At 47.5% G+C, this 57,671-nt stretch carries 52 protein-coding genes and 2 tRNA genes (2 of these 54 cut by a window edge); 23 read left to right on the top strand and 31 right to left on the bottom strand.

Going from position 1 to position 57,671, the window contains the following annotated elements; all coding sequences use genetic code 11:
- The 8 genes from HMPREF0999_RS11560 to HMPREF0999_RS11595 form a co-directional block, all read left to right on the top strand.
- A protein-coding gene (locus HMPREF0999_RS11560) for a TonB-dependent receptor (RefSeq protein WP_009275982.1) crosses the window boundary here: on the top strand, positions 1-1,143 show its final stretch. The gene continues 1,347 nt to the left of window position 1, outside the view; only the last 1,143 of its 2,490 coding nucleotides appear in the window; its start codon lies beyond the left edge, outside the window; the stop codon is at positions 1,141-1,143.
- 4 nt (positions 1,144-1,147) lie between these two features.
- Entirely contained in the window at positions 1,148-2,752 is a 1,605-nt protein-coding gene (locus tag HMPREF0999_RS11565; protein ID WP_009275983.1) for a helix-turn-helix domain-containing protein, read from the top strand.
- A 180-nt stretch (positions 2,753-2,932) separates the two neighbouring features.
- Positions 2,933-3,322 carry a helix-turn-helix domain-containing protein gene (locus tag HMPREF0999_RS11570; protein WP_005862182.1) on the top strand — a complete coding sequence of 130 codons (390 nt, stop codon included), beginning with the start codon at positions 2,933-2,935 and terminating at the stop codon, positions 3,320-3,322.
- A gap of 8 nt (positions 3,323-3,330) precedes the next feature.
- Positions 3,331-4,185, top strand: coding sequence for a hypothetical protein (locus HMPREF0999_RS11575; RefSeq protein ID WP_009017480.1), 855 nt, complete (start codon positions 3,331-3,333; stop codon positions 4,183-4,185).
- A 21-nt stretch (positions 4,186-4,206) separates the two neighbouring features.
- Positions 4,207-6,723 (top strand): hypothetical protein, encoded by a 2,517-nt coding sequence (locus HMPREF0999_RS11580; protein WP_005856797.1) that lies wholly within the window; start codon positions 4,207-4,209, stop codon positions 6,721-6,723.
- Between the two features lie 14 nt (positions 6,724-6,737).
- Positions 6,738-8,231, top strand: coding sequence for an NAD-dependent dihydropyrimidine dehydrogenase subunit PreA (preA, locus tag HMPREF0999_RS11585; RefSeq protein WP_009275984.1), 1,494 nt, complete (start codon positions 6,738-6,740; stop codon positions 8,229-8,231).
- A gap of 4 nt (positions 8,232-8,235) precedes the next feature.
- Positions 8,236-10,371, top strand: a complete 2,136-nt coding sequence (locus tag HMPREF0999_RS11590; RefSeq protein ID WP_005856793.1) for a DUF5686 family protein — start codon at positions 8,236-8,238, stop codon at positions 10,369-10,371.
- Between the two features lie 18 nt (positions 10,372-10,389).
- Positions 10,390-12,231: a hypothetical protein gene (locus tag HMPREF0999_RS11595; protein WP_005856791.1), complete on the top strand. Its 1,842-nt coding sequence runs from the start codon at positions 10,390-10,392 to the stop codon at positions 12,229-12,231.
- Positions 12,232-12,332: 101 nt separating this feature from the next.
- On the opposite strand, the gene HMPREF0999_RS11600 is transcribed toward HMPREF0999_RS11595, so the two are convergent.
- Genes HMPREF0999_RS11600 through HMPREF0999_RS11620 form a run of 5 tightly spaced genes read right to left on the bottom strand, consistent with a single transcriptional unit; the run spans position 12,333 to position 17,200 of the window.
- A complete protein-coding gene (locus HMPREF0999_RS11600; protein WP_005856789.1) occupies positions 12,333-12,947 on the bottom strand; it encodes an aminotransferase class IV family protein in 615 nt (204 codons plus the stop codon).
- On the bottom strand, positions 12,931-13,938 hold the full coding sequence (locus tag HMPREF0999_RS11605) for an aminodeoxychorismate synthase component I (protein WP_005856787.1): 1,008 nt from the start codon (positions 13,936-13,938) through the stop codon (positions 12,931-12,933). The genes HMPREF0999_RS11600 and HMPREF0999_RS11605 overlap by 17 nt, the downstream gene beginning before the upstream one ends.
- Entirely contained in the window at positions 13,938-14,813 is an 876-nt protein-coding gene (locus HMPREF0999_RS11610) for a carbon-nitrogen hydrolase (protein ID WP_005856785.1), read from the bottom strand. Before HMPREF0999_RS11610 ends, HMPREF0999_RS11605 begins: the two co-directional genes overlap by 1 nt.
- Positions 14,814-14,832: 19 nt before the next feature.
- Positions 14,833-15,861, bottom strand: a complete 1,029-nt coding sequence (locus HMPREF0999_RS11615) for an agmatine deiminase family protein (RefSeq protein ID WP_005856783.1) — start codon at positions 15,859-15,861, stop codon at positions 14,833-14,835.
- Entirely contained in the window at positions 15,851-17,200 is a 1,350-nt protein-coding gene (locus HMPREF0999_RS11620; protein ID WP_009275985.1) for an MATE family efflux transporter, read from the bottom strand. Before HMPREF0999_RS11620 ends, HMPREF0999_RS11615 begins: the two co-directional genes overlap by 11 nt.
- Before the next feature lie 62 nt (positions 17,201-17,262).
- Here HMPREF0999_RS11620 and HMPREF0999_RS11625 point away from each other — a divergent pair, with 62 nt between their 5' ends.
- Complete coding sequence (locus HMPREF0999_RS11625) at positions 17,263-17,739, top strand: GAF domain-containing protein (protein WP_008780557.1); 477 nt, start codon at positions 17,263-17,265, stop codon at positions 17,737-17,739.
- A gap of 151 nt (positions 17,740-17,890) precedes the next feature.
- On the opposite strand, the gene HMPREF0999_RS11630 is transcribed toward HMPREF0999_RS11625, so the two are convergent.
- From HMPREF0999_RS11630 to HMPREF0999_RS11670, 9 genes are all read right to left on the bottom strand, one after another.
- Complete coding sequence (locus HMPREF0999_RS11630) at positions 17,891-20,770, bottom strand: PD-(D/E)XK nuclease family protein (protein ID WP_009275986.1); 2,880 nt, start codon at positions 20,768-20,770, stop codon at positions 17,891-17,893.
- Between the two features lie 69 nt (positions 20,771-20,839).
- A complete protein-coding gene (gene mgrA, locus HMPREF0999_RS11635; RefSeq protein ID WP_005856758.1) occupies positions 20,840-21,832 on the bottom strand; it encodes an L-glyceraldehyde 3-phosphate reductase in 993 nt (330 codons plus the stop codon).
- A gap of 22 nt (positions 21,833-21,854) precedes the next feature.
- Positions 21,855-23,387, bottom strand: coding sequence for a sulfatase (locus tag HMPREF0999_RS11640; RefSeq protein WP_009275987.1), 1,533 nt, complete (start codon positions 23,385-23,387; stop codon positions 21,855-21,857).
- Positions 23,388-23,568: 181 nt separating this feature from the next.
- A complete protein-coding gene (locus tag HMPREF0999_RS11645) occupies positions 23,569-24,030 on the bottom strand; it encodes a DUF4293 domain-containing protein (RefSeq protein ID WP_005862150.1) in 462 nt (153 codons plus the stop codon).
- 76 nt (positions 24,031-24,106) lie between these two features.
- A complete protein-coding gene (locus tag HMPREF0999_RS11650; protein ID WP_005856752.1) occupies positions 24,107-24,439 on the bottom strand; it encodes a DNA-directed RNA polymerase subunit omega in 333 nt (110 codons plus the stop codon).
- A gap of 24 nt (positions 24,440-24,463) precedes the next feature.
- Positions 24,464-25,273: an outer membrane protein assembly factor BamD gene (locus HMPREF0999_RS11655; RefSeq protein ID WP_005856750.1), complete on the bottom strand. Its 810-nt coding sequence runs from the start codon at positions 25,271-25,273 to the stop codon at positions 24,464-24,466.
- A 66-nt stretch (positions 25,274-25,339) separates the two neighbouring features.
- Positions 25,340-25,765 carry a hypothetical protein gene (locus tag HMPREF0999_RS11660; protein WP_005856748.1) on the bottom strand — a complete coding sequence of 142 codons (426 nt, stop codon included), beginning with the start codon at positions 25,763-25,765 and terminating at the stop codon, positions 25,340-25,342.
- Between the two features lie 20 nt (positions 25,766-25,785).
- Entirely contained in the window at positions 25,786-27,087 is a 1,302-nt protein-coding gene (locus HMPREF0999_RS11665; protein ID WP_008772099.1) for a phenylacetate--CoA ligase family protein, read from the bottom strand.
- A gap of 106 nt (positions 27,088-27,193) precedes the next feature.
- Positions 27,194-28,003 (bottom strand): DUF1080 domain-containing protein, encoded by an 810-nt coding sequence (locus tag HMPREF0999_RS11670; protein ID WP_005856744.1) that lies wholly within the window; start codon positions 28,001-28,003, stop codon positions 27,194-27,196.
- Between the two features lie 114 nt (positions 28,004-28,117).
- Here HMPREF0999_RS11670 and HMPREF0999_RS11675 point away from each other — a divergent pair, with 114 nt between their 5' ends.
- Entirely contained in the window at positions 28,118-28,756 is a 639-nt protein-coding gene (locus HMPREF0999_RS11675) for an HAD family hydrolase (protein ID WP_005856741.1), read from the top strand.
- A gap of 256 nt (positions 28,757-29,012) precedes the next feature.
- Here HMPREF0999_RS11675 and HMPREF0999_RS11680 read toward each other — a convergent pair whose 3' ends face one another.
- From HMPREF0999_RS11680 to HMPREF0999_RS11705, 6 genes are all read right to left on the bottom strand, one after another.
- On the bottom strand, positions 29,013-29,495 hold the full coding sequence (locus tag HMPREF0999_RS11680) for a porin family protein (protein ID WP_008772096.1): 483 nt from the start codon (positions 29,493-29,495) through the stop codon (positions 29,013-29,015).
- A gap of 43 nt (positions 29,496-29,538) precedes the next feature.
- Positions 29,539-31,179, bottom strand: a complete 1,641-nt coding sequence (locus HMPREF0999_RS11685; protein ID WP_005856738.1) for a dipeptidase — start codon at positions 31,177-31,179, stop codon at positions 29,539-29,541.
- 12 nt (positions 31,180-31,191) lie between these two features.
- Positions 31,192-32,601: a sodium:proton antiporter NhaD gene (gene nhaD / locus HMPREF0999_RS11690; protein ID WP_005856736.1), complete on the bottom strand. Its 1,410-nt coding sequence runs from the start codon at positions 32,599-32,601 to the stop codon at positions 31,192-31,194.
- A gap of 4 nt (positions 32,602-32,605) precedes the next feature.
- Entirely contained in the window at positions 32,606-33,451 is an 846-nt protein-coding gene (nfo, locus tag HMPREF0999_RS11695; RefSeq protein ID WP_005856734.1) for a deoxyribonuclease IV, read from the bottom strand.
- Positions 33,452-33,479: 28 nt separating this feature from the next.
- Positions 33,480-33,956 carry a PaaI family thioesterase gene (locus HMPREF0999_RS11700; protein WP_005856732.1) on the bottom strand — a complete coding sequence of 159 codons (477 nt, stop codon included), beginning with the start codon at positions 33,954-33,956 and terminating at the stop codon, positions 33,480-33,482.
- Positions 33,957-34,063: 107 nt separating this feature from the next.
- Positions 34,064-34,603: a pyruvoyl-dependent arginine decarboxylase gene (locus tag HMPREF0999_RS11705; protein ID WP_005856730.1), complete on the bottom strand. Its 540-nt coding sequence runs from the start codon at positions 34,601-34,603 to the stop codon at positions 34,064-34,066.
- Between the two features lie 196 nt (positions 34,604-34,799).
- Here HMPREF0999_RS11705 and HMPREF0999_RS11710 point away from each other — a divergent pair, with 196 nt between their 5' ends.
- From HMPREF0999_RS11710 to HMPREF0999_RS11720, 3 genes are all read left to right on the top strand, one after another.
- Positions 34,800-35,447 (top strand): superoxide dismutase, encoded by a 648-nt coding sequence (locus tag HMPREF0999_RS11710; protein ID WP_005856728.1) that lies wholly within the window; start codon positions 34,800-34,802, stop codon positions 35,445-35,447.
- Between the two features lie 148 nt (positions 35,448-35,595).
- Positions 35,596-35,669 (top strand) — tRNA-Thr (locus HMPREF0999_RS11715).
- A gap of 19 nt (positions 35,670-35,688) precedes the next feature.
- Positions 35,689-35,771, top strand: a tRNA-Tyr gene (locus tag HMPREF0999_RS11720).
- A 143-nt stretch (positions 35,772-35,914) separates the two neighbouring features.
- Here the strand turns inward: HMPREF0999_RS11720 and HMPREF0999_RS11725 are convergent.
- Together HMPREF0999_RS11725 and HMPREF0999_RS11730 are read right to left on the bottom strand one after the other, a co-directional pair.
- Positions 35,915-36,670: a NigD-like protein gene (locus tag HMPREF0999_RS11725; protein ID WP_005856726.1), complete on the bottom strand. Its 756-nt coding sequence runs from the start codon at positions 36,668-36,670 to the stop codon at positions 35,915-35,917.
- Between the two features lie 126 nt (positions 36,671-36,796).
- The gene (locus HMPREF0999_RS11730) at positions 36,797-37,630 is read right to left on the bottom strand and encodes a DUF5032 domain-containing protein (RefSeq protein ID WP_005856724.1); all 834 of its coding nucleotides are present in this window, start codon (positions 37,628-37,630) and stop codon (positions 36,797-36,799) included.
- A 205-nt stretch (positions 37,631-37,835) separates the two neighbouring features.
- Between HMPREF0999_RS11730 and xyl3A the strand changes: the two genes are divergently transcribed.
- Positions 37,836-40,442: a xylan 1,4-beta-xylosidase gene (gene xyl3A / locus HMPREF0999_RS11735; protein ID WP_009275988.1), complete on the top strand. Its 2,607-nt coding sequence runs from the start codon at positions 37,836-37,838 to the stop codon at positions 40,440-40,442.
- Positions 40,443-40,541: 99 nt separating this feature from the next.
- Here the strand turns inward: xyl3A and HMPREF0999_RS11740 are convergent, their stop codons facing one another.
- Positions 40,542-41,780 (bottom strand): hypothetical protein, encoded by a 1,239-nt coding sequence (locus HMPREF0999_RS11740; protein WP_005856720.1) that lies wholly within the window; start codon positions 41,778-41,780, stop codon positions 40,542-40,544.
- 123 nt (positions 41,781-41,903) lie between these two features.
- Positions 41,904-42,149 (bottom strand): RNA recognition motif domain-containing protein, encoded by a 246-nt coding sequence (locus HMPREF0999_RS11745; protein WP_005856718.1) that lies wholly within the window; start codon positions 42,147-42,149, stop codon positions 41,904-41,906.
- Between the two features lie 350 nt (positions 42,150-42,499).
- On the opposite strand from HMPREF0999_RS11745, the gene HMPREF0999_RS11750 reads away from it, so the two are divergent.
- The 6 genes from HMPREF0999_RS11750 to HMPREF0999_RS11775 all read left to right on the top strand — a co-directional run bounded on the left by HMPREF0999_RS11750 (position 42,500) and on the right by HMPREF0999_RS11775 (position 47,253).
- Complete coding sequence (locus HMPREF0999_RS11750; RefSeq protein WP_005856716.1) at positions 42,500-43,198, top strand: NDP-sugar synthase; 699 nt, start codon at positions 42,500-42,502, stop codon at positions 43,196-43,198.
- Between the two features lie 16 nt (positions 43,199-43,214).
- The gene (locus HMPREF0999_RS11755; protein ID WP_008780551.1) at positions 43,215-44,078 is read left to right on the top strand and encodes a hypothetical protein; all 864 of its coding nucleotides are present in this window, start codon (positions 43,215-43,217) and stop codon (positions 44,076-44,078) included.
- A gap of 21 nt (positions 44,079-44,099) precedes the next feature.
- Entirely contained in the window at positions 44,100-45,005 is a 906-nt protein-coding gene (locus HMPREF0999_RS11760; protein WP_009275989.1) for a CDP-alcohol phosphatidyltransferase family protein, read from the top strand.
- A 21-nt stretch (positions 45,006-45,026) separates the two neighbouring features.
- Positions 45,027-45,749 (top strand): HAD family hydrolase, encoded by a 723-nt coding sequence (locus HMPREF0999_RS11765; RefSeq protein WP_009275990.1) that lies wholly within the window; start codon positions 45,027-45,029, stop codon positions 45,747-45,749.
- A 90-nt stretch (positions 45,750-45,839) separates the two neighbouring features.
- The gene (locus HMPREF0999_RS11770; RefSeq protein ID WP_005856708.1) at positions 45,840-46,646 is read left to right on the top strand and encodes a metallophosphoesterase family protein; all 807 of its coding nucleotides are present in this window, start codon (positions 45,840-45,842) and stop codon (positions 46,644-46,646) included.
- The gene (locus HMPREF0999_RS11775; RefSeq protein ID WP_005856706.1) at positions 46,627-47,253 is read left to right on the top strand and encodes a hypothetical protein; all 627 of its coding nucleotides are present in this window, start codon (positions 46,627-46,629) and stop codon (positions 47,251-47,253) included. The genes HMPREF0999_RS11770 and HMPREF0999_RS11775 overlap by 20 nt, the downstream gene beginning before the upstream one ends.
- 78 nt (positions 47,254-47,331) lie before the next feature.
- On the opposite strand, the gene HMPREF0999_RS11780 is transcribed toward HMPREF0999_RS11775, so the two are convergent.
- The 5 genes from HMPREF0999_RS11780 to HMPREF0999_RS11800 all read right to left on the bottom strand — a co-directional run bounded on the left by HMPREF0999_RS11780 (position 47,332) and on the right by HMPREF0999_RS11800 (position 50,970).
- Positions 47,332-47,961 carry an outer membrane beta-barrel protein gene (locus tag HMPREF0999_RS11780; protein ID WP_005856704.1) on the bottom strand — a complete coding sequence of 210 codons (630 nt, stop codon included), beginning with the start codon at positions 47,959-47,961 and terminating at the stop codon, positions 47,332-47,334.
- A 30-nt stretch (positions 47,962-47,991) separates the two neighbouring features.
- Positions 47,992-48,642: a DUF4136 domain-containing protein gene (locus HMPREF0999_RS11785; RefSeq protein ID WP_005856702.1), complete on the bottom strand. Its 651-nt coding sequence runs from the start codon at positions 48,640-48,642 to the stop codon at positions 47,992-47,994.
- A gap of 108 nt (positions 48,643-48,750) precedes the next feature.
- Positions 48,751-49,812 (bottom strand): endonuclease/exonuclease/phosphatase family protein, encoded by a 1,062-nt coding sequence (locus HMPREF0999_RS11790; RefSeq protein ID WP_008780547.1) that lies wholly within the window; start codon positions 49,810-49,812, stop codon positions 48,751-48,753.
- Positions 49,813-49,919: 107 nt separating this feature from the next.
- The gene (locus tag HMPREF0999_RS11795) at positions 49,920-50,600 is read right to left on the bottom strand and encodes an OmpA family protein (RefSeq protein ID WP_005856698.1); all 681 of its coding nucleotides are present in this window, start codon (positions 50,598-50,600) and stop codon (positions 49,920-49,922) included.
- A 46-nt stretch (positions 50,601-50,646) separates the two neighbouring features.
- Positions 50,647-50,970 (bottom strand): hypothetical protein, encoded by a 324-nt coding sequence (locus HMPREF0999_RS11800; RefSeq protein ID WP_005856696.1) that lies wholly within the window; start codon positions 50,968-50,970, stop codon positions 50,647-50,649.
- Positions 50,971-51,400: 430 nt separating this feature from the next.
- Between HMPREF0999_RS11800 and HMPREF0999_RS11805 the strand changes: the two genes are divergently transcribed.
- A complete protein-coding gene (locus tag HMPREF0999_RS11805; RefSeq protein ID WP_010182939.1) occupies positions 51,401-52,483 on the top strand; it encodes a sensor histidine kinase in 1,083 nt (360 codons plus the stop codon).
- A gap of 122 nt (positions 52,484-52,605) precedes the next feature.
- On the opposite strand, the gene clpB is transcribed toward HMPREF0999_RS11805, so the two are convergent.
- The gene (clpB, locus tag HMPREF0999_RS11810; RefSeq protein WP_008780545.1) at positions 52,606-55,194 is read right to left on the bottom strand and encodes an ATP-dependent chaperone ClpB; all 2,589 of its coding nucleotides are present in this window, start codon (positions 55,192-55,194) and stop codon (positions 52,606-52,608) included.
- A gap of 340 nt (positions 55,195-55,534) precedes the next feature.
- Positions 55,535-56,167, bottom strand: a complete 633-nt coding sequence (locus HMPREF0999_RS11815) for a DUF4858 domain-containing protein (RefSeq protein ID WP_008778334.1) — start codon at positions 56,165-56,167, stop codon at positions 55,535-55,537.
- A 151-nt stretch (positions 56,168-56,318) separates the two neighbouring features.
- Between HMPREF0999_RS11815 and yaaA the strand changes: the two genes are divergently transcribed.
- Both yaaA and HMPREF0999_RS11825 read left to right on the top strand, forming a co-directional pair.
- Positions 56,319-57,083, top strand: a complete 765-nt coding sequence (yaaA, locus tag HMPREF0999_RS11820) for a peroxide stress protein YaaA (RefSeq protein WP_009275991.1) — start codon at positions 56,319-56,321, stop codon at positions 57,081-57,083.
- Between the two features lie 97 nt (positions 57,084-57,180).
- Positions 57,181-57,671, top strand: the 5' portion of a protein-coding gene (locus tag HMPREF0999_RS11825) for a 6-bladed beta-propeller (RefSeq protein WP_009275992.1). It continues 580 nt past the right edge of the window; only the first 491 of its 1,071 coding nucleotides appear in the window; it begins with the start codon at positions 57,181-57,183; the stop codon falls past the right edge of the window.

Here is a 57,671-nt window from a genome sequence, read left to right on the forward strand (position 1 = left end):
CTGAATCTCTTATGGTCTCTCTGCTCCTCTCCCTCCGGCTATACATTGAGTTTAAAAGCCGGGGTCGGATGGATCAGTTTCATGCCGACATTGGAAAAACTCTACCCGGAAGCTATTTATAATGATAAGGTCTCTTTCTATTATAATGATAGCAATGAAAGTGGAAACACCCTTGGTATTCTCACGACACATGCCCCCGGAATGGAACGAAATATGAAATTAAAACCTACCGTAAATCGAAAGATAGAGGTTGGCCTTATAGGGAAGACTCCGGCCATCCGACTAGACATGACCGTTTTTTTCGAGAAACAAACGGATGGCTTTTCCTCCTCGGCGCAATATATTCCGTTCAGCTATCGGGAATATGATTATCTATCAACCGCCCAACTTCGTCCTGAATACAAAGATGGACAGGTATGGGTGAACGGTAAGGCTGTCCCTTATCAAGAGAAATATAGTTACACGCCGGTATCTGTACCAGTCAATACACTCCATAGGAAGAAACATGGGATTGAGATGGTAGCGGACCTCGGGACTTTCTCACCCTTGCGTACCTCCCTAATCGTAGACGGGATTTGGTTATATGTACGAGAAAAGAATACGGCCCTTAACGGGATCTGGCCGATCCAGTACACAGATAAAACAGAATACCCCTACGTAGGTTTTTACGACAGGCAAGGCGGACCGGGAAATGAAAGTCGTTCGGAGATCATCTCCACGAACTTCCGTTTCATCACCCGCATCCCCAGAATCGGACTGGTCACTACCCTTACGTGGCAAATGATATGGCTCTATAAATATCGTACGCTCTACAACGGTAGCACTGGCGAGAATGTATGGCCCCTATATTGGTGTGGAACAGACGGAATCATACATCCGTTCACCGAGGCACAGAAAGAGGATCCAGCCTTTGCGCCTTTACTCTCCACCACCGCACCGGAACGATTCCTACCAAACTCTTATAAACCATATGGTATGCTGAATATTCGGGTAAACAAAGCTTTCGGAGAGCACATCACGCTGGCATTCTTTGCCAACAACCTCGCCGATTTACGCCCCACTCGCTATTCAGCCAGCACGAGATCTTACCTTCAACAAAATACCCAGCCTTTTTTCGGTCTGGAATTACAAATAAAACTATGACATCATGAAAACAAGCATACTTTACATATTCCTACTGTCAGTCCTTTACGCCTGCGACTCCCACTCTCTTCTTCCACCCAAGCAGCAATTGGATCAGCAAATAGCGCAACTGAATGATTATTCTTTGTTGAGCGGTCGCTTGAACGACCAGCTATGCGAAGAGATAGAAACCCATGCCCAAGAAATAGGGAATGACTCGCTTTTGCTGGCAACCCGCCAAATCATATACACTCGCTATTGCAGATTACAGGACACGGCTCATGCGAGAATGCTACTCGACCGCATGAAACCTTATGCCATCCGCATAAAAGACAAGCACCTTCTCATGAATCACCTGCGTATGGCATTTCTTCACGCACAGACACGCCAACCCGCAGAATGCGAGCGATGGATAAACGAGGCACGAAAATATGCATATATAAATCCTCAAAACTGGTATATCACGGCGGCTAACGCTTGTCTTGAATGTGGATTATATCCCCAAGCACTCATCTATGCGGATTCAGCATTGGTGAACTTGAAATATAAAGTGATAAGCTCTCCTCACTTAGTAAAAGCTATAGCATTAAGCCGTACGGGAAAGACCGCCGAAGCGGAGGAATGGACCAAACGATGCATTACCGATATCCGCCACTTTCAGGCGAAACACCAAATACACACGATCAGCTATCTGCAATATCAACTCTTCATGGAATACGCCGTCTCTCTCCGGAAACATGGAAAAAACAAAGAGGCACTATCCGTATTGGAGGAATTAGACAGAGTCTCATTCAATAATGTCGCCACGCCTCTCTTGAGGAACAAAGACAATATCGAGGAATATAAGGTGCGTGTGGCACGTATGTTGTCCGAATGCTATTATACGACCGGAAATCAATCGGAAGCCATCCAACAGGCAAACCGGGCTGACTCCCTACAATCCCATTATGCCCAAGAGCAAATGAACATACGCAGAAAGATGATCAGCGAAAGCCTACAAAACGAACTATTATCCACCCGCTTAAAAAGTCAGAAGATGGAGGCGGAACAGGCACGGCTCATCCAGTATATCCTAACCGGAATCATTATTTTACTCATGGCTATCCTAACCGGAGGATATCTTTGGTGGAGAAATCATCGCCATCGCCTACGCCAGTTATTCGATTTATTGATAAGCCATCATGCAGCTTGGTTGCTAATACACGATCCACTTCCGCTAATCTCCCGGCCACAAATAAAGTTACCAGATCATTCAGAGGCAAACACCGAGGTCACAACAAAAGCTGATAATCTCCTATATCAACGAATCCTATCAGTTATGAAAGAGCAAAAGCCTTTCTTAAATCCTAATCTCGACCTTGTGACCCTCTCCCGTCTAGTGGGTACTAACCGAACACAACTATCCACCACCCTCAATAGGCAGACGGGAATGAACTTCAGTCGTTGGCTGGCTGAATACAGGGTACACCACCTCCTTTCGCTCGTCGCCCTACGTCCCGACAGCGACATCACCGCACTAGCCTCCGAATCAGGCTTCACCTCCCGAACCTCCTTCTTCCGGCAGTTCCGGCAAGTCACCGGACTTACGCCCAACCAATACAGAAACGTACGAAAAGAGACCGGCAAATAATCTGTTAAAGTACGTGTCTAGCCTTTGATGCAGGGGCTTTACGGCCTTTGGTGTACCAGATCGTTCGGATCAAGTTTCAATACGTTCGCATCTTTTCTCATCCCTTGATTTACCAAATGGGACTGTCTATATTTGACCTCGCAAGTCCCTCTTATGCGGGTTACTTAAGACAGTACCAATATGGAAGAAAAGCAAAAGCCATCCCTAATCGAACGCAGGCTATATGCCCGCATCTTACAAATCATGGAGGATAAGAAGCCTTATCTCGATCCACAGTTCAATTTGTGCCAGTTGGCCAACCTCGCTTGCACGAACCGTACCCGGCTATCCTCTACCTTGAACAATCAGACGGGTATGAACTTCAGTCGCTGGCTGGCTATCTATCGGGTAGAGTACCTCATACGGGAATTTTCCAAGTGCCTCACACAAGAGCCGCAGGAGTTATACAAGACGGCTGGGTTTACCTCCCGTACCTCTTTCTACCGCCAATTCAAGGAGGTGACGGGCAACACTCCCATCGAGTACTTCGCCAACCTATATTATAACAACGTAAATGATTCAACTAAATAAATAGCGATATGAGACATTTTACACTCCTACTCTTATCCGTTTTTACTGTCTATCAAGCCAAGGCGGATATATTGATCCCCTTAGACAAATATCCTACGGGGGAAAAACGTTTCAACTTACAGATCAACGGAAGTCACGATACCAGTACCCCTTGGCTCTCCACCACGTCATTTGGCGTGGATGAAGATGGGCAGATGGGAAACCCGGAGAATTGGACATCCGAACAAATCGACGAGGACAATCACTCGGTAAGTCACCGACTCATCATGAACAGTATTTCCCTGCGCCTCTCCTATCGTGTATGGGACAATCTCAGCCTGTGGGCAGGCATCGGTACCACCAACTTCACCCACGAGGAGACTTTCCGAGATGATGACGACCTAAGCAGTACCATCTTCAGCAAGAACATGGTACCCATCTACAGCGGAGGGCTAGGTTACGGCCATGCCTTCACCGACCGCTTTTTCATGTCTACCCAACCCGGCGTGCGCTATGCCAACAGCGATAACATGACCACCGAGGTGTATTACCAAGGCAAGACCATCCCCTTGCGAGACCTCAGCCTCAACCGCCGTTACCTAGAGTGGACCGTGCCCGTGGTGGCCGGATACGCACTGGGGAATTTCGTGCCCTATGCCGGCATCCTCTACAAGGACTACACGATGAAAGACCGGTACGAGTTCACCAAGACATATGCCGGCAAGGACTATACCGTTCGTATCGACGAGACTTTCCACGCCCGTCACAAGCTGTACGCTTTGGCCGGGGTGAACTATTTCCTCGCTGACAACATCTCGCTCGGAGTAAACGGGAGCTTCGGCAAGAGGCAGTCCGTACAGTTACAATTCAATATCAGTTTCTAAACCTCTTAAACAGATATATACATGAGAACGACACTCAAAGCACAAGCGATACGGCTGATCGCCGTATTTTTGCTTATCACCGCCTCTACCACCACCGTCAAGGCACAGATCAGCCAACATCCCGAACTGTATAAGGTGAAAGAATTCCACAATTACGAATCAGACGGAGGTGCCTATTACTGCTTCACCGACGCACAATACTACCAAGGGAAGCTCTACGGGGTCTACATAAATAATAACGGACCTTCAGCCGTATGCCTCACGGCTTTCGAGGTGAACGGCGAGACCCAGACAATGAAGCAATCTACCATTGGTGAAACCAATAAAAAAGAGATCCGTCTCAATGAGTTCGGCGTATACCAAGATGCCGAGATCATCGTATACCGTAATCGCTTCTATGTGCTCTGGAAGAATAATACCAATGGCCAGATATGGATCGGCGAGGTGGATATGAAAAAGGGAGAATACAAGAAAACCCGTATGCTTGATGACGGGAAAACTTACGCCAACTTCGCCGCCACCATCTACCGTGACAAGATCTGCGTCATCCTACACCGCCGCACCAACAAGAAACTGCAAGTCTACCAATACGGCGACCCCGAGCTGAACAGCGGCTGGGACTGGTGCGGCACCGTGCGCAACGCCGGACACGATAATATCGAGCTAAAAGGCTCAACAGGCATATCAATGGAATACGATCCCGACGACCACTGGGACGCCACCTCGTGGTACGGCTACGACGACACCGAGAAAAAGAACGTGGAAAAACTCATCGTAGGCCGACTCAAGAGCGGTGCATTCGAGGCATTCAGCTACAGCGGCGAATATGGCAAGGATAACACATGGCCCTCCAAGTGGGAAGAATACGCACACCACGACATAGGCCGCTCGAAGACCTTCTCACTCAAGCTCATCCAAGCTGACATCGAAGGCTATGCGGCCGACAATACCAATGGCTACAAAGCGTCCTCAAATCCCCTAATCTTCAGCTACTGTTCCTATGATGGCAAAGGGACGGGTGAACACTTCCTAAAGAAATTCTACCCCGGCAGCAACAGCTTCGCCGCCGACGCACCCATCTACACTGACCTGCCCTACGGCTACACGGCCGTAGCCACCGCAGCAGATCCTACCACTGAGACAGCTCCCGGCGGAGGACTCTACTACAAGCAATATATCTATCTACTGCGGGGTAACCAGCAACCATACCACTGGTTCAAGCACTCCTACGTCGCCTCCATCCGATCTAACGAGATCGTGGAGAGACGTAGTTCTTTCAACGACGAGAAGGCCTTATTCGGCAACAGCGAGTTACGCAATCTCGTGCGCCTCGTCGGCATCATCGAAGGACCACCTCCAACGGTAGTGGATAATAACGAGTGGTTCGGCGACCTCGGCGTAGCCTCAAGCCTTGCCTTCACCATGGGATCGGGCACCAGCAACTCCGTGAGCCGACTCTATAAAAGTGATCTAAAATGCTCCTTCGGACCGCATACGGATAAACTCACGGCAGCATTCGGCGGCGGATACTCCTTCCAGAAACAACACGAGGAAGTAACAAGCCAGTCCGAGTCCATCACCGTTACCTTCGAAGCAAACGACACAGCAGACTACCGGGCCATCGCCCTCTACTCTGTACCCATTCTGACCCGTTGCGACCTAGAATACCTCTCCCCCACCCGGAGACAGAGTGTACGAATGCCCATATTCAGCTATACTTACATGACACGACAGAGTATCAAACAAGTAGAAGTGCCTCTCGACCTAGAGCCTTTCCGCATAGACAATCCAAGCAAACTTGGAGACTGGGAGGCCCGTGAGATCCTCACCATGACCGCCAGCGAGCCAAATGTCAGCAAGTCCGTCAACTTCAGCCTCAACTCCGAACGGATCGACATGACGCTGGAAACCAGCGGCACAATCTCCGACAGTCAGACCAAAGGTGCCATCAGCCTTATGGATTTGAAATTCCCCTTCTTTCAACTGGAGAACCAAAGTTCTTGGGAATGGACAGACCAGACCACGGCGACAACCTCGCAGGGTATCAGCGCATCCTATTCGAAGATACGACGCACGGACAAGCACGTCAGGCCGGAAGAGACAGCCGAGTCCTTCTCATCCACCCTCTATCTGCTCACTGCCGAGAAGTCGAACACGCTCCGTGACCAGTACTACCCCAAGCTACTCGAACGGAAGATTAGCTTCGGCACCGACACCTTTCCCTTCATGGTAAACAGCGACAAACCCTTCGTATTGGCGTGGGACATCAACAACATCACCTATGTACGAGGTGACGTGAGCATCACCGGAAATGAGGTGGTAACGGCCGACGAGCCCCTATCTATCCGCTTTCTCAACGGCATGCTTACGGTAGACTGCCTGCCGGGAGCCACCGTCAACGTCTACAGCATGAACGGCACGTTGGCTGGTCACCAGCAAGCGGTATCCGGAAAAGCAATCTTCAGCCTGCCCGGACACCTGTACACCGTGGAGGTCGTGACCGAACGTTACCGGAAAGTACAGAAAGTAGTGAGATAATACAGTTAGAAGCCATGAAGACAAACCTCCTCCAGAGAAAACGCCTCCTAACGGAAGAATCGAATCGCTGTTATCTATGCGATGCCCCTGTCTGCACAAAGGCATGCAAGCCCGGACTAGATCCGGGCCGCTTGCTGCGGGCCTGTAAAATGGACAACCTAGCGGGAGCTATCCTCCGGGCCTACCAGATGGAAGCCTGCAGGGATTGCGACGGGCATCCTTGCGAGAAGGCCTGCCTCCGCGGACGAACCGACCGGGCGATATCCATCACTCAAATCGTACGGCAATTGCAAGATATGCCAAACCCGACGGATAGTTCTCCCCTCACTTCGTCTCCGGACTTGGCGATCGACTTTTGCGGCATCCGCTGCGCCAATCCCTTTATACTGGCCTCCTCACCCGTAGCCCATAATTACGAGATATGCGTCCGGGCCCTCGAAGCCGGTTGGGCCGGTATCTGCTTCAAGACAATATCATTCTATCCGAGCCATGAGGTATCCCCCCGCTTCGACCAAATGGAGGTGGATGGCGTGCCTTTCATCGGATTCAAGAACATGGAACAATTGTCGGAAGCCTCTGTCGAAGAGAATTTCGATACTCTCTATCGCCTCAAGCAACGCTATCCTGACAAATTAATCATCTCCTCCATTATGGGACGGACAGACGATGAGTGGACACGGCTTGCCCAATATTCCACGCAGGCTGGGGCCGATATCATTGAGTGTAACTTCTCTTGTCCACAAATGACGCAAGAAGGGATGGGCAGCGACGTAGGACAAAGCCCGGAACTGGTACGCCGGTTCACCGCCGCCACACGCCGGGGTACCCATCTGCCGATACTAGCGAAGATGACACCGAATATCGGGCAGATGACACCCGTGGCGCTCGCCGCCCACGAAGGAGGAGCCACCGGGATAGCCGCCATCAACACCATCAAATGTATCACCCGTATCGATGAGAAAGCACTTACGGCCCGGCCCGTTGTCTGCGGACTGAGCAGCGTGTCCGGCTATTCGGGGAAAGCCGTGCGCCCTATCGCTCTCCGGTTCATACATGAGCTGGCGAGCGATCCTTCTGCCGGCAAGATGCCTATCAGCGGGATAGGCGGTATAGAGACTTGGCGGGATGCCCTCGATTTCCTGCTACTAGGCTGCACGAACCTACAGATATGTACCGCCGTGATGCAATACGGCTTCCGGATCATCGACGATCTATGCGAAGGGTTACGACTGTTCATGCAAGAGAACGGATATAAAACCCTATCCGACCTCATAGGTATCGCTTTACCGAACATCGTACCCCCCGAGAAACTGGAACGTACGCAGATACACCGCCCGACAGTAGATAACAGCCTATGCCTCGGCTGCGGACGCTGTTTCGTTTCCTGTAACGACGGTGGACATCAAGCTATCCGTTTCACCTCTATGCGCAAACCGGTGATAGACGAGCAAAAATGTGTCGGCTGCCATCTTTGCGCATTAGTATGCCCAACCTTCGCCATACATTGACAGGATGAGGATCGAGACGGGACACCTTATTCTACTATCCATACTTCTTCTGTGCCCGCTAGTCCATTCAGACCTGCGGGCACAAAAGAAGACACCCGTCACACGAGCCGACTCCATCATGCGGCAGGTAATCCATCAAGCCCCCATCTACGAGCACGTCCTCGAGAGCTATGAAGCGGAGACCTACGTGAAAGGCCGTACGCACGTTCCCCGGAAGAACAAGCTGCTACGATACGCCTATCTGGTCTTCCCGATAGAGCGTCATCCCCGCGATGCCTTCTTCGAGATGAGTGGCCTCACCCGCTACGACGCTCCCAACCATTATCGCAACGAGATTGTAGCCATCAACAGCAGCCATCTCGCCGCCGGAAGGCATTACAAGGAGATAGCCTCGTTCGTCAACTTGAACGTCTACTCCCCCACGATCTACAATAAGGGAATGATCATGCCACTCTCGCCCGATGCTTTCAAATATTACACGTTTCGGCAGGAAGGCACGGACACGATCTCCGGCATCCCTGTGTATAACATCCGTTTCACCCCTCGCCAATGGAGCCAGAAACTACTATCCGGAAACCTGTACGTAACCGACGAACTCTGGACCATCGACCGTATCGAGATACAAGGGCACTCCTCTTTCTCCGAGTTCAACCTAAGCATACGTTTCAACCGTGACGAGAAGCATTTCATCCTCCCGGAAGAGGCTGACCTGCAAGTCTGCTACCATGCCCTAGGCAACCGGATAGAGAGCGACATCCACGCCGCTTTCCGCTATAAATCGATCTCTTGGGTAGAGGAAGACCATGAGAGCAGGAAATTATACTCGCTCGATCAAACCCAATACTATACGATCACCTCCGACACACTCTCCTTTACCCAAGACAGCACTTATTGGAACAGCCGGAGGGACAAGCCGCTCACTACCGACGAGAAAGCCTTGTACACCACCGGAACGAACGTGGTGAGGACGGAAGCGGACAGCAGCGCTCTCACTCGCTACCTCCAACTCGGCGAGCGGCTCACCAGCACGGTCAACAGGGATTACAAGAGTACTCGTGTGAAGTATTCCGGCCTTCTCAACCCGTTCCAGCTATCTTTCGGAAGCAACGGGATCACCTATAAGCAAGAAGCACGTATCAGTAAGACATTCGAGCATGACCGTCAGCTACGCTTCCACCCCGAGATCGGTTTCCTATTCAAGGAGAAAGAGCTACGCCTACGGCTAACAACCGACTGGGAGTATCACCCCGAGCGTCAAGGCATCCTCAACCTCACGATAGCCAATGACAACCAAAGCTATTCCTCCGAAGTGATCCACCAGATCAACGAGATCCTAAAAGATACCCCAATCCGTTTCGACGATCTCAACTTGAAGTATTTCCAGCACTACTATGCCAAGCTGATGAACCAGATAGAACTGATGAACGGCTTCCGGCTCTCGGCCGGACTCGCATACCACCATCGTACGCCCGTGAAAAAGAGCAAGGATACCGGATTGGATATTAAGGATCATAATGAGTTCACCCCGGTTATCGGCCTTACCTACACGCCCCGGCAATATTACTGGATGGACGGCTACCGGAAAGAGTACCTGCATTCCCATTACCCGACCTTCCGGATCGAGCTGGCACGAAGCATACCGGACCTGCTCGGCTGTACGGGAAATTATTGGCGGATGGAGGCCGGCATGAACCAGACCGTACGGCTGGGCTTATCCGAACGACTGAGTTACAATCTAAGCGGTGGACTCTTTTTTAACCAGCATAACATGTACTTCGCCGATTTCAGCTATTTCGCCAAACGTTATTTCCCCGAGCCTTGGGGCGACCGGTTTGGCGGGATCTTTCATAATCTAGGTGGGGATTGGTGCAATGCCTCCGACAAATATATTCAAGGGCACCTCATGTACGAGAGCCCATTCATTCTATTGCGATTCCTCAAGCCCAATCCCAAGGCGCATAAATACCTCGTGTCCGAACGTTTCTACCTCAGCCAGCTATGGACTCCCGTATTGCCGAATTACAGCGAGCTCGGGTATGGTATCGGTAGCGACCTTTTTCATATAGCGCTTTTCCTAGGCTTCGAGAAGTTCAAGTATCAAAGCGTCGGATTGAAGTTCGCGCTTGAGTTATTCAGATAATTATAAACAAGTATAGATATGAACAAGAGAAACACTATTAAACAACTTCTTCACCGCGGATGCCTACTTATGGGTATCAGCGCAATAACAAGTTCGGCCTTCGCATGGGATTTCGCCGAGCATCGTAAGATCGGCGACCGTGCCATGAGCCTTCTCCCACGTTATCTGGTGGAAAATGGGATCTTCCCCAACGAGGCCGTCGCTGATAGCGCCTTGCTGCAGATCCTCAACATGTCGCATATGCCCGGCTCGAACGCCTACGCCATGAATGAGCTGACGCAGTTGCCGAATATCGTGACCTACGGTACGCTTTGCGGATTGGCCGGCGACCATGTGGAAAATCCCATGCTCTTGGAGACAGGCCTGCAGACCCATTTCTCCAAGACGAACCGTACGCTGGCTTTGGAGACACAAGCCATGAACGAGTTCCTCACCGGAGCCAACAGCAAGGAGTTGCTCGACATCAATCTGGCTTACGGTATCCTAGCAATCAAGGACCTCTCCCACTTCTACGCCTATGGCAAGGGATTGAACGAGCATCTGAAGATGATCGACCCCGAGCTGATCCGCCGCCTTCAACGCCCCTCGGAAGTAAACAAGGTCTTCGATAAATTAAATCAGTTGCCCTCCATGAGCAAGTATTTCTGCATCCACATCTTCGCCATCTATCTAGCACAAGAGGCAGGCAAAGAGATGTGTAAAGGAGATACGCGAATGGCGAGCAACCTTATGTTCTACGCCACGATGTACGAGGCTTTCGCCGAGCATTTCCTACAAGACTCCTTCGCCTCCGGACACCAAATGGTACGTAGGGGCTTCTCCGCCTCCGCCGTATCCAACAATAAGAGCCTGCACGATTTCTACAATACCATCCCCGTACAGACCGCTAACCTAAAAGGCGAGACATGGAGTGCTTACGGCGATAAACGTCTGAACCAAAACATGATGGAGTACAACGAGGCCGATGATTACCGGCATATCCGGGTAACGGAGAAACATCCTTATTCCTTGGAGAAAGGCGATAGCTACGAGCGGGAGACGAAGGTATTCTACCAAGTCGTGACCGCCACCTGCGAGTCTATCGTAGAAGTCTGGAAAGCCTACCAGAATGCCTTGGAAGGATCAGACGAGAATATCTTGAACGAGATCCCTTCCGAACGAGACGACCTACCTCAGTTCGTCTACGATCGTTTCCCGGTAATCAAGGATTTCCCGATCCCCTTCGGGACGAATTTGGATGACGTCCCCTTGGAAGCTTCCGTCGCCGACCGCAAGGATGAGCTACAGCTGATCGTACAAGAGCCTTTTACCCGCAACTTTATCCGGTCGAGGGTAGCCAACTCCTTCATGTTCCTGATCGGCACGCCGATCCATAGCAACCGGGATGGTGTCATGACGTATGGCGGTCGCTTGAACGTCAGCATGATCAATTGGCATAAGTTCGGGAAAGGGAAAGGCATGATCATGGAGCTGGGCGACATCGCTCATTGGGTATCCCCTACGATCTCCGGTTATTATATGCACGCCCCTTCCTCCTCCTACACGATCAAGAACTGGAACGTGAAGGCGGGCGCCAATTATAACATGGATATATTCGTTTCCCCGAAACGTTTCCTCGGCCTGTATAGTTATTTCGAGATGGGTATAGACCGCCGTAATGACGAGACCCGTTTCTTGGTAGCTCCCTCGGTCGGTATCCAGCTAGGTTCCCTGATCGGTGTCCATAATTTCAATATGCCGGGATGGTTACGCATCCCGTTGGGAATTATCCTCCCCTTGAAATTCGCCGTCACTTGCAATAAGGTGGCCGGCCGTCCCGTAGAATGGATCAGCAATATGGAGGTGGATATATTGTTCTAGGAAACACCTTGATTCATGCCTATACAGGTAAGAGACCACACAGATATCGGCGTAACCCCTTACCTGTATAGGCACTGGGCCACGCCGATACTCGCGTAGTGTCATACGTATATACGTGTGATCTCATCGATTTCGCCGAACCCGATCAAGGCGTTAAACAGACGGATCCGGGTATACTTAGGCAGATCCTCTACCGGGATATCCCCGGCCTGTACCAAGCCTTTATCCAATAAGTAAGCACGCATCGTACCACATAACAAAGGGCGTGCGGGAGTGATCCAAGAGGTGCCATTCCAAAGGGCGACATTGCAAATGGAAGTATCGGTCAGCAAACCGTCACGGATGATCAGGATATCGTCATGTCCCCCTCGTTGGGCGAATAAATCATTTAAGCATTGGCGATCCGTACTCTTATAGGAATAATCGATCTCATCGCATGTAACCAATCGCAAGGAATGAACCGGACGCATACGGTAAGGAACGTATTCTACCTGTAAGACCTCGCGGGTATATTCCACCCGGCATTTGGTACGTTCTTGATGAGGCCCCGGATGAATATAACCTGCGAGATCAATTTCTTCTCTCGCTCCGAATAGCTCCCTGCGGGTACGGTTCATCCGGGCATTATGGTACGGAAGGTTATGTATCCGTCCCTTCTCGATACGGATCGTCTCCACAAACGGACTCCCTGATAAGGTCTCAATAGATGGGCACATATACTTTTTGTTTCATTTCGTTATACTCCGATCTCACATCACTTTTAGAGGTGATTCCCCCACCGCTCTTGAAAACAAACGAATGGGGAGAGACTTGTTCCATAAAACGGATCATCACGGCGCTGTCTAAATCTTGGCCGTCAAAATACCCCATCACCCCCGTATAGAAGCCCCGCTCATAGGTTTCCGCCTCGGCGATGATCTCCAAGGTCTTTTTCTTGGGAGCGCCCGTGATGGAGCCGGCAGGCAAGAGGCTGAACAAAATCTCCCCGACATGGCCGTTCCATCCTTCCGGCAACCGGCCTCTTATCTCAGAGCTGACCTGCAACAAACTTCCGTTATGCGTACGCAGTTCATCGATATAACGATACCGGGGAACACAAACCTCGGAGGCTACGATACTCAAGTCATTCCGGATCAAGTCCACGATCGTGGCATGCTCCGCTGCTTCCTTGGGATCATCGAGGATACGTCTCCGGGCATCGGGCAGCGTAGCGTCAATCGTACCTTTCATGGGATACGAATAGATGAGACCATCCCGCGTCCGCACGAATATCTCGGGCGAGAATACCACGAAACGATCCCGCATCCAAAGCTTATACATCGCCTTGGAATGGTAAAAGATATCTTTCAAGGAGAGGTTCGTATATACCGGAGTAGCGCATGTCAAGTTTACCAAATAAGAATTACCCGCATGGATATGCCGGGAAACGGTCTCGAATGAATGGACATACTCCTCGAAAGAAACATACGAGGGCTGCCATTCAACAGGTTCTCCGGATATAAGATGAGAGGAATCCCGCAAGTTACATTCGTGATTTGTATTCGTAAAGCCGTTCAAATCGTACAATAACTCGGAGGGAGCGATCTCTTCCGGACTCTCCACATAGATCCGCTCTCGTTTATAATCAATGATAAAAAGAAAAGGCCGTCCCGCTTTCCCCATTTCGTTCATGCGGAAGACGGCCTCTTCTTGCGTGTATTCGGTCATTATACTAAAAATCGTTCTGTCAAACCACCAAACGCATCGATACGGCGATCCCGGAAGAAAGGCCACCAACGACGCACGTTCTCACTACGGGTCTTGTCGATCTCTATCACACGTACCTCCTCTTCGTCATTCGGGAATACGGTTAATAGCTCACCTTGGGGACCGGCCGCAAAACTGTTTCCCCAAAACCGGATACCGCCCGTTTGCCCCGAAGGGTCCGGCTCATGCCCGGTACGATTTACGGAAATGACCGGGAGTCCGTTCGCCACGGCATGTCCCCGCTGTATGGTCACCCACGCACCCAGCTGACGGTCCTTCTCTTCCTGCGTATCGCTACTTTCCCAGCCGATAGCGGTCGGATAGATCAACATCTCGGCGCCACGCATAGCCATCAAACGGGCTGCTTCCGGATACCATTGATCCCAGCAAACCAACACACCAAGACGCCCCACAGAGGTATCGATAGGCTCAAAGCCTAAATCACCGGGGGTAAAATAGAATTTCTCGTAATAAGCGGGGTCATCCGGGATATGCATCTTGCGGTATTTCCCGGCGATCGTACCGTCTTTCTCCAAGACGACGGCCGTGTTATGGTACAGGCCCGGGGCACGCTTCTCGAAAAGGGAAAGCACCAAGACGATACCCAATTCTTTCGCCAAGGCACCGAAGGTTTCCGTCGATGGGCCGGGGATCGTCTCTGCCAAGTCAAACATGCTCGTATCTTCCGTCTGGCAGAAATACAGGCCGTTATGCAGTTCTTGCAAGACGACCAATTCCGCTCCCTCCCGGGCAGCCTTACGGATATTTACCTTTAGCTTCTCTATATTCGCCGCTCTGTCAGCGGTATTCTTTTGTTGTATTAATCCTACTTTCATATTTAATTGGTTGTAGTTATTATTCGATAAAGCTTTCCGGATATTGCATCGTCACGCAATGCAGGGAACCGTGTTGCTTGATAAGCGGAAGGCAATTGATACCCACGATCTCACGGTCCGGGAACGCTTCCCGCAAAGCCGCTTTAGCGATCTCATCTTTCGGTGAGTCATAGAACGGAACCAATACGGCCCCATTCATGATCAGGAAATTAGCGTAGGTAGCGGGCAAGCGCTCCCCTTCCCATTCCACCTTATCGGCCATCGGAAGTGGAATCAGACGATAAGGCTCCCCATTCGCCCTAGTAAACTCCTTGATCTCCTCCTCCATCGCCTTCAATTCCTCATAATGCTCGTCTTCCTCATCCTCGCAACGGACATAAGCGATCGTATCCTCGCTACAGAAACGGGCGAGCGTATCCACGTGGCTATCCGTATCGTCTCCGGCTAAATAACCGCTGGTAATCCAAAGGATACGATCCAAGCCAAATACGTCTTTCAAATAACGTTCCAATTCCTCCTGTTGCAAATACTCATTACGGTTTACGGATGCCAGACACTCAACGGTAGTCATCAACGTACCTTTCCCATCCGATTCGATACTACCGCCTTCCAGCACGAAAGGTTGCATATTAGCGGGCACCACCTCACCGGAGAAGGTCTTCATATGACAAAGGTTACGGGTAATCAGATTATCATGATTGGCGGCGAACTTCATTCCCCAGCCATTGAACACGAAATCATAAAGCATGGGCGTTCCCTCATCGAAGACGGAAATTCCCCCGTGATCCCGTGCCCACGTATCGTTCGTATCCATCTCACGGAAAATGACACGGTCGTAATCAACCTCACCCAATTGTTCACGTACGGCGGTCTCGTCCGGACAGACAATCAATAACTTCTCTCGCTTGATCACTTCCTTGGCGATAGCCACGAAGCAAGGAATCACCTCGTCCAATATCGGGGCCCAATCCGTATTCTCATGCGGCCACGTAAGCTGCACGGCACTTTGCGGATACCATTCCGCAGGTAATATCACGTTATGTTCCATATTTGAATTGTTTAAATTGTTTCACAAGCACGATCGCCGTCACGATCGCCGCCACCGTATCGGCGATAGGCATACTGATCCAGACACCGAGAGTTCCGAATAACGGGGGGAGGAGGATTAAACAGGGTATCAAGAAAAGCATCTGCCGGGTCAAGGAGAGAAAGATCGCTTTCTTAGACATGCCGATGGAAAGGAAGAAGTTAGTCGCCACCATCTGGAAGCCCACGATCGGGAATACGGCGAAGACGATGTGCAGGCCATAAGAGGCGGCACTGATCAACTCCCCGTCACTCGTAAACATACGGACGATCCACGACGGCACCAACTGGCAAAGCAAGAACCCCAGCGTAGCCACTCCTACCGCCCAGCGCATCGTCAGCCGGGTCACGTCCGTCACCCGGGAATAGAGTCGGGCACCATAATTATAACCGGCTATCGGTTGCATACCCTGATTAAATCCCATGATAATCATCACGAAAAGAAAAGCGATACGGTTCACGATACCATAAGCGCCAATCGCCATATCTCCCCCATGCTCTTTCAATCCCCGGTTGATAAGGATCACGATCAAGCAGGAACAAAGGTTCATCAAGAACGGAGATAAACCGATCGACAAGATGCCTTTCACGATCTCCGAGCGCAGCCTATAAATACCTTTCTTGAAATGAAGGAGTTGTTTCGGTCTCGAGAAATGGATCAACTGTCCGGTAAGCGAGATCACCTGCGAGATCACCGTCGCCCAAGCCGACCCTTTGATACCCCATCCAAACCCAAAGATAAACAACGGATTCAAGGCGCAATTGATAACGACCGACGCTAACGTAGCATACATCGCCATCTTCGGGAACCCCGAGGAGCGCAAGACCGCGTTTAATCCCAGATACATATGCGTAACCACATTGCCATACAGAATAATCCGCATATAATCACGGGCATATGAGATCGTGTTCTCACTAGCACCGAAAAAGTACAGCACGGGATCAAGCAAGAACAAGAAAGCGATCGTGAAAGCGACGCCCAGAACCACATTCAAGATCAACACATTCCCCAATACCTTATTCGCCCCCTCATAATCTTTCTGCCCCAGCTTCACGGCAACCAACGTAGAGGCACCGACTCCCACCAACGAACCGAAGGCGGCCGCCAAGTTCATCAACGGAAAGGTCAAGGCTAGGCCGGAAATCGCTAACGCCCCCACTCCATGGCCAATAAAAATGCTATCGGCCATATTATATAAAGAAGAAGCTGTCATTGCGATAATCGCAGGAATCGCATATTGCGTAAGTAATTTACCGATAGGCTCGGTCCCTAATACCAATGGAGAATTTTGTTTTGTCATGCCGCGAAGATACGGATATTTCGATTTATTCTTTATATTCGCGACCTTATAATAGTTTAAATATGGCAGAGGAACTACGGATTAAAAATGGTGATAAACAGGAAATGTATGAGACGTTGCTCCCGCAAATCGCCTCATTGGTAGGTAACGAGACCGACCTAATCGCTAACATGGCGAACGTCGCCGCAGCACTCAAGCAAACTTTCGGTTTCTTTTGGGTGGGTTTCTACCGGGTCATAGACAATCAGTTGGTATTAGCGCCTTTTCAAGGCCCTATCGCCTGTACACGAATCAAATACGGAAAAGGGGTATGCGGCACGGCTTGGAAGGAGACCCGTACGATCATCGTACCGGATGTAGACGCTTTCCCGGGACATATCGCTTGTAGCTCGGCGTCACGCTCTGAGATCGTAGTTCCCGTGATATGGGAGGATAAGGTAATCGCTGTCCTTGATATAGACAGTGATCAACCGGATAGTTTCGATGAGACTGATCAGATCTTTTTGGAAAAGATAGTGGAATTGCTTCCTCATCAGTAAGCCTCGCCTCAGTACTTCCCAAGAAGTACTGTAGTACTGCCTAAGAGGTACTGCAGTACTTTGTAAGGAGTACTCCAGTACTCTCCGAAGAAATACCACAGTACTTCGCAAGGAGTACTCCGGTACTCTCCCTGAAGTACCGGGACAAATGCTACTTACCGCAAATACCCTTAAATGGACAATAAGAACAAGCCTTCCCCGTAGGGGTTTGCGTAAAGGGAATTTCCGGATTGAAGATCTCGTCCAAGCAGCCCCGCAGCCCCTCCTCGAACGCTTGGGCATAACCGGAGAAATCCTCTACCTTCTCCGACTTCCCCCGTTCGATACGGTGGTAGACCGATGGGTCGAACGGATCGGCGAAAAGGGAACGGACGTAATAAATGCCCGGTTGTATCGTCTTTCCTTTGTTCTCGGTGAGATGGGCGTACATCCAGCAATACATGAATACCTGCATCACGGCTTTCGCACGATCTTTCTCCTCCTTGTTGAATAGGCTCTCGATACTACTGAAAGTCGTAGTTCCGCTACCGCTCTTGTAATCGATGATACGGATAGCGTCGCGAACCTCGTCCACACGGTCGATAAAGCCTTTCAACCGGATCTCGGAATAGTCGGAAAGGCTGATCAGACCGTTTATCTTACGCTCGGACTCGATGTAAACGAAAGGGGTCAGCTTGCCGTCACGCTCCAAGATTTTCTCCACGTATTTGCGGATCATCTCGCCGATCAGGTAGTTTTGTCCGGTAAGGGAGCGAACCACCTCTGTCTTGAAAAACTCGCTGGCGAAAGCCCGGGCGATAGCTCCGGTAAGCAAGGCCGTATCCTTACGGATCGCTTTCAGCAAATCCACGGTAACCATCTTCCCTTGGAACGGCTTGTAAAGCTCCTCCATCACTTTATGTAAGATACTTCCGAATACATCGCTCTCGATCGTCTCGCTCACCTCCTCTTCCTCTCGAATGCCTTCCACGACGGAAAAATAGAATTTCAACGGGCAATCCAGATACGTATTGATAGCGCTCGCCGAGATCGCCTTGCTCCCCCCTTTCCGGTAAGCGTCTAAACGGCGCATGATATCCTCCCTTTTCGGCACGGCCAATGGCGGGGTCTTGGAGGAAGATACGTTATAGACCACCAATTTATCTCGCATCGGCACCTCATAATGATAATGCAGCTGGTGGACAAAGCGACTTACCTCTCCCGTCTGCAATCCGTTGCTGCGGGTATCGTATAAAAGGCTCACGTGGCTGGCACGCTCTATCAAACGATAGAAATGGTAGGCCCATACGCTATCTTGATGCTCGTAGGTAGGCAACCCGAAACCCCTGCGTAGGTTATAAGGGATAAAGGAGTTCGCCGCTTTCCGTTGCGGGAAAATACCCTCGTTCATGGATAAGATAATCAGACGGTCGAAATCCAAGGCACGGGTCTCGAGCACACCCATAATCTGGAGGCCGGAAAGCGGCTCGCCGTGGAAGGGGATCGTAATGGTATCAGTCACCCGCTTCAATAGGCGGAAGAAGGTATCTATTTTCATCTCTATACGAGCGTCTTTCATTACCTCTTTCATGCGGTTTACCGTGGTGAAATAATGGAAGATGAACTCTTGCTCCAAATCGTTCGTCCGCTGGGGTGCGTCCTCCTCTTCCTCATCGGAAAGGGCGGACATAACCTTGTTCAGCTCTTCCAACACCTTGATCAGATAATCCGAGAAGGCCTCCACCCCGGTCACCGGCGTGAACAGGATTTCTAGCAAAGGCGTTTTCCCTAACTCCGTATGCGAGATATAGATCTTGTTGTTCTCCGTGATCTCTTTCACCAAGGAGGAAATAATCTCCGGTGAGGTGGAGAGGATGTAGCGATGGTTCAATACCGGCAGCACGTCACGGAAATAGAACAACGGATTCCGGTCTATGTAGCGTACGTTCTTCTGCAACGCCAAGATATACTCGATCAACGAGGCGACCGGGGTTCCCGCCAAGGGATAACCCATCGTGACGTTGATACGCCGGATTTGCTCCGGTATGGCGTTCAGCACCGGGATCAGCAGATGTTCATCGGGCAAGATCACCGCCGTACGCAGGGCTTCTTCCGAACTCATCTCCGCTTCCTTGCACCAATCGCTCAACAGGGTGTAGACGTGCTTGGCCTGCCCGATACCAGAAGGGATGCCGATCACCTCAATCTCGGTCTTTATCTTCTCCTCGGGGGGTAATTTCATCGAGGAAGGGAAGCTCTTCAGGTTACGGGAGACGAAGTAAGAAGCCTTATTATCCGGATCGGTTACCTTATCGGATACATAATCCCAATAGAAATCCGCTATCTCCCGCTTCTGCAACTGGGCTAAGAAACGTTCTTCCGATACGGACAAGGCGTTCAAACCGACGAAGACAATTCGCTCGTAAGGTAAATCCGGAGACTCGCCCCGTTCCATGCTTTCCACGACCTCCCGGAAGATCATGCCCTCGTAACCTTTTCCCTCGGCGGCCAAGGTCGCACGGAATTCCTCATAGAGATCGTATAGCACTTGCCAGACCGCCAAGAACTGTTGCTGGTTCGGCGTATCGCCCCGGGGATAAAAACTGGACCAGAAACTACGGATAGCGGCGATCTGCTCATCACTTAAGAAATCGAAATCATTCTCTATCTCCCGTAGGTCCGTCACGTTACTGAATAGCATGCGGGCATTTGCCATGTACTTATCGATATCGTCGAAGTCGTTGAGCAACATCTCGCCCCAATACAGGAATTCATCGAAAGTCTCGGTGGAACCGCTTTGGCGGATGTAGATGTCGTACAGGGTAAAAAGCATACTGATCCGGTCGGCGGATTGTTTTCCGCTCAACTGGATAAAGAGATCGTTGATCGTAAGGATTGTCGGAGAGAAAAGGGGAATATCGGCTACCTCCGAGAGATATTTCTGGAAGAAAAGCCCCGTACGCCGGTTTGGGAAAACAAAGGCCAGACGACTGACCTCCGCCCCCCATTTCTCGTAAAAAAGAGACGCTACTTGATATAAGAACGGTTTCATTTATTCAAAAATTTGTACAGGCTGTAGAGACGGGGCACGCCCCGTCTCTACAATCGGATACGATTCACGTTATATTAAGATGTTCTCTATCTCCTGCAATTCTTCCCCGGAGAAAGAGATATTATCTAACGCTTTCAGGTTATCCATCAATTGGGCGACAGAGCTAGCGCCAATTAATACGCTAGTTACCCGTTCGTCCTTTAATAACCAAGCGAGCGCCATCTCCGCCAAGGTCTGTCCACGGCGGGCGGCTACCTCGTTTAGCTTACGGGCCTTTTCCACGGCCTCCGGGGTAACTTGAGAGGTCTGCAAATGACCGGTCGATTTCGCCGCACGGGAATTCTCCGGAATTCCACGCAAATACTTATCCGTAAGCAAGCCTTGCGCCAACGGCGAGAACGCTATCATACCCACACCCTCTTCCTTCAATACAGGCAATAAATCCGGTTCCGTCCAACGATCGAACATCGAATAGCGGGCTTGGTGAATCAAGCAAGGCACCTTATGCTCTTTCAGTACGGCCAAAGCCTTACGGGTCTGGTCTGCGTCATAGTTGGAGATACCTACATACAAAGCCTTTCCTTGCCGGACGATATCAGCCAAGGCCCCCATCGTCTCCTCGATCGGAGTCTCCGGGTCCGGACGATGGGAGTAAAAGATATCCACATATTCCAGTCCCATCCGTTTCAAGCTCTGATCCAAGCTAGCCATTAAATATTTACGGCTTCCCCAATTCCCATACGGTCCCGGCCACATATCGTAGCCCGCCTTCGTAGAAATAATCATCTCATCCCGATAAGCGCCCAAGCCCTTCTTCAATATCCGGCCAAAATTCTCCTCCGCCGATCCGTAGGCCGGGCCATAATTATTCGCCAAGTCGAAATGAGTCACGCCATGATCGAATGCGGCGTGAGCGATCTGGATAAAATTACTGAACACATCCACACTACCAAAGTTGTGCCACAATCCCAAGGAAACGGCCGGCAATAAGATACCGCTCCGTCCGCACCGCCGATATACCATATCCGCATAGCGATTCTCTTCCGCTTTGTAAAACTCCATATGCTCTTTCTTTTTTTAATTATTATATCTCATCCGGCCAAGGAACCGGTTTACCTGTCGCCTTAAACGACGGACGTTGCCCGTCCACTTTCCGTAAATACGTACCCAATTCCCCGGACAGACGCTTTACGATATCGGGATGCTGCCTTGCCACATCATTATGTTCCCCTATATCCTCCGGGATATTAAACAATTCCTTCTTCCCCGTCTCGTAATAATAGATCAGTTTCCAGTCTCCATTACGAACCGAGCAAGTCGGACCGATTCCCGGCCCGTCATTACCCCATATATTCGGGCAGTTCCAGAATAAGCTACGTCCCACGGAAGGATCTCCCGTACCTTTTAATAAAGGCATGAAACTGACGCCATCTATCGGCTGTACAGTCTTATACCCCTTTATGCCTGCCATCTCCAAGATAGTTGGATAGAAATCCTCGATAATCAAGTATTTATCACATTTGCTTCCCGGCTTCACCACCCCCGGCCAACGCACGATCATAGGCTCACGGACTCCTCCCTCATAGGCGGAGCCTTTACCACTGTTCAAGGGATAGTTTTGCGTATGGATCTCTCCGTCACGCCATCCGGGCTCGCTGGAAAGACCGCCGTTATCGCTCATGAAGATCACGACCGTGTTATCCGCCTCGCCATTCTTCTCCAACCAGTTCATCAAATCGCCCAGACTCTTATCCATACCCTCTATCAAGGCAGCGTAAGCCGCCTCTTTAGCCGTTAACCCCTTATCGATATATTTCTGGTAGAAACGCTTGTCCTTATCAATCGGGATATGGATCGCATAATGTGACATATATAGGTAGAACGGCTGGTTATATTTCTTAGCCTTGTCCAACGCCTTGATCGCCTCCTGCGTCAAGGCCTCCGTAGCGAAGGTGTCGCTTCCCCAATACTTTTCCAATCCGGGGATAGCGTTCGGAGCGTAAGGTTTACCATCCTTGGTATGCCCGTAATTATTCTCGCCGAGGTAACTGGCGAGACCTCCGGCGGCATGCCCGGCTATATTGACCTCGAATCCCCAATGATGCGGGTCCTCCCCCGGGGTATCGATCGCCCCAAAGTGCGCCTTGCCGCAATGGATCGTATGATATCCGTTATTCTTCAATATCTGCACGAATGAAGTACCCACAAACGTATTATTCGTCCCGCTCACTTGAGCCACGCCGTTATAATTCCAATCCGGCAGGGTAAGCACATCACTCTCCCGGTCAGTCGTCTTATCCTTAAAAAGTGTCCAGTTCGTAACCCGGTGACGGGCGGCATTCGTCCCCGTGATCAAGCTGCAACGGGTAGGCGAGCTGATACTGCTAGCGTAGGCTTGGGTAAACATCATGCCCCCTTTCGCCAATCGCTCCATGTTCGGGGTCTCATATACCTCATTATAATGCGTCTTTTGGATCCAAAAAGGTAAGGACGTATCCTCCCATCCCATATCATCAACCAAGAACAGGATGATATTCGGGGGACGACTGGCACTCTGGGCGTTCGCTACCGCCGATACCGACAATAAAGCGATGGGAATAAACTGAGTCTTCTTCATGATAGGCAACGGATATTTGTATTCTACGAAAGTAGATATATTTCACCGAAAAACAATATTGTTTCATATACAAAATAATATTGTCTTATGTATTATACTTTTCCGGACATAAAATAAGGGACCCTTGACAAAAAGAGTCCCTTACCTAATATCTTTTACCCAATGATTTATCCGGAAAGCCTTAACGCAAACGATCCAAAGAACGTACCAGCGCCTCATCGGCCCCGATATTACGGATCGCCAGATAATCCAAGATCAGATTGACCAACGGGAAGGAAAGAGCGATCTTAACACTTACGCTGGCACCTTCCATATCCCCCTTCAAGGAATAGATCAAGAAGGCAAAGAAACCATAAAAGCCCAATATCAGCAATGCGTTGAACACGCAAAGACGGATTTGCAGGATTCTTTTCTTATATAAGAAGATCGTTACCAAGGCAATGATAGCGATGATAGCAGTCAAGGCAAATAAGCCCCACGCCGGGTATAGTAATTCCGGCTCACCGATCATCGTGCTCAACCCGCTAGCATCGAACGAGAAGAGGGCGTCTCCTTGTTGCAACACGGCCAACGGCAAGAATAAGGTAGCGACCGTAAGCGCCACGATAATTAGCAGGTAAACAGTTTGTATTCTTTGTAACATGGTAATTAGTTCGTTTTAAATGGAAAGGCCGACTCATTTGAGGGTCAGCCTTTCCGATGTTCAAAAATATTTCTTCTTAGAAGTTATTCTTCTCTTTAGCAGGATTCTTGTAATAAACCTTGCCATCCTCGTACTCTTGAGCGGCGATCAACGTTGATTTCGGAAGTTTCTCATAGTAGCGTGAAATCTCGATCTGCTCACGGTTTTCAAAGACTTCCTCCAAGTTGTCATTGTAAGAAGCGAACTCTTGAAGTTTCTTTTCCAGATCTTGTTTCATCTCAACACTAATCTGATTCGCCCGTTTTGAAATGATAGCGACTGTCTCATATACGTTACCCGTTTCTTCACTTAACTTCATCATGTCACGGGTTACCGTATTGGTAGGAGCGTTTGATTTTCTGTAATCCATTTTCGTTTTATTGATTAAATTCGCTTAATATGCATCTGTAATTCGCTTGCTGGCATAGTCGTAGAACTTCGTTACCTGCTTTACGTAGTTACCTTCCGGATACTCGTTCATGTAGTTGTAATACTCGTCAACCACATCCCGGTAACGGCCCTGCAACTTCTCCTCTACGGATACTAGCGCCAACTCGTACTTCGCACGGATGATAAGGAACATGAATTCCTCACGATACTTGGAATACGGGTAATTCTTCAAGGCGTTCTGCGCCGTGATCACGCAAGACTGGAAGTTATTCCCCATATAGGTACCTAGATTGAAATACAAGCGGGTGGCCATCAATTCCTTGTAAGCCAACTTCTCCTGAAGCTCGAACATGATGTTCTGCGCTTCCTCGGCCCGTTCACTTTGCGGATAATACTCCAAATAAAGTTGCAACTGCTCGATCGCCTTATACGTCTGCGACTGGTCTAACCGGGGATCCGGAGAGTCCAGATACAAACCATAACCGGAATAGAAACGGGATAATTCCGTAAACTCCCCTTTCGGATAGGTCGTATAATAGGTCTCGAAGTATTGCGAAGCCGTCTGATAATCTTTCTGACCGTAATAGCTTTGCGCCAACAAGTACAAGGACTCCTCGGCATAAGCTGTTCCTTTAAAGATTGTAACCAGTTCATCCAGCAGAGTAGCGGATTTCGAGTATTGCTTCGCGTTGAAGTATTTCTTCGCGTACGAATATTTCAATTCGTAATCCGTGCTCTTCAGTATCTTATTATACTCTCCACAAGAGGATAATAGTACTGTCATCATCATCAGTAAAAATACAACCTTTTTCATTCACATACTTTTAGCGTGCAAAATTAGTGCTTTTAGGCGAATAAATGAAACCCAAAACGTTAATATTTACAACTTATATAAATCGCTAGCAGCGATCAATTCCAATTTATTCGCTTTCAAAACCTCCGCGCACTTATTGACATCGTCCGGACGGATGATCACGTTAGCAGCGTCGCCTTGAGAAAAAGCGTACATATATTCAATGAAGATCCCGGCCGAGGTAATGATATCCATCGCCTTTGCCAAGGCTCCCGGCTGGTTGGGACAATGCAAGCATACCACGTCGGCCACGCTTACAGCGTATAACTTTTCACGAAGCACGGATATCGCTTTCTCCGTATCGGATACGATTAGGCGAAGGATACCGAAATCGGAATTCTCGGCTACCGTGAAAGCGGACATATTGACCCCTGCCTCCCCTAATATCTTGGCGACTTCCGTAAAACGGCCTTTCTTGTTTTCCAGAAAGATTGATAATTGTTTTATTAACATAGTACTTAATCTTTTAGAGGTTATACTAACTTACGTTTATCGATCACGTGTTTTGCCTTACCCATACTACGTTCGATACTACGCGGCTCCACGATCTTGATGTCCGGTTGCAAACCGATCACGCTCTGCATGCGGGCGGCGATCTTCTTTTTCAAGGCGATCATCTTGTTCATCTCGTCCGAGTAGTATTCTTGGCGAACCTCCACCTGTATCTGGAAAGTATCGGTATTGTTCATACGATCCACCACGATCAGGTAATGCGCCTCGAACTCCGGCAGCTCCAAAATTACGGATTCTACCTGAGACGGGAAAACATTTACGCCACGAATAATCAACATATCGTCACTTCTACCTAAAATACGTCCCATACGAACCGCCGTACGTCCACAGGCGCACTTCTCGTAAGTCAGCGAGGTCAAATCACGTGTACGGTAACGAAGCATCGGCATACCCTCCTTCGTAAGCGTGGTGAAGACCAACTCTCCTACTTGTCCCGGTTCCACCGGTTGTAAGGTATTCGGGTCCACGATCTCCGGGAAGAAATGGTCTTCCCACAGGTGGGTACCGTTCTGGCACTCACACTCGCCTCCAACGCCCGGACCGCAGATTTCCGTCAAGCCATAGATATCGTAAGCCTTGATATTTAGTTTCGTCTCTAATTCCTTACGCATATTCTCCGTCCAAGGCTCGGCACCGAACGCTCCGACACGTAGCTGGAATTCCTCCAAGGGAATACCGGACTGGTGGATGGTCTCCGCCAGATACAAGGCGTACGAGGGCGTACAAGCCAAACCCTTCGCACCGAAGTCGTGCATCAACTGGATTTGTTTCTGGGTATTACCGCTACTCATCGGGATCACCGTACCACCGATATTCTCCACTCCGGCATGGGCACCCAAGCCTCCGGTAAACATTCCGTAACCATAGGATACTTGCACGGAATCGTTCTTTGTCAAACCATAGGCGGTCAGACAACGAGCCACCACCTCGGCCCAAATACCCAAGTCCTTACGGGTATATCCCACGACGATAGGCTTACCTGTCGTACCGGAAGAGGCATGTAGACGGACAATCTCGGACATCGGCACGGCCATCAAGCCGAAAGGATAATTGTCACGCAAGTCTTGTTTTACCGTGAACGGTAATTTCGTTATATCATCTATTGTCTGTACATCGTCGGGAGTAATGCCCATCTCCTGCATTTTCTTACGATAAAACGGGGAGTTATGGTAAGCGTGTTCAACAACTCTTTTCAACCGTAGGCTCTGTAGTTTCCGCATTTCCTCACGGTCCATACATTCAATAGTTTCGTTCCAAATCATGGTATTTGTCTGTTATCTTTTAAAGTTAGTAGTCTAAATTCGCCGCAAAGTAACAACTTTTTTTAAATCGGTACTCTTTTGTTACGAAAAATTAGTCACGAGGCGATCATTTCAACTCCTTCACCTTGATATTGCGGAACGCTACCTCATCCCCATGATCCTGCAAAAGGATGTGTCCTTTCGGAGCCTCGCCGAAAGCACCACCCGCATTATAAGATGGATCAGCGTATTTACTGCCCTTCACCAAATCACGGAACTCCTTGCTGCCACGCTCGTACTCCAATACCTTCACACCATTCAGCCAGTGCTCTACGTGGTTGTTCGGGAATACCTTCACCACGGCCGTATTCCACTCTCCTACGCCGTTGAAATGGATGTTCTCGCTTTTCTTCAGATCATACAAGCTTCCAAGGGTACGACTACCGGGGAAAGTCGTGTAAAGCTTGGCATCCGGGTGCTTAGCGTCATCCAATAGCTGGAACTCCAAGCCGTAAGCGGAGCCTTTTTGCTTCTCTTGCTCGGTCACGAAGTATTTAATACCGCTGTTGGCCCCTTCGGTGATCTTAAAATCCACGCTGAACTCAAAAGCGGAATATTCACCCTCCGTAACGATATCGCCTCCGTTCGTAGACTCGCTACCGTCGGATTTCTGCACGATCAATTCGCCATCTTTCACCATCCATCCGTGATCCGGGAAAGCGTCTTTGTGCGCTCCACGCCAGCCTTTCGTTGTCTTACCATCAAAAAGGAGCGCCCAACCCTCGGCTTTCTCTTGGTCGGTCAATTGATTGATCGCCGGTGTAATTACGGCCATCGGTACTACCTTAGCTGTCTCTTCCGTGCTTTGCGTGTTTTTTCCACCGCAGGCGCAAAGGATCATAGCGCTCATGGCGGTACAAATTACTAGTGTCTTCATGTCTTATTTATTTTTAATATATATATAATCAAGCTATGTGTGCGTCCACAAAGATAATTGATTTCATAAAAAATAGACGTATCTTCGCGATATAAATATTAAATGATTATTTATATGAAACAACTAAAGACCGCCTTGTTCGATTTTGACGGCGTAGTAGTAGATACGGAACCTATTTACGATTTATTCTGGAACGATGCCGCTAAACGTTATGGCTTAGGTATCGATAATTTCGCTGATATTATAAAGGGTACGACCCTACCGTATATTCTGGAGAAGTATTTTTCCGGATATACGGAGGAGTTCCGCCAAATGGTGACCAAAGAATCTACAGAGTATGAGAAGACGATGCCCTTGCCTCCCATGCCCGGCTCCATCGAGTTCATCCGTATGCTGAAGGAGCACGGCGTACAGATAGGCTTGGTTACCAGCTCGGATAACGCGAAGGTGAAACGGGCTTTCGGGCTTCTACATCTGGACAATCTATTCGATACCCTAGTGACCGCCGACCGCATCACGCAAGGTAAGCCCGATCCGATGTGTTATCTATTGGCGGCGAAAGACTTGAACGTATCTCCCGAGGATTGTATCGTATTCGAGGATTCTTTCAACGGCATACAGTCCGGGAAGGACGCAGGGATGCGTGTCATCGGGTTAAGTACGACGAATCCGGCGGAATCTTTAAGAGATAAAGTATATGAGGTAATCCCCAATTTCGAGAAAGTCACGTTCGAGGATTATTTGAGATGGTAAGCAATCGAGAAAAAGGAAATGATTATTTCCTTCATTCCTTCACCTACCCCTTTACACACACCCACACACATGTATGCGTACATTAATAATACGCGTATGCGTATACGTGCGTGTGTGTGTAGGAGCCGGTGAAGGAATGAAGGAATAAAGGAAACGCCTGTACTGGCAATGGGCTACACCAGTATCGGCGAGAGCCGGAAGCAATACTGGTGTAACCCCACGGCAGTACTGCCGTGGGGCTGTCACTATATTGGGATCAGAAACTATATCCTACGCGAACGCCCAGCATGGCCTGATCGAAATCCTTGATGATATTATACTTCACCTCCAATCCTATCGAAAGATTGTCGGTAGCATAAACCTCACCGCCTAAACCGATATTGGCTCCCAGACGAGTCTCGTTATGAGAAAGGCCATGGCCCGCATCCCAATTCCAAAAGGACAGACTAAGCCCCGCTAATGGATAAAAACCGAACATCTCACTTAACTTCACTACATAATGAGCATTCAAGTCGATCGCCCAAGTGCTGTGATTGTCATTCTTTACGAAATAAGTAAGAGACGGGCTCAAACGTACCGCATCCGTGATACAATAGCGGTAATCAACTCCTAACGTGGCATTCTTCGAATCGAATCCATAACCGATGTTAAATCCCACGGCAGATTGTCCTTGCTGCGTCTGCGCATAAGCTCCCAGACTAAAGACTGCTAACATCAGCATCATTACAAACTTTTTCATACGCTTTCTTTCGTTTAGTTCAACATTAGATTATTATTGGTATTTATTTTACTTTCAGTCGATCGCCGGCACTCTTCACGATGCTACGGTAATAGTCCTCGTCATATCCGGGAAAATCGGGAGATGCGGGCTGGCCGTACGGATTACGCTTGAACTGTCCGTTCACCTCTTTCTTCACGTTTCCATCGATGTATTTTACCAGCAAATACTCACCCAATTGCTTCCAGCGGGCGGTAGCGGAGTCTGAATTAGTCGTGCTATACCACGTCAAGAACTTGACAGCCTCCGCCGGGTCCTTGGCATACAACTCCTGAGCCGCCTTATCGATAGCCGGTACGGTCTCTTGATAACCATTCTCCAACTCCTGCTGTACCTTACGGATATCCTGAATCATGAAGCTATATTTGTGGTAAGCCATATTAGCCACCCAGTTATGAATCCAGAAAGCGGAAGTCCAAGAGAAGTTCAGCAAATCGCCGTTTCCCACCCGATAGCACTCCGGAACATCCGTTACCGACGCATATACAGGAGTGAAGACCGCCATATCAGCGTCGTCCACGGCAAACCACAAGATACCACCGATAGCGTCCGGCAACCAGTTACGCATTTGTGGAACAATCACGAAGCCCGTTTGTTGCGTCGCTATGGCACGTTCATTCGTATATTCCTGCCCGTCTACCTCGAACGTCATCGGCCGCCAACGGTAAGGAACCTTATACGAGCCGGCACCGGCATCTTTCGTCATATCCAGATCCGTTCCCTCGTAATGGTCGCGCATGCCATTCTGTACATCTTGAACGGAAAGCTTACGATTCGGCTTGACATACAGAGGCATCGGCTCCTTGGAAGGATCACCCTTGATAAAATCCGTATACTGATCCATCGTGGTATCATATTTACGGAAGAAAGACCATACACGAGCCTCGCATCCACGCAAGGCGCTGAAATCATACGGGCAATAAGCCTTGGCGAAACTGAAATCAGCGTCCTTTCCCTTGAAATATCCTTTCTCACGGGCGAAAGAAACCACATCCGGCGAGTATATGCAATTCTCCTTATCGTCAAACGGTATCTGCTGGATACGGGACTGGTTGGCATGCGCCGAGATACAATCGTCCGGGATGCGGATCGCTACCCAAACGGCACCTTTGTTACCCGGTCCCTTACCGATCATCTCCATCACCCAAGCCTCGTTCTTATCGGCGATAGAGAACGTCTCGCCACTGCTGTAATAGCCATATTCCTTTACTAAGTCCGTCATGACCTTGATCGCCTCACGGGCCGACTTGGAACGTTGCAAAGCGATGTAGATCAAGCTACCGTAATCCATGATACCCGTCGTATCCACCAATTCATGGCGTCCGCCGAACGTACTCTCCGTGATAGCCACCTGATGCTCGTTCATGTTACCCACTACGGAATAGGTATTCTCCACTTGGGCGATCTTGCCCAGCGGTTTTCCCGTATCCCATTCCTTCACTTCCAACATGGCGCCCTTCGGCCATGTAGCGGCGGGCCAACGATACATCTCCCCATACAGGGAATGCGAGTCCGCCGCATAACTAATCATTACCGAACCGTCTGTCGAAGCCTTCTTGCCCACCAGCAAACCGGTACAGGCGATAGCCTCCACCCCAGATAACAGGGCGGCGCAAGCGGTTAATAAAATCCAACTCTTCTTCATATAAATAAAGTTTTAAGCAAATAAAAGCATATATACACCGGCGCCGCAACAATAGCCGATCAACGCCAAGATAGAGAACCGTTTCGTATAATACATAAAATCGATCTTCTCCAATCCCATTACCGTAACGCCCGTGGCCGAACCAATGATCAAGATGCTACCCCCCGTCACGGCACAATAAGCCAAGAAGGTCCAGAAACCACCGTCCGATACAAAGAACTGTGCGTAAGGCGATAAGTCGGCCACCTGCTCCACGATCGGGTACATACCCATCGTAGCAGCTACCAAGGCTACGTTATCCACGCAGGAGGACAAGGCACCGATCACGAAGCTGATCAGATACGGCTCATGTACATGCTTATCCAAGAAAGCGGACATGATACCCAACTGCCCGGAGGTCTCCAGCGCTCCCACGGCCATCAAGATACCCAAGAAAAAGAAAATCGTAGCCAAATCGATATTCGGCAACAATTGGGAAATACGGAGTTTCTGGGACTCATGCATGTGCAGCTTGCTATACATCAAATCCGTATAGAACCAAAGGATCACCAATCCCAGCAAGACGCCCAAGAACGGCGGCAAGTTCGTCACCATCTGGAAGACAGGCACCAACGCCAAGGAAAGCACGCCGATCACAAAGATCATCCGACGTGAGCGGTTCGGTATCTCTGGTATGTACTCGTCGCCTTGCTCCTCCTCGCTCAACACACGCAAGGTAGATCCTTTCTTGAACAACCAGAAATGGGCGATCGTCAACGGCACCAACATATTAACCAAAGCGGGGATAAATACGTGAGAGATCTGGTGCATCGCCGAGATATTCTTTCCGACCCAAAGCAAGATGGTCGTCACATCACCAATCGGCGACCATGAGCCACCGGCGTTCGCCGCTATAATCACCATACAGGCATATTTCAAACGATCCGTACGATCCGGTACCAGCTTACGCAACACCGCCATGATCACGATAGCGGCCGCCAAGTTATCCAACAAGGCAGAGAAGAAAAAAGTAGCGAAACTTATATACCACAACAGCTTACGTTTATTCGGCGTACGGATATACCCGGTCACGGCCCTAAAACCACCATGCTTATCCACGATATCCACGATCAACATGGAACACATCACGAAGAAAAGCGTCTCGGAGACGTTTCCTAAATGATAAACAATCGCACGGTTCGATATAAAATTAATAAATTGCTCATGCGGGGGCAAGCTGGCCATCTCCGGATTCTGGGTCAAGAACTCTTGAAAGATCGTACTGGAGCGTTCGACGAAAATATTGTAGGCATCGAACATCAATATCATCCACATAGAGATAGCCATGAACAACGCTATGGCCGCTTTATTTATTTTGATCTTATCCTCCAAGGCAATAGCGAGGATTCCTAAGACAAAAATGACAGGCATTAAAATGAACATATAATCAAGATTTTAATTGTTTATATAGAAGCTGTATCTCCTCCGGCCAAAGCGCCTCGTCCGGGGTCTCTAGGATTAAGGGCATATTGTCGAAACGGGGGTCCGCCATGATCATGCGGAAGGTATCAAGGCCCATCAAGCCTTTACCGATACTCTCGTGCCGGTCCACACGCGATCCCAAATCTTTTTTGGAATCGTTCAGATGCATACCTCTTAAATAAGAAAAGCCGATCACCTCGTCGAAATGACGGAATGTCTCGGCAAACCCCTCCGGTGTCTTTATATCGTAACCGGCGGCAAGCGTGTGCGCCGTATCGAGGCATACTCCTACCCGGCTCTTATCCTCTACCTCATTTATAATATAGGCGATCTGCTCGAAGGTATATCCCAAGTTCGAGCCTTGCCCCGCCGTATTCTCTATCACGGCACATACGCCACTCGTCTGAGCCAACGTGATATTGATCGACTCGGCGATGCGAGACAGGCAGGTATCCACCTCCATCTTCCCCAAATGGCTTCCGGGATGGAAATTCAGCATTTTCAGTCCCAGTTGCTCGCAGCGTGTCATCTCGTCCAGAAAAGCGTCACGGGATTTCTGCAATCCCTCGGCGTCTGGGTTCCCCAGATTGATCAAATAGCTATCGTGCGGCAAGATACATCCCGGATCGTAACCGTACGCTTCACACCGCTCCTTAAATAAATGGATACTGTCCGCCTTCAACGGCTGCGACTTCCATTGCCTCTGATTCCGGGTGAAAAGGGCAAAAGCCTTCGCACCGATCTCATGGGCATTAACGGGGGCATTCTCAACCCCACCGACCGCACTCACGTGAGCCCCAACATACTTCATAATAACCTAACTTTTCTTTTTATTTATACTAATGTTCATCCTCAGTCTTACACCCGCAAAAACCAAACTCCTCCATCGCACGTTCTTGCGGGGTGATGAAATAAACCATCTCGGCACGGGTACACAACTCATTCGCCGAGTTATAGATCTCGGTCTCTATGAAGATGGCGTTCCGTTTCCGGTCTGTCATCCGTCCCCGTATCGTCAGTTGGGGCTCGTCCGTAGAGATACTCTTCATAAACTTGGCGTCGAGGCGTGAGGTCACCCCGGAGGTCTGCAACTTCCTCAAGACCACCCAGCCGGCCAACTCATCCATCAGCGTAGTCTGTATACCTCCGTGCAACGTACGTAGCCATCCTTGGTAAGTACCTTGCGGCTTCCAGAACGCCACGATATCGTCACCATCCTCAAAAAACTCCATATGCAGCCCCAGCGGATTGTTCGGAGCGCAACCGAAACACATATAACCGTCCAGCCCTTCCCACGGATTAATTATCTTTTTCATATCACGAAAACAATATTTATATGTTTTTTGTTGCTCAAAGTTAACAAAAAAGCCGGCTCTTGAAAGGAACCGGCTCTATAAATATCACAAAAAATACTCAACACGACTTATTCCTCGATCTCCGGTTGAAGGAAATCCACGAAGCAAAGGGCGGCCAACGCCGTTCCATAGCGTTTCTCGATCGTAATTCCCTCGGTGATAAAGTTAAGCTCTCCAAGATAATACTTCCCATACGTCTTCTGATGAAGATCGTTAATAACACGGATCAGACGAGACTCAAGCTCCTCGATGCGGTAACGTCCGCTGACCTCACACACAAGGCCACCAACCTTCTCATCAAAGTTCTCATCCTTATACATCCATGCGTAAACCACACCAGCAGACACGAACTCATCCTGATATCCATGGGATACAGCCATGATCGTTTTCATTTCCGAACCAAATGGAGGAAGGTCTAGTTCATCCATGGTTGCCAGATGTGCCGTAGCGGGTATCACCGACGAATACGTCATGATATTAAAATCAGAGATACCGGCGTCATAAAGAGCCATGTGGTAAGAACCAGCGTGTTTCTCCAAGTCTGATTCGCCACTTCCTTTTGTAATAAAAAAGGTGTTTGGAATTAAATTCCCAACTTTCTTTACCATCTACAAATATGTTTTACTTATTAATAAAAGCTTAAGAGCGCACAAAAATAGAAACTTTTGCGATATATAACACATAGTTTTCCCTATAAAACTTTAGCCGCAAACATATTTTCACTAAAAAATCATCACCGAACCCAGAACTTTCATCCCCTCGGCTCTGTTTATATAGTAAATCAACATAAAAAACTAGAAGACAATGCTTACATTATGTTTAAGTTTATTATTAATGATCACAAATAGTCAAATAACAGATAAAAAAGAAGAAGTTATGAAATTCGAGTTAATCCAGTTACCGTACGCAAACGACGGTTTAGAACCAGTTATCAGCAAACAAACAATTGATTTCCATTACGGAAAACATTTATTGAACTATGTAAATACCCTTAATAAGCTGATTGAGGGCACGAAATTCGAGAACGCTCCGCTGGAGCAGATCGTTCGTGAGTCTGACGGAGCCATTTTCAACAATGCCGGCCAAGTATTGAATCACAATCTATATTTTACCCAATTCTCCCCGAACGGAGGTGGCGAACCTACGGGTAAGCTAGCCGAGGCTATCAAGTCTACGTGGGGATCGTTCGAGAACTTCCAGAAAGAGTTCGTGGCCGCCGGTACAGGCTTGTTCGGCTCAGGATGGGTATGGTTGGCTAAAGATAAAGACGGCAAACTTTCAATTACCAAAGAACCCAACGGTAGTAACCCGGTCGTTAAGGGATTGACTCCGATCATGGGATTCGATGTATGGGAGCATTCTTACTATCTGGATTACCAGAACCGCCGTGCGGATCATTTGAACGCATTGTGGAGGATTATCGACTGGGAAACCGTTGGTAAGAGATATTGATTTAATTTGATGTAAGTTACGTGTAGAGAAGAGCCGCCCGAGAGTTTTCCCGGACGGTTTTTTTCGTTCCCTTTTGAAAAAAAATGCCTCCAGCTATTGCATCGTAAGATATTATTACTACCTTTGCACCCGCAAACGAATAACAGATGCCTCTTTAGCTCAGTTGGCCAGAGCACGTGATTTGTAATCTCGGGGTCGTTGGTTCGAATCCGACAAGAGGCTCAAGAAAACATATTGGAATGGGCAGTTACCAGAGTGGCCAAATGGGGCTGACTGTAACTCAGCTGGCTTTCGCCTTCGGTGGTTCGAATCCATCACTGCCCACGAATAAAAAGGACTCTTCTTAGAGTCCTTTTTTGTTTCTATCCATAAAAAAAGTCCTTCCCTATCACTAGGAAAGAACTTTCAAAAAGCAAGGGAGATTCACTCCCTGCCAAATCCCCATCTATTTAAACGATCAAACCGACCTATTTCAAATTTAAGGCGCTTCTCTCGGCAGCTATAGATGCTTTTGCCGGAGTAGACTTGCGGGAACAATAATTGAATTCCACAGACTTATCGCCATCGAATGACTTCCATTTTAATTTCAACTTAACCGTCTTACCATTCGTATCCGGAAGGCTATCCAATTTAAAAGCGACCAGTCCATCCGCATATGCGCCATATACATCGCCATAAGCGTTATGGCGGAACTCTACCTCATAAGGATTCTCCGGGTCCTTGCCTGTCAGTAGGTTTACAAAATGAGCCTTATTGCGGTCTCCCCAGATCGTCCTGAAACGGAGTGTCAGATATCCGTCCTCGGCGATGGTAACCCAATCGTTCACGATCTCCACAGGGTCGGAGCCATAGATCGAATCGTTGCTAGTCACCCCCAAATCCGGAGCGATTGGTTTTGTAAGGATACTGTCGATCCAATTAATATTTACGGCCTTGCTGTAAATTCCGCTAGACTCGTTCGTCTCGTCAAAATTCACCAACGCTCTCACCTCCTTCTGCCCGAAGGGAGAAGAGGTCATATTGACAGGCAACAAGGTCGTGCTATCATCCAATTGAAGAAAATATGAACCATCATCGACCGGCTTAACCGTCACCAACGCATTCGGCAACACTTTACTGTAAGGATAATCATCATCATCGTCCAAGCAAGATTGAAACCCCATAAAACAAGTAGCCGCCATTACACCTACAACTAATTTCCTAAAATTAAAGAATCCGTTCATAATACTTCCTTTCTAAGTTTATCAATTAAACTAATCAACCTTTTAATTCTATAAAATTAGAAATGCGTTTTAGGGCGGAAATGCTGCATATGTGTATGTTAATTAAACCAAACAAGGCATGTCTCCTTACTTCACGGCGAAATTATACTCGAAAGTATACTTATAAGAGCTTGCGGTTCCTCCGTCATTCTCATCGATAGTCATACCCGTTATATAATCTCCCACGGTGGTATAGGTGTATTTGTACTCAGCTTTCACCTCGCTCTGGTTAGGGATCGTATAGGTGTAGGCACGGATCGGAAGATTCCGGTTTTGGATACCATATAACAAGTTCAGAGGTGTTACAGACTCAAAGCCAACCGGCGAGAAAGAACCGATCACTCGCAGAGGGAAGTTCTTAGGAGCCTCCGCCACGCTATACTCGTACCTCATCTCCCGGCTATCCAATGACTGGGCATATAGAACCACGTTGCCGTTCTCCCATGTATATTTCTCGTACTCCGGATAACTTCTCTCCTCGTATCCCGTCCCAAACTCTTTCGGCCAACGGGCATTCCAAGAAGTCAACACCCAATTCGAGCCTGAATAACGATAGGAATATTCATCGCTTACATAGATCTCGTTGCTGGCGTATGGATTCTCTTGAGAGATCTTCTTACTTGTAATTACATTTCCGCTTAACGTATATTCCTCTATAACCTCACCGGAATGAATGCCTGTGACAGAGAATTTACCATCCGAATAAATGAACAATAACTTATCCACTCCCAAATTTATATTTGAGATCTTGCCATCGCTCGTATAATTGATATCAGCGGTAAAAAGCGGGCTTGAAGCTCCGTCTTTATAACAAGAAACTTTCGTTAGCTTATTCAATTCCGGAACAACGGGATCGTCATCGTCTCCGCAGGCCGTCAGGCTAGCGGCCCCTATTAGTAACAAAAATAGATACTTCTTCATCATTCTTTCGTGTTTTAATCTGTTACGGCAAAAATAGGGCTTTTAAATGAATAACCACTAAAGTAACCTATTTTAAGTGTTCCTGTTTGAAAAAATGCTTCTAAAATCGTAGTTTTGCTCCATCAATATCAAAGATAACGATCTATCTTAAAATAGTTTACAATAAGTAATAATGTAAGATAAACAATATCTAAAATTTAATAACATGAAAATGAAACAACTGACAGTAGCGATGATCACCCTCCTACTCACCGCCTCTTGTAGTGAAAAACAACAAGATTACCCTTTCCGGAATCCGGATCTTCCCTTGGAAGAACGTATCGACGACTTACTATCCCGACTGACACCGGAGGAGAAAATCGGCCAAATGATGAACGTAACCCCCGCCATCGAGCGTTTGGGAATCCCGACTTACGACTGGTGGAACGAGGCTCTTCACGGCGTGGCTCGTGCCGGACGTGCGACCGTATTCCCGCAAGCGATCGCCATGGCGGCTACCTTCGATGATAACGCCGTTCACGAGACCTTCACGATGGTCAGCGATGAGGCCCGTGCCAAATACCATCAATACCAAAAGGACAAGGAGTACGACCGTTACAAAGGTCTTACTTTCTGGACCCCGAATATCAATATCTTTCGTGACCCTCGCTGGGGACGGGGTATGGAAACTTATGGAGAGGACCCTTACTTGACCGAGAAGATGGGTGTAGCCGTAACCCGTGGATTGCAAGGTGATGATCCGAATTATTACAAGACACACGCTTGCGCCAAGCATTACGCCGTACACAGCGGTCCGGAATGGAACCGTCATGAGTTTGACGTAGAGGCTACTCCTCGTGATCTGTACGAGACGTATCTTCCAGCTTTCGAGGCATTGGTTAAGGAGGGCGATGTACAAGAGGTAATGTGCGCCTATAACCGTTTTGAGGGCAAACCTTGCTGTAGCAGCGACAAATTATTGATCGATATCTTGCGTAATAGCTGGGGATACGACAATATCATCCTCTCCGACTGCGGTGCTATCGATGATTTCTGGAGAAAAGACAAAAATACGCCTCGCCATGAGACGCACCCGGACGCTGAGAGCGCATCCGCCGACGCCGTATTGAACGGTACCGACCTAGAATGTGGCGGTAGCTACCGTGCGCTAAACAAAGCCTTGGCCGACGGTAAGATCTCGGAGAAAGATCTGGACGTATCCTTACGCCGCCTGCTGAAAGGTCGCTTCGAGCTAGGTATGTTCGATCCGGACGAGCGGGTTCCTTATTCTAAAATACCTTACAGCGTAGTCGAGAGCCCGGAGCATATCGCCAAGGCACTGGATATGGCACGTAAAAGTATCGTTTTGTTGAAGAACAAGAATAATATGCTTCCTCTGGACAAGAATATCAAGAAGATCGCCGTAGTCGGACCGAACGCAGCGGACTCGACCATGCTATGGGCCAACTACAACGGCTTCCCGACCAAGACCGTCACGATCGTGGAAGGTATCCGCAATAAAGTCCCGAACGCAGAGGTTATCTACGAGCTGGGTTGCAACCATACCGCCGATTTTGTCGTGACAGACCTAGGTAGCCACGTATCTTCCACGGCGGGACAAGGCTTCGCCTCCGAATTCTTCAACAATACCGAGTTCGAGGGTACCCCCGCCTACAAGGGATTAGCGAAAGAGCTTCATTATACCACCGGAGGTAACACCCAATTCGCCCCGAACGTAAACTTGACAAACTTCACGGCTCGCTTTACGGGCGAGTTCGAGTCTCCGATAGATGGTCCGGTCGAGTTCAAACTATCCGGAAACGACGCATTCCGCCTGTATATCGATACGGCTAAAGTCGCCGAAGTATGGGAAAACGAATATGGAGCGGAAAAACTCTATACGCTAAACGCTAAGAAAGGTGAGAAATATCCCATAAAGATCGAATATATGCAACGCACGGGTAGCGCTGACCTGAACTTTACGGTAGGCGTACGCACACCCGTAGATTTCCAAGCTACGGCCAGCAAGGTTAAAGACGCTGATGTCATCGTATTCGTAGGTGGTATATCTCCACGTCTGGAAGGTGAGGAAATGCCGGTAGACGCTGAAGGTTTCCGGAAAGGCGACCGCACGAATATCGAGATCCCGGCCGTACAGAAGGAGATGGTCAAAGCCTTGGTAGCCACCGGAAAGCCTGTGGTATACGTGGTATGTACGGGTAGCGCATTGGCGTTGAATTGGGAGAACGATCATGTAAACGCTATCTTGAACGCTTGGTATGGCGGACAAGAAGGTGGAACAGCCGTGGCCGACGTTTTATTCGGAGACTATAACCCGGCCGGACGCTTGCCAATCACGTTCTATAAATCCGTAGACCAGCTTCCGGACTTCCAAGATTACAGCATGAAAGGCCGTACCTATCGTTACATGACGCAGACTCCGCTTTATCCGTTCGGTTATGGCTTGAGCTATACAACATTCGATTATAAGAACGCTAAGTTGTCAAAGGATAAGATCGCTTCCAACGAATCGGTTACCCTCTCCTTCGATATCGCCAATACAGGCAAGATGGATGGTGACGAGGTCGCTCAGATCTACATCAAGAACCCGAACGATCCCGCCGGACCGCTAAAAGCGATGAAAGCATTCAAACGTGTGAACGTGAAGGCTGGCAGCGAACAACCGGTTAGCATCCAATTGGAACCGAAAGCTTTCCAATCCTTCAATGACAATACACAGACCATGGAGGTTCGCCCGGGTAAATACCAAATCCTATATGGAGGTTCCTCGGACGATAAGACACTGAAAAAGATTGATTTAGTAATTGAATAAAAACACTATTGTATTCACGGCTGAACACAATAGTATTCATAGAAAAACACAGTAGTATTCACAATCGAATACTACTGTGTTTATGTATGAAGGTAATGATCAGAATTTTTTAATCAAGAAAGACGGATTGATACGCATGTAAACCCCTGCCGTAAAACTCGTGGCGCTTCCCATCGGTTGTTTTACTCCATCCGCATCATTCATATCTCCGGAGAGATGATGAAAAACGTCCACATCTACCCCTATCGAGAAACCCTTCGCTAGTTGCCGGGAATATTCCACCCCCAGATAGATCATTTGCGGACGGTCGAACGTAACCCCCTCATCAATCATCGAGGCCGCCCCGAAAAACGGGCTACCAAACATAGAGATGAAATCCTCGCAGGTCCAATACGACGTTTTCACCCGGAAATCATAGATATCGGCGGAAGCACGGGCATACAAGCCATATCCGCTGTCAAAAGGCCATATCTCTCCCGCTTGCTGATAATAACCGGTAGCATCCAGTTCCACGTTCAAGTTCTTGAAAATACGATGTCCGGTATTCCATACACCTCCGACACCGATCGCACCATTCATCAAGGTTTGCACGGAATTGTTGAAGATCGTGTCGATCTCGCCTCCCCTATGCTGCACCAATCCTTGCACCGGCGTATAGAAATGGAAACGGGAAGCCGGGTCGTTGTACTTTACCCGTGAAGAGATCCCGACGGTAAACGCCTCTTGATGCACATCCTCCCGGAAAATAAAGCTCTGCCAGTTCACCCACACATCCAAGTCGAAAGCCTTCGAGTCATACAACAACTGCAAGCCCGCCTCGGGATCGCAGGTCAAATTCAATTCCGGATTATAAAGAGGCTCTATCAAATTATGGTTGGAAGCGCCGTAAATATTTCCCAGCACGATGTTCACATGATCCGAGAGAGCCATCTGCGCCCGGAAATAGGGCAACACATGTACCCCTTTTTGGTATTGGTCTCCCTTCCAATAAGCGATATCCTGATAAGCCATGCTCGGATATTTATTCGCCCCATGATAGATCAACATATGGACACCCGCCTCCAACTTGATATTCCGCAAGGGATAATAAACCGCTTTGCCTTGTACCCAAAGCCCCGGCAACGAATACCCTTTGGTAAATTTACCCGTATACTCGTTATCCTTGAAGAAGCTAATATTATCCAACTCTACGGACAACTCCCGGGCCTTCTCCGGGTCGATATGATAATCCGTCTTATAGACACGATCCGCGATCTGCGCCTTCAGCGAGGGAGACCAACTCCCCAATCCCATCAAGCAAAGACCCACAATGAAACTCCTAACACCTATATTCTTCATCACTCTTAAAATTTCTCGCGAACATAAACAAAATACACTGAAAAAAGAAAGCGGGGAAACGAAAGTTTTCACCTCGTTTCCCCGCTTTTTCGTCTTATTTTAAAAATCTCTTTCTTCTAAAATTTAACGTCTAGGGATAGCTTCTTTAACAACCATCTGACGACCTTCGTACTCAGCTTGGTTCAACTCCTCGATAGCTTTTTGAGCCTCTGCAGCGTTAGGCATCTCAGCGAAAGCGAAGCCCTTAGAACGTTTTGTGTCACGGTCAACAATGATTTTAACTGAGTCTACAACACCATACTCTTCCAGAATCTGTTGTAAGTCTGATTCTCTTACCCGATAATTCAGGTTTCCAATGTAAATATTCATACGAAAATGATATAAAAAAAATAAAAATTAATAATAAAACAAGGATGGTTGGTGAAGTCAATCTCTAAAAGAAAGTATTATCATCGCTGATGAATAAATGCTAAAAGATAAAAGAGCTATACAAACTATCTTTTGTTCATGGCACAAAGGAAAGCATTCTATTTGAATTAGCAACTATAAAACGATAATTATTTTCAAAAAAACATTCAAGCTCTTTATAACGTCTTTGTTGTTCTAGTCAAATAGTCCTAATTTATAGAAATTTTGACCAATTATATCAACGATATAGCCTAAAACTATCTCAGAAATCTCGTAACTTTGCAAAATTATTATTTGAACTAATAAAAGTTATGGATTACGCGATCATTGCCGCCGGCGAAGGCTCCCGCTTGGCGCAAGAAGGTGTTAAGTGGCCAAAGCCTCTGGTTAGACTCAACGGTGTCGCTCTGATAGACCGGTTGATAGACGTTTTTTTGAAAAATAACGCAACCTCTATCAGTATCATCGTAAACGAGGAGATGACCGAGGTACAGGATTACCTGAAGGCCCTGCGACTACCTATACCCTTTTACCTATTGGTAAAATCCACCCCCAGCTCTATGCACAGCTTCTACGAGCTGAGTCATTATCTGGACGGTGATAAGATTTGTTTAACTACTGTAGACACGATCTTCAAGGAAGAAGAGTTCAGCGGCTATATCCAACAGTTCATCCAAGAGGATAAACTGGACGGATTGATGGCCGTCACTGATTTTATTGATGACGAGAAACCCTTATATGTAGAAACAGACAACGAACTTTACATCCGGAATTTCCTAGATCAGGCAGACGGTGATTGCCGTTACATATCGGGAGGTATCTATTGCTTGAGGCGTCCGGCTCTGGGTGTATTGAACAACGCCATCTCGCAGGGAATGTCGAGAATGCGCAATTATCAACGGCAGCTCATCGCCGAGGGGTTGAGGCTAAAGGCCTATCCTTTCAGCAAGATCATCGACGTGGATCACGCCGATGACATTTTGAAAGCCGAATCATTTTTAAAGTCATAAAGAATACTGTCTAACAATGAGTAAATTAACTTTAGCAGGTATCCGCAGAGGAAATCAATTCTCCCCCAATCATATCGGCAACGACGCAGCGATCTTCGCCTTGACAGCCCAGCATTTACGAAAATTGGGATGCGATGTAAACGAATATATCGAATCGGATCTGCTGCTGCAAGACCCGAAAGAAAAGGGTATCTTTAATATGGTAAGAGACTGGAAGTCCATCCATAAGCTGCAAGAACTAGAGGATAAAAATTATTTCGTGGTGAACTCAGGTTACGGGATCGAGAATTGTACCCGTGAGAAAATGACCCGCCTCCTATTATCCAACCATATCTCCCATCCGGAAAGCTTAATCTTACGGACAGATGAGGATCCGACAGAAGCCCTAGAAAAAGCCGGTTTCTTTAATTGCTGGATCAAACGGGGAGATTTCCACGCCATTCATAGGGAAGACGTCACCTACGTAAGAAATCCGGAAGAGGCGAGAAGCATACTGAAGGAATACGCCATCCGTGGTATCCCGTCGGCGGTAATCAATGAGCATCTGGTAGGCGATTTGGTGAAATTTTACGGGGTAGCTGGAACCGATTTCTTTTATTGGTTCTATCCATCGAACATGCATCATAGTAAATTTGGTTTAGAAGTTATCAATGGTACAGCGAAGGGGATCCCCTTCGACGAAGCGCAGCTTCGTCTGCTCTGCCACAAGGCAGCCGAGGTATTGAGCATACATATTTACGGGGGAGATTGCATCGTCTCCGAGGATGGTGTCATGCGAATTATCGATTTCAATGATTGGCCTAGTTTCGCCCCTTGCCGGGAAGAAGCGGCTCCAAACATCGCACGTCGTATCTGGGATCTTATGCGAGAACACATCTAAATCGTTTTAACAAAATCAATCATGAGTGAGACTAAGTCTACTCCCAGTCTGGAGTCAACCTTAAAATCTTTGGACACCGAGGAGTTTATCGATATTCATTTCTATCGTCCTATTGGCTACCAATGGGCTTTGTTCTTTAATAAATTGGGGGTATCGCCCAATAGTATCACGATCGCCAGCATCTTTATCGGCATAGCGGCAGGTATCTGTTTCTATTTCCAGAGCCTCGCTATCAACGTGATCGGCATGTTACTGTTAATCTGGGCAAACTCATATGATAGCGCAGACGGACAATTGGCCCGTATGACCGGACAGAAAAGTGCCTTGGGACGTATCTTGGACGGTGCCGCCGGCGATTTCTGGTTTATCGCTATCTACGCGGCAATCTGCTTACGCCTCACGCCGGAATGGGGAATATGGATCTGGCTATTGGCGGCTACGACGGGATTCTTCCATAGCAAGCAAGCGGCCATGGCGGATTATTATCGCAATATTCACTTGTTGTTCTTGAAAGGTAAATCGGGTAGCGAGCTCTCCCACTCTCCCCAATTGAAGGAGAATTATAAGAAGATGAGTTGGAAACATGACTTTATCTATAAATTGTTCGAGACCTTCTACATTAATTATACGGTAGGTCAAGAAGCATGGACACCTAAATTCCAACACATGATGAACATCATCCGTGAGAAATACAACGGACAAGCGCCGGAATGGTTCCGTAAGGCTTTTCGAACACAGAGCCTGCCATTAATGAAATATACGAATATGCTATCATTCAATACCCGGGTGATCGCTTTGTTTGTCAGCCTTTTCATCGACATGCCTTGGCTGTATTTCGTATTCGAGCTGACCGTATTAAACTCGATGTTGCTCTATATGATCAAAAAGCATGAGCATATTTGTGAAGATTTCAGCAAACAGTTATAACGTTTTTTACCCCATTCGATTATGTTCAATTTAGACAAAGTAAAAGGAATCCTCTTTGATTACGGCGGAACGATAGACAGTAACGGCATGCACTGGGCAGAGGTGATCTGGATGGCGTATGAGGCCTTGAAGGTTCCCGTATCCAAAGCGGTTTTCCGTGATGCTTATGTACATGGAGAAAGAACGCTTGGAAAGAATCCGATCGTGAAGCCTCATCATACGTTTCTGGATATGCTGCGCTTGAAAAGCGATTTACAAATCCAATGGCTGAAAGAGAACGGGCATTTATCCGCCGAGGCGGTTACCCCGGAGTTACCGGAACAATTAGCGGATTGGTGTTACGAATACGCCCGGAAGGCAATCGATAGCGCCCGCCCCATTCTGGAGCAATTAGCGGAACGTTACCCATTGGTATTGGTATCGAACTTCTATGGGAACATAGAATCCGTGTTGAAAGATTTCGGTTTGGATCATTTATTCGGCGCTATCGTGGAATCGGCGGTCGTAGGTATCCGTAAGCCGGACCCGGCGATCTTCCGATTAGGAGTGGATAAACTGGGATTTCCCGCCGACGAGATTGTTGTCGTAGGTGATTCCTATGATAAGGATATCGTCCCCGCCACCCGGATCGGATGCCAGACAATCTGGCTAAAAAGTATTGGTTGGAGCGCTTATAAAGGAAATGAGACTGCCGATATCGTATTATCCGACTTCACGGAAATAAAGCAAGTATTCGCTTTATAGAATATACATTTTAGACCAGTATAAGCTCAGAAATGACCTTTTTTGGTACTGATAGCATCCTAACTTTGCATATAAAAAAGTTAGGATGCTATGTTTTTAAAGAAATACATATGGCTTTCTGCCGCTACACTCCTCACGGCTTGCGACTTAATCGACTATCATCCGTATGACGGTCGTCTGGATTCCGATACTTCCCGGGAGATCAACCCGACCAATATCGAGCGTATCGAGAAAGTCTGCGAAGGGAAGGACACGATCCGTTTTATTTTTATGGGCGATACCCAGCGGAGTTATAATGAGACGGAAGATTTCGTCAAGTACGTTAATCAATTAGATAGCATCGATTTCATTATCCATGGAGGAGATTATACGGAGTTCGGCTTAAAGAAGGAATTCGAGTGGAACGATGATATCTTGTCCAAACTAAAAGTGCCTTACGTAGGGTTGATCGGTAATCACGACGTGATCGGTAATGGCGACCAAGTATTTCGTAAAATCTTTGGGAATGAGAACTTCTCGTTTGTCGTGAGCGACGTGAAATTCGTATGCCTCAATACGAACGCTATCGAGTATGATTATTCCCATCCGGTACCCGATTTTAATTTCCTAAAGAATGAGATAGCGGATAGTACCCGTAATAAACGCACGATCGTAGTCATGCACGCCCCTCCCGGGAACGAACAGTTCGACAATAACGTGAAAGACGTGTTCCAACTTTATATCAAGACATTACCATCTTTAATGTTCTGCTTGCATGCACATAATCATTGCGTATCGGCAGCTGATTTGTTTGAGGATGGCATTATCTACTACGGTTGCGCCAATATCGCCAAACGAAGTTATCTTCTTTTTACCTTAACCCCTGACGATTATATGTATGAAGTGGTCAATTTTTAAGCTTCTCCTCTTAACTTGTGTCTTTTCCCTTACACTCCATGCGCAAGAGGATAAATACACGAAACGAGTGCAACGGTACGAGAACGCATGGCAACGGGTCATCCCCCGCTATACAAAAGTACAATTCGCAGGTTCCATGGCGATGCTATCCGTGGGTACCGGTTGGAATTATTACCGGAATCATTGGGAAACGGATATGTTGCTGGGTATCGTCCCCCGCAACGCAAATGATCACGCAAACGTGACTTTCACCTTGAAACAAAACTATTTTCCTTGGAATATCGATCTGGGAGAAAAAGTATCTTTCGAGCCTCTTTGTTGCGGTATCTACGTAAATTTCCTATTTGACCGGGATTTCTGGGCCAAGCAACCGAATAAGTATCCCCCGGGATATTATTGGTTCTCCACCCGCATCCGTAACCATATCTTTATCGGGGAGCGGATCACACTCAAACTGAATCCAAATAGTAGCTGGCATAAATCCATCAGCTTCTTCTATGAGTTAAGCACTTGCGATTTGTATATAATAAACGCTATCGGCAACAGCTACTTGAAGCCAAAAGATTATTTAAGCCTTTCATTCGGGGTGAAACTACAGATCTTATAAAAGCAAGAAACGGAAGACATTCACTGCCCTCCGTTTCCCTAAACTACATAAAACACTTAAAAGAACAAACGTTGTCTATCAGAACGCTAGACCTAAGCGGATACCCCAGTTATTCAAACCATCGATATGATAGCTGAGGACATCACCCTTGTTGGTAGCGTAGTTATAATAAGCGGCCATATGTACGCCGATCTGTTTCTGAGGTGTGAAGTACACGGTCATACCGATCTCGGGAGCTACATAGAATCCCCAGTTACGATCGTAAACCTTCAACACGTTCATGTAGGTAGACATCTCACTATAGCTAGCACCTAACTGAGCGCCAACATACGGTTGGAATTGTCCTTCCGGAGCGAAGTTATAACGGAAAGCCGCACCAAAAGGCAACTGGAAGATAGAATGCTGTTGATCGGAAGTGATTACGGATGTTGAGTTTACCGGAATCGTCTGGCGGTCCACATACTCATTATTTGTATGATAAGAGATGAACGCACCTATAGCGAAATTAGGAATCACATAGTAACCACCCTCAGCGTGAGCACCCCAACCGCTGGTCTTCTTAGAAAAGTCTTGACCGAACGGAGAGTTGATTTGCCAGTCTACATTGAAATACGCGTTTTTCAAAACCTGGGCGCCAGCCAGAGTAGGCATCGCCATACAAACTACGAGTAAAGCGATTAACTTGATTGATTTATTTATCTTTTTCATAGAATCTCAAACTTTTAATCATTCGAATTATTATTTCTTTACGTACGGAGATTGTACAAATGCTTGCTCGATAGCACGAACAGCCAGCTGAGTATCGAATTTATCGGAACCAGACAACAAGCCACTCATGTAAGCAGTCCAAAGAACCGGAAGTTTAGCGTCTGCCTTAGAAGCGGCAGGAGTATCCAAATCCACTAACTCTGTCAACAAGGAACCTACACTATAGCTATACACTACAGGATACGGGTAATACCAATTTCCCCAACCTGGTCCCCAGTAACCCGGACTCCAATATCCCGGATAGTTCCACCACCAGTACGGGTAGTTGTAGCCATCGTTGTAGTCAGCGAAATATTGAGTACTTTGTACGTAAGAAACTTGCAGACCTAAGTCGGCGTTATCTTTGTCTAGCGTGCGTTTGAAACCGCGGCTTTCCATATTATTCACCAATGTAGTGATAATATCGTCTGCTTCATTGGCTGTCCAGAACTGAGGTTTCTCGCTTGTGCCGATAACCAATACACTATCCGGAATGTAGAACGTAGTGAACGATTCGAATTTCGCGTCCTTATCGTGATTCGTGAACACCAGAAAATCATTGTCCAATTTCGACATGTCCGGGTCCTTTTGGCAAGAAGCCAACAGAAGAACTAACAGAAAAAAAGGAAAAATCTTTTTCATCTCATTTTAACGTTTAAAACAGTTTATACTATTATTTGTGCTTATATATAAGTCACTATTAAAACAGCATGAGTTGAAAAAGGTTCTAAAACTATCCTTTTGGGTGTGTTAATTAACATATCCTAACCATACGACGGGCTTATGGTCACTGTAGTCTAAATTAGGAGAATCATAAGTTACACCCTTAAAATCAGGAGAATAAATTATGTAATCAATTCGAAATATACGCTTTAATTGACGAAAGGTGTACCCGAAACCAGAGCCGCAGTCACGGAACCCATCCGTTAAATCACCTTTCACGGTACGGTACGTATAAGAGGCCGGTGTATCATTAAAATCACCGCAAATAATCACGGGCCCCTCCCCGGCATCCAACATCTGACGGATATAATCCGCCTGAGTCGCCCGTTTCACGAAATTCTTCTTCATCTGAAAAGCCATATGGAAGGCGGCCTCGGTTTCCTCCAATTGTTTACCCTCTGCATGGGCTTGGTAAAGACGAGGCTTTACGGCATTCACGCTAGTCGTTTGGAAATGGTTATTAAATACACGAACACTATCCCCTTGGATATCCATGACGGCAAACAAGGATTTATTGCTAGACTCCGGGTATAGGATAGACTCAAAACGAAGGATCGGATATTTACTGAAAATAGCGTTGCCCGCCGCTTTCGTAGCCGAACGGGTAGAGCAATAATACGGTAGGAACGATAAGGTCTTGGCGACAGAATCCATCCGCAGGGCCGATTCAACGGGGCATTCTTGGAGGCAAACGATATCCGGGTCCTCCTTTCTCAGCCAATCCGCTATATTAGGAAGCTGTTTCTTTCCGTCCGTATTGAAATTATTCACGTTATAGGTAATCACCTTAACCGCTTCTTTCCCTATCGGAATCTCTTTTGGGAAGACCCGTATCTGGAACATCGATATCAAAAACTCCCAGTTCAACAATAACGCCGCCAAAGGTACCCAGCACCAATGACTCCTAAAGACACACCACATCAAGAAAAGACATAGATTGGCCGCCAATACCGGTAATAACACCAATCCGGGAAACGAGATCCACTCCTTCCCTTCCGGATTAATACGTCCGGTAGCGAATCCGGCTATGGCCGCCACGACAAAAGCGATCGTAATCAACACAAATAAAATATATATCAACTTCTTCATCCTTCCTATCCTGCGATTTAAACAAAAAAGGGACTATCCCGAAAAGACAGTCCCCCAATTCATACCCTATAACCTGTCCGCTTCCGGCAGGGATAGCTTAAAAAAACTTATCGAAGCGTTCCTTGTTGAGCCTCTTGGATCATTTTCTGATTAGCCAAGATCACGATCTCAACACGACGGTTCAACGAACGACCCTCGGGAGTGTCATTGCTAGCCACAGGATCATGTATACCTTTACCTTCATAAACCATACGATCCGTGCTTACCCCCTGCATCATCAGGTAATCGTAAACGCTCTTCGCACGTTTCTCGGACAAGGTCTGGTTATAATCCACCTTACCGGTGTTATCCGTAAAGCCGATGATTCGGATATCCGTATCCGGATTGGCCTTCAAACTGGTAGCGAAGTTACGCAAGGCACTCTTGGAAGCGTCGCTCAACGTACTTGAGTTCGTGGCAAACAAGATACCGGAGTCAAAAGTAACCTTCAAGGCCTCACCATTGTTCACGCTCTCGATCTTCGTGTCCTCAGGCAGGGTAGCTTCCAGCTCCTTCTTCTGCTTATCCATTTTCTTACCGATTAACGCACCGGCTGTACCACCTACGGCCGCACCGATCACGGCACCCAATGCGGTATTTCCGGCCAAGGCACCAACACCAGCTCCGACAGCGGCACCACCGCCTACACCGATCGCCGTACCCTTCGCCGTGTTATTCCACGTTCCGCAACTCGTAAACACCACTGCCATACATAGCAGTAAAACAGATAATAATTTAATGTTCCTCATCATCTTCTACAATTTCACTTAAACAACTTTATATATATAACAAATATCAATCAAACATGTTGATCGAATCGCAATATTCAAGTTCTCCTTGTACTATAAAAGTGATTTCCTCCGGTTCGAATTTGCCTACGCCGTCTTTCTGGGCGTTCTTAATTACATAATTTACAACCTCTTCCTCATCGATCTCGATCTCATCGTCGCCATCATCATCTAGCATGCCATTAGATTCATAGAAGTCGTAGATCAAGTCTACGATATAGTTGATATCGTCATTACTGAACTTTCCTTTCAGTTCTTGGGGAAGATAATTCTGGATAAATTTTACGGAATCATCCTCGTCGTAAAGTAGCTCGTCATTGTTCGTGCTCATAATTAATCTTGTTTAATTGGTTTGAATAGCGGCAAATGTACGGAAATATTTTGATTTTATATCCCAAAAACAATTAAGCTTATTTACGGACGTGACTTAACAAAAGCAAATGCCCTTACTTGAACATAGTTCTAAAAGAGCTTAGGTTTTATAGGAAGCAAAGGTAATAAAAATACTTGATTATCATATAGACCTATTATTTTTTATAGCTTCCGGGTAATTTACTGTTCCGCATGATATTTTCTTTGAAAGAATATATTTCCAACCGAGTACCCCAAAGAGACTTCCAATATCTTTATGGATCACAAAAAACACTAAAGCCAGTCTTATTTGTGTTAAAATCAAAATACACTCCATCATTTATTTACATATAGTCATCTGATACTCAAGTTCTTTTAGAACTCAGTAAATGTATTAAATTATGATTACAATGGAACCTAAAATACAAAGTACCACAAGTACCCGAGCTCTCCGGAGCAAAATCGGGCCTATCAAGGCTTACTTATTCAAGGCCTCATATGTAATCAGTCCAATCACGCCAAGCGATCTTAAACATTCCATGAAAGGTGCCTACAAATCATTCCTGTCTAAAACCGATCAAGCATACGGCCATTCCACGTCAACAATCAACCCCAAACTTTACCCTATTTCTACCTTTAAGCAAATGAGCCTCGTAGTAGTCCCGAGTTTCATGATAGAGTCCCCATTCGAGATAGTGGCGATAGCCCTTATCGCCTTTCTACTTATCCTCCTTTCGATGAGGGAACATCGGCATAAGAAAGACATTCTTGACACCGAACGAAATATGGCCGAAGAAGTGATCCGCTTACGTGAGAAGGCAGAGGAATCAAACCGGTTGACAAGTGCTTTCCTCGCCAATATGAGCCATGAGATACGGACCCCACTGAATGCAATCGTAGGTTTCTCGACCCTTATCAGCGAAAGTGAGGATAAAGAGGAGATCAAAGAATTCGCTAAAATCATTCACGCAAACAATGAGCTACTCCTTAATTTAATCAATGACATACTCGATATGTCAAAAATAGAAGCCGGTATATTGGATTTCCTTTATACGGAAGTGGAGATTAACGAGCTTATACAAACCCTATGGCGGAGTTACCGATTCAAGATCAAGGAAGGAGTAGAATTCCGCACGGAACTGCCTGCGGAAAGCTACATTATCCATACTGAGAGAAACCGTTTATCCCAAGTATTGGCTAATTTCATCAATAATGCTTGCAAATACACTTTCGAGGGAATGATAACGATCGGATATGAAATAAGGAAAAACAATATTTATTTCTTTGTTAGCGATACGGGAAAAGGGATAGCGGAAGAAAATATCTCCCGTGTTTTCGAGCGATTCGCTAAATTAGATTCCTTCACCCAAGGTACAGGGCTCGGGCTGTCTATCTGTGAATTAATCATTAAACATTTAGGTGGAGAGATCGGCGTGGAGTCAAGCGTTGGAAAAGGATCTACATTTTGGTGCACGGTTCCCACCCGGAAATAATCGCACCAAGCCGTATCTACCTATTAGTGAAAAATAAAAAGGCGGAATGATTCACATAGGATCATTCCACCTTCATTATTTTATAGAAACTCCACGCTTAACGTCAAGCGTTCAAGTCTACTTTAGTTCTTAAATTCCAGCCCATCGTCTTTCCGATCGATCACGATCGGACGGTTACGGTCTACCGTTCCACCCAGCAAAGCCTTTGACAACTCGTTCAAGACATACTTCTGAATGACACGTTTTACCGGACGGGCACCGAATTGAGGATCGAAGCCCTTGTCGGCGATAAAGTCCACGGCCTCGTTCGTGAAGTCCAAGGCGACACCGTTCGTAGCCAACATCTTCTTCACGCTGTTCAACTGCAAGGATACGATCTTGCGAATCTCCTCCTCGTTCAGCGGAGTAAACATGATGATATCGTCGATACGGTTCAAGAACTCCGGACGGATCGTCTTCTTCAACAGTTCCAGTACTTGGATCTTCGTCTCGTCTACCACCTTGTCATGCGTGGCGGGTGTCATCTTCTCGAAGTTCTCACGGATCAAGGAAGAACCTAGGTTACTTGTCATGATAATGATCGTGTTCTTGAAGTTGACAACGCGGCCTTTGTTATCCGTCAGCCTTCCATCATCCAAGACTTGCAACAAGATGTTGAATACATCCGGATGCGCCTTTTCGATCTCATCAAACAAGACAACCGAGTAAGGTTTCCGGCGAATCGCCTCCGTCAACTGTCCACCCTCATCGTAACCCACATATCCCGGAGGCGCACCGATCAAACGAGTCGCGCTGAATTTCTCTTGATACTCACTCATATCGATACGGGTCATCATATTCTCGTCATCGAACAGATACTCGGCCAACGCCTTGGCCAACTCCGTCTTACCCACACCGGTAGTACCGAGGAAGATGAAAGAACCGATCGGTCGTTTCGGATCCTGTAAGCCGGCACGACTACGACGAACCGCATCGGCGATAGCGTTGATCGCCTCTTCCTGACCAATCACACGGGTATGAAGCTCGGACTCCAGACGTAATAACTTATCTTTCTCGCTCTGCATCATCTTGCTGACTGGAATTCCAGTCCAACGGGATACCACATCGGCGATATCGTCGCTATCCACTTCCTCCTTGATCATAGCTGCGGCACCTTGCATCGTCTTCAACTTAGCCTGTACCTCCCTGATCTCCTCTTCCTTTTGCTTGATCTTACCGTAACGGATCTCAGCGACCTTGCCGTAATCACCCTCACGCTCCGCCTTGTCAGCCTCAAACTTTAGGTTCTCGATATCGATCTTATTTTGCTGGATCTTATTGATCTGCTCCTTCTCGCTCTGCCACTGAGCCTTTTGCTTGGTCTCCTCCTCCTTCAAGTCGGCGATCTCCTTGTTCAGTTGCTCTAATTTCGACTTGTCGTTCTCACGCTTGATCGCCTCACGCTCGATCTCCAACTGTTTGATACGCCGGGAAACCTCATCCAACGACTCCGGTACGGAATCGATCTGCAAACGCAGACGGGCGGCGGCCTCATCCATCAAATCGATCGCCTTATCCGGCAAGAAACGATCCGTGATATAACGGGTAGACAACTGCACGGCGGAGATAATCGCATCATCCTTGATACGTACCTTATGGTGATTCTCGTATTTCTCCTTCAGACCACGAAGGATGGAGATCGTATCCAACTCACTCGGCTCGTCTACGATAACGGTCTGGAACCGACGCTCAAGCGCCTTATCCTTCTCAAAATACTTCTGATACTCATCCAACGTCGTGGCACCGATCGAACGTAGCTCACCACGAGCCAAGGCCGGTTTCAAGATGTTAGCTGCATCCATGGCGCCTTCGCCTTTACCGGCTCCTACCAAGGTATGGATCTCATCGATAAAGAGGATGATCTCACCCTCGGATTTCGTAACCTCGTTCACCACCGCTTTCAAACGTTCCTCGAACTCGCCTTTATATTTAGCTCCGGCGATCAACGCGCCCATATCCAACGAGAAGATCTGTTTAGACTTCAAGTTCTCGGGAACGTCACCCCGAACGATACGATGGGCCAACCCCTCAGCGATAGCAGTCTTACCTACACCCGGCTCACCGATCAAGATCGGATTGTTCTTCGTACGGCGGCTCAAGATCTGCAAGACACGGCGGATCTCCTCGTCACGTCCGATCACGGGGTCCAGTTTACCGCTACGGGCACGCTCGTTCAAATTGATGGCGTATTTTCCTAAGGCATCGTACGTCTCCTCGGCGGATTGGCTTGTCACCTTATTTCCTTTACGCAACTCCTCAATCGCTTGACGTAACTCTTTCTCTGTCACGCCGGCGTCTTTCAATATCTGTGAAGCGGTGCTCTTTTCCGTGAACAACGCCAAGATGATCGGCTCCAACGATACATATTGATCCCCCATTTTAGAGGAATAATCGATCGCCTTCTGTAAGACAGCGTTCGACTCGCTAGAGAGATAGGGTTCGCCTCCCGAAACCTTAGGATAAGATTCGATTTGGCGATCCAGTACCATATTCAGGTTTTGAGCGTTTACCCCTAATTTCTGAAAGATAAAATTAGTAACACTCTCACCCGTCATAATGACAGCTTTCAACAAGTGAACCGGTTCGATAACCTGTTGATTATTTTTGGTAACCAACTGTACGGCTTGTTGAACAGCCTCCTGCGCCTTGATTGTAAAATTGTTTAAATTCATATATTTAAGCTCCTTTCTTATATTCTTTTCTAATTTATTTTACACTTATATCTTTACAAAAGAAATACCAAAACGAAAATATGACATTTTGTCTTAATATTATAAAACAGAATAGAGAACTCCCCGTCAAACCGTCCATTTCGGATGTCATTAGGACGTATCTTTTCAGAAAGAACAAAAGAGAGAGAAAAAGGTTTTGATAGTAAACGCACAGTATCTAGGTAAAAACAGTCAATGTTCTCAAAAAAACACGTACGAGTTTTTCCGGAAACACGTACATGTTTTTTGAAATTCACGTACGTGTTTTTTTCGAGTGGTTATATCCTATAAATCCAACAATTTACGGATAGTCATTATAATACTTCCACGTATTCTCCCGTTTCCTGTTTCTCTTCTTATCACGGGCACTTTTCCAGAAAATAGTCTCTAGTAAATCCTCTGCGTCGAAATAGACTCTTATGGTAGCAAGTACCCCTCCCCTTCGCTGGCCATCCTTCACGACATCCGAGTATATATTAGTCAGTTTTACGTTGGCAGCCATAGGAACCTTACCTACCTTAAACTCTTTCCAATCCTGATTCTTAGGGAGCCTAATCGTGTGCGCTTGCTTCTGTATGGCCAATGAACGGGAAGGTGACTTAAAATTCAGCAGCATGAATAGGACTGGGGTAATCGAATCATAATTAGTCAACCTACGTAAAGTATCTAACTGTACATATTCCGAGAAGTCTTTCGTAATCGGCAACTCACTTGGTGAGGATAACATATGGGTTCCCGGTTGATCGGGTCGTAGAAAAGTCCCGCTTTCTATCGCCTTCTGAAACTCAGGATTCAAACGTATCTCCTCCTTGCCGGATAAAAATTCTTGCAGGCGCAAAGAATCCTGTTCCGTCCACTGCGCATGGGCCATCGTAGGTAGGATGAATACTATCAAAAGGAATATAGGTCGCATCTTCACGTCTCTCATCTTCATAATCCTCATTACATTTCTATCACCAAGACTCATTCCTCCATTAAATCCCCCATTCGAGTCGAGATACTTTAAGATTTATTGGGATGCTTATACCCTATTTGAATCTTAATATGGATTACCTTTATGCGATCAATCCAAATCCAATATAGATATGTTGATATTATTATCTCCGGCTAAGACAATGACCGGGACATCCAAGATAAAAGCGCCGCAAGGCACGACTCCACGTTTCCAGCAAGAGGCGAACGAGATCGCCCTGCATATGACCCAATTTCCCATTGACGAATTAAGTCGTATCCTCAAGCTCAGCCCGAAACTGGCGGCGGAATGTTACCGCAGATACCAAGATTTTCATGCGGAAGACAACCAGCCCTTGCAAGCGATACTCGCCTATACCGGTGTCGTATTCAAGAATATCAGCCCGAAAGACTTCACGGAGGAGGATTTTCTTTTCTCGCAAGAACATATGCGTTTCGTATCGGGATGCTACGGGTTACTTCGCCCATTAGACCTTATCAAGCCTTACCGGATGGAGTTCGACGTAAAAATCCCGGAACTAGGCGACGGGAATATGTACGCCTTCTGGAAGGACAGGCAAACAAATATATTAATCCATGACGTCCGACAGGGAGACGGAATCCTACTGAATCTAGCCAGCTTGGATATCCAACCCTCTTTCCAGTGGAAGGAGGTGGAGCGATCCGTCCGGATCATCACGCCCGAGTTCAAGATCTGGAAGAACGGCAAAGCGGAGACGATCGTGATCTATGCCAAGATGTGCAGGGGACAAATGAGCCGCTATCTCATAAAGAACCGGATTTCTGACCCGGAGGCATTAAAAGCATTCACATGGGAAGGCTTTTCCTATAAAGAATCCATGTCCGAGGGGGATAATTGGGTATTTCTACAAGAATAATTCTAGGCTTATCCAATAAAATCAGATGATCTACGTTTTATAAGAACAATTCGTAAAAATCATAAAAAGGTTTATCCTTCTTTAATTTAGCGGTGATATGAAAAGAACCTTTACATATTTATTACTACTTGTTCTATTGGCTTGCGGAAAGCAAGCCTATAACCTGTTAATCTCGAATGAATCGATCCGGAGCAACCCTACCGGAGCCTTGTCTGACATCGCGGATGAGGTAATCGCCATTCCATTACAGGACTCAGGGACGCATTCGATCAAGGAGGCCAAGTATATCCGTCAAGAGGGAGACAACCTATTCCTTATCAGCAATGAGACGCTTTACCGTTTCAATCGCAAGGGAGAATTTATCTGTCGCATCACCCATCCGGATGACATACGGGTAGCGGGGTATGTAGTGAACCCGGCCAACCAGCAGTTGATTGTACTTGGAAACACGGACGATATTTTCTATTACTCATTCAATGGTGATCTCCTTACCCGCAAGAAACTGAAATGCGACCTTCCGGAGAATAGGCATATGCTATCCATATCCATGCACAATAACCGGATATTTACCACCGAGGAATGTGTTCA

The sequence above is a fragment of the Parabacteroides sp. D25 genome, from assembly GCF_000307475.1.
GTDB classification, from domain to species: domain Bacteria; phylum Bacteroidota; class Bacteroidia; order Bacteroidales; family Tannerellaceae; genus Parabacteroides; species Parabacteroides distasonis.

Excerpts from the sequence above, each read along its gene's own strand:
- HMPREF0999_RS11700 (WP_005856732.1), bottom strand. The coding sequence starts at position 33,956 with ATGAAAAAGATAATTAATCCGTGGGAAGGGCTGGACGGTTATATGTGT.
- mgrA (WP_005856758.1), bottom strand. The coding sequence starts at position 21,832 with ATGGAGTTTTACAAAGCGGAAGAGAATCGCTATGCGGATATGGTATAT.
- HMPREF0999_RS11680 (WP_008772096.1), bottom strand. The coding sequence starts at position 29,495 with ATGAAAAAGTTTGTAATGATGCTGATGTTAGCAGTCTTTAGTCTGGGA.
- HMPREF0999_RS11645 (WP_005862150.1), bottom strand. The coding sequence starts at position 24,030 with ATGTTACAAAGAATACAAACTGTTTACCTGCTAATTATCGTGGCGCTT.
- HMPREF0999_RS11595 (WP_005856791.1), top strand. The coding sequence starts at position 10,390 with ATGAACAAGAGAAACACTATTAAACAACTTCTTCACCGCGGATGCCTA.
- HMPREF0999_RS11745 (WP_005856718.1), bottom strand. The coding sequence starts at position 42,149 with ATGAATATTTACATTGGAAACCTGAATTATCGGGTAAGAGAATCAGAC.
- HMPREF0999_RS11725 (WP_005856726.1), bottom strand. The coding sequence starts at position 36,670 with ATGAACGGATTCTTTAATTTTAGGAAATTAGTTGTAGGTGTAATGGCG.
- nfo (WP_005856734.1), bottom strand. The coding sequence starts at position 33,451 with ATGAAGTATGTTGGGGCTCACGTGAGTGCGGTCGGTGGGGTTGAGAAT.
- HMPREF0999_RS11605 (WP_005856787.1), bottom strand. The coding sequence starts at position 13,938 with ATGACCGAATACACGCAAGAAGAGGCCGTCTTCCGCATGAACGAAATG.
- HMPREF0999_RS11600 (WP_005856789.1), bottom strand. The coding sequence starts at position 12,947 with ATGTGCCCATCTATTGAGACCTTATCAGGGAGTCCGTTTGTGGAGACG.
- HMPREF0999_RS11760 (WP_009275989.1), top strand. The coding sequence starts at position 44,100 with ATGAGTGAGACTAAGTCTACTCCCAGTCTGGAGTCAACCTTAAAATCT.
- HMPREF0999_RS11815 (WP_008778334.1), bottom strand. The coding sequence starts at position 56,167 with ATGAAGATGAGAGACGTGAAGATGCGACCTATATTCCTTTTGATAGTA.
- HMPREF0999_RS11805 (WP_010182939.1), top strand. The coding sequence starts at position 51,401 with ATGGAACCTAAAATACAAAGTACCACAAGTACCCGAGCTCTCCGGAGC.
- HMPREF0999_RS11570 (WP_005862182.1), top strand. The coding sequence starts at position 2,933 with ATGGAAGAAAAGCAAAAGCCATCCCTAATCGAACGCAGGCTATATGCC.
- HMPREF0999_RS11710 (WP_005856728.1), top strand. The coding sequence starts at position 34,800 with ATGCTTACATTATGTTTAAGTTTATTATTAATGATCACAAATAGTCAA.
- HMPREF0999_RS11590 (WP_005856793.1), top strand. The coding sequence starts at position 8,236 with ATGAGGATCGAGACGGGACACCTTATTCTACTATCCATACTTCTTCTG.
- HMPREF0999_RS11765 (WP_009275990.1), top strand. The coding sequence starts at position 45,027 with ATGTTCAATTTAGACAAAGTAAAAGGAATCCTCTTTGATTACGGCGGA.
- HMPREF0999_RS11800 (WP_005856696.1), bottom strand. The coding sequence starts at position 50,970 with ATGAGCACGAACAATGACGAGCTACTTTACGACGAGGATGATTCCGTA.
- HMPREF0999_RS11685 (WP_005856738.1), bottom strand. The coding sequence starts at position 31,179 with ATGAAGAAGAGTTGGATTTTATTAACCGCTTGCGCCGCCCTGTTATCT.
- HMPREF0999_RS11610 (WP_005856785.1), bottom strand. The coding sequence starts at position 14,813 with ATGAAAGTAGGATTAATACAACAAAAGAATACCGCTGACAGAGCGGCG.
- preA (WP_009275984.1), top strand. The coding sequence starts at position 6,738 with ATGAAGACAAACCTCCTCCAGAGAAAACGCCTCCTAACGGAAGAATCG.
- HMPREF0999_RS11620 (WP_009275985.1), bottom strand. The coding sequence starts at position 17,200 with ATGACAAAACAAAATTCTCCATTGGTATTAGGGACCGAGCCTATCGGT.
- nhaD (WP_005856736.1), bottom strand. The coding sequence starts at position 32,601 with ATGTTCATTTTAATGCCTGTCATTTTTGTCTTAGGAATCCTCGCTATT.
- clpB (WP_008780545.1), bottom strand. The coding sequence starts at position 55,194 with ATGAATTTAAACAATTTTACAATCAAGGCGCAGGAGGCTGTTCAACAA.
- HMPREF0999_RS11670 (WP_005856744.1), bottom strand. The coding sequence starts at position 28,003 with ATGAAGACACTAGTAATTTGTACCGCCATGAGCGCTATGATCCTTTGC.
- yaaA (WP_009275991.1), top strand. The coding sequence starts at position 56,319 with ATGTTGATATTATTATCTCCGGCTAAGACAATGACCGGGACATCCAAG.
- HMPREF0999_RS11630 (WP_009275986.1), bottom strand. The coding sequence starts at position 20,770 with ATGAAACCGTTCTTATATCAAGTAGCGTCTCTTTTTTACGAGAAATGG.
- HMPREF0999_RS11780 (WP_005856704.1), bottom strand. The coding sequence starts at position 47,961 with ATGAAAAAGATAAATAAATCAATCAAGTTAATCGCTTTACTCGTAGTT.
- HMPREF0999_RS11575 (WP_009017480.1), top strand. The coding sequence starts at position 3,331 with ATGAGACATTTTACACTCCTACTCTTATCCGTTTTTACTGTCTATCAA.
- HMPREF0999_RS11795 (WP_005856698.1), bottom strand. The coding sequence starts at position 50,600 with ATGAGGAACATTAAATTATTATCTGTTTTACTGCTATGTATGGCAGTG.
- HMPREF0999_RS11755 (WP_008780551.1), top strand. The coding sequence starts at position 43,215 with ATGAGTAAATTAACTTTAGCAGGTATCCGCAGAGGAAATCAATTCTCC.
- HMPREF0999_RS11580 (WP_005856797.1), top strand. The coding sequence starts at position 4,207 with ATGAGAACGACACTCAAAGCACAAGCGATACGGCTGATCGCCGTATTT.
- HMPREF0999_RS11655 (WP_005856750.1), bottom strand. The coding sequence starts at position 25,273 with ATGAAAAAGGTTGTATTTTTACTGATGATGATGACAGTACTATTATCC.
- HMPREF0999_RS11740 (WP_005856720.1), bottom strand. The coding sequence starts at position 41,780 with ATGAAGAATATAGGTGTTAGGAGTTTCATTGTGGGTCTTTGCTTGATG.
- HMPREF0999_RS11625 (WP_008780557.1), top strand. The coding sequence starts at position 17,263 with ATGGCAGAGGAACTACGGATTAAAAATGGTGATAAACAGGAAATGTAT.
- HMPREF0999_RS11705 (WP_005856730.1), bottom strand. The coding sequence starts at position 34,603 with ATGGTAAAGAAAGTTGGGAATTTAATTCCAAACACCTTTTTTATTACA.
- HMPREF0999_RS11730 (WP_005856724.1), bottom strand. The coding sequence starts at position 37,630 with ATGAAGAAGTATCTATTTTTGTTACTAATAGGGGCCGCTAGCCTGACG.
- HMPREF0999_RS11565 (WP_009275983.1), top strand. The coding sequence starts at position 1,148 with ATGAAAACAAGCATACTTTACATATTCCTACTGTCAGTCCTTTACGCC.
- HMPREF0999_RS11640 (WP_009275987.1), bottom strand. The coding sequence starts at position 23,387 with ATGAAGAAGACTCAGTTTATTCCCATCGCTTTATTGTCGGTATCGGCG.
- HMPREF0999_RS11790 (WP_008780547.1), bottom strand. The coding sequence starts at position 49,812 with ATGAAGAAGTTGATATATATTTTATTTGTGTTGATTACGATCGCTTTT.
- HMPREF0999_RS11750 (WP_005856716.1), top strand. The coding sequence starts at position 42,500 with ATGGATTACGCGATCATTGCCGCCGGCGAAGGCTCCCGCTTGGCGCAA.
- xyl3A (WP_009275988.1), top strand. The coding sequence starts at position 37,836 with ATGAAAATGAAACAACTGACAGTAGCGATGATCACCCTCCTACTCACC.
- HMPREF0999_RS11770 (WP_005856708.1), top strand. The coding sequence starts at position 45,840 with ATGTTTTTAAAGAAATACATATGGCTTTCTGCCGCTACACTCCTCACG.
- HMPREF0999_RS11660 (WP_005856748.1), bottom strand. The coding sequence starts at position 25,765 with ATGTTAATAAAACAATTATCAATCTTTCTGGAAAACAAGAAAGGCCGT.
- HMPREF0999_RS11775 (WP_005856706.1), top strand. The coding sequence starts at position 46,627 with ATGAAGTGGTCAATTTTTAAGCTTCTCCTCTTAACTTGTGTCTTTTCC.
- HMPREF0999_RS11785 (WP_005856702.1), bottom strand. The coding sequence starts at position 48,642 with ATGAAAAAGATTTTTCCTTTTTTTCTGTTAGTTCTTCTGTTGGCTTCT.
- HMPREF0999_RS11675 (WP_005856741.1), top strand. The coding sequence starts at position 28,118 with ATGAAACAACTAAAGACCGCCTTGTTCGATTTTGACGGCGTAGTAGTA.
- HMPREF0999_RS11665 (WP_008772099.1), bottom strand. The coding sequence starts at position 27,087 with ATGATTTGGAACGAAACTATTGAATGTATGGACCGTGAGGAAATGCGG.
- HMPREF0999_RS11650 (WP_005856752.1), bottom strand. The coding sequence starts at position 24,439 with ATGGATTACAGAAAATCAAACGCTCCTACCAATACGGTAACCCGTGAC.
- HMPREF0999_RS11615 (WP_005856783.1), bottom strand. The coding sequence starts at position 15,861 with ATGGAACATAACGTGATATTACCTGCGGAATGGTATCCGCAAAGTGCC.